Source organism: Mesorhizobium sp. LNHC232B00 (assembly GCF_000502435.1).
Lineage (GTDB): Bacteria > Pseudomonadota > Alphaproteobacteria > Rhizobiales > Rhizobiaceae > Mesorhizobium > Mesorhizobium opportunistum.
The window spans coordinates 113,105-166,067 of the sequence record NZ_AYWP01000008.1 but is presented as its reverse complement, the minus strand read 5'-3'; the positions used below and the strand labels follow the sequence as shown (position 1 = coordinate 166,067).

The following is a 52,963-nucleotide window of genomic DNA, read 5'->3' as shown; positions in this document are numbered from 1 at the left end:
GCGGACGAATAGAGCGGAGAAGTGTTACCTATGTATCCGGTTCAAAGTGTTACCTATCTATCGGCTGGACAAGCCGGCCACTCAGCTGGCCCTACTCCGGTGACGCTCCCGCGACACTTTGGTCATAGTCGACCAGCGATCCGGTCATGACACCGGACTGCGGGCTGACCATGTAGCTGATCAGACGGGCAAGCTGATCCGGCTTCACCAACTGGCCCATCGGCTGCGCGGCTTCGGCCTTCGCCAGCCAATCATCCGGCGCGTCGTGCCATTTCTTCTGCACGATATCCTCGCCCTCGGTGTCCATCCAGCCGGGCAGCACGGCGTTGCAGCGGATGCGGTTGAAGCGATAGGCGTTGGCGACGTTCTTGGTCAGCGTCATCAGCGCGCCCTTGCTGGTCGAATAGGGCGTCAGGAACGACTGGCCGGTATGCGCCGACATCGACAGCACGTTGACGATCGAGCCGGGTACTTTCTTTTCCAGGAGATGCGCCACCACGCCTTGCATCAGGAAAAACGGGCCGCGCACATTGGTATCGAAGATCGTGTCGAACAGCTCTTCCGAGGTTTCGACCAGCGAGCCCCGTGCGGAAGTGGCAGCGGCGTTGACCAGCGCGTTGATGGTGCCGAAATGCGAGAGCGCGGTGGCGACCGCGCGCTTGCAGTCGGCCACTTTCGAAACGTCGGCACTGATGAAGATCGCATCGACGCCGGACTTCTTGAGCGCGGCGACCGCCTTGTCGCCCTTCTCCTGCGACCGGCCAATGAGCGCCAGCGCCTTGCAGCCTTCGTCGGCCAGTGCTTCGGCGACGGCAAAGCCGATGCCTTGCGCCCCGCCGGTGACGATGGCGCGTGTCTGTGAATTGCGATCGGCTGATGCGCTCATCGCTTTGCTCCTGTGGCTTGGGTCCGGGTTCTTATTTATCGAGGCGAACGGTCTTGCCTGATGTCGCCGACTTCAGCGCCGCGTCCGCCAGCTTCAGCGCCACCAGCCCGTCCGCGCCGCTCGGCGACGCCTTCTTGCCCGAGGTCGCGGCGGCAATGAACGCGGCAATCTCGATGGCATAGGCGTCGAGATAGCGGGTCATGAAGAAGTCGTGCAGCGGCGGGCGGGTATAGCCGTTCTCGTTGGCCAGTTCGATCGACACCGGCCGCTGGTTCTCGGCGGCCACCATGCCTTTCGAGCCATGCACCTCGATGCGCTGGTCGTAGCCATAGGTGGCGCGGCGCGAGTTGGAGATGACGGCCTGCTTGCCGGACGCGGTTTCGAGAATGACGCTGACCGAGTCGAAATCGCCGGCCTCGCCGATCTTCTTGTCCACAAGCACCGAGGCATGGGCGCTCACGGCAACTGGTTCCTCGCCGAGCAGGAAGCGCGCCATGTCGAAATCATGGATGGTCATGTCGCGGAAAATGCCGCCCGAGCGCTTGATGTAATCGATCGGCGGCGGGCCCGGATCGCGCGAGGTGATGGTGACCATCTCGACGGTGCCGATGGCGCCATCGTCGATCGCCTTGCGCACGGCGGCGAAATGCGGGTCGAAGCGCCGGTTGAAACCGACCATCAGCGTCGCCTTGGCCTTATCGACCACCGCCAGGCATTTCTCGACGCGCTTGACGTCGAGGTCGATCGGCTTCTCGCAGAAGATCGCCTTGCCGGCCTTGGCGAAGCGCTCGATCAGATCGGCATGGGTGTCGGTCGGTGTGCAGATGACGACGGCGTCGATGTCACCGGCTTTCTCGATGGCATCGATGCTGCGCACCTCGGCGCCGTAGGCGCTCGCCAGTTCGGTCGCCGCCTTCTCCAAGGCATCGGCGACGGCCACCAGTTTGGCCTGCGGGTTGGAGCCGACGGCGCGGGCATGGACCTTGCCGATGCGGCCGGCACCGAGGAGGGCGAAACGAACAGTCATGGATATTTCCTCTAGGGGGATGGGTTCGAGAGAGTTGTGTCTCCACCTTCCCGTCGGGAAAAGGTGGCAAGTTGTTTGCGAGCGCCGCGGATCGTCCCGAAACCGGGTGATCGCCCTGTTTTAGGCCGCGAGTTCCGCCTCTCCGGTCTTGGCGCCGGTGATGTAGGAGACGATGTCCTGGCCGTCCGTGTTCTCCTTGCGCAGATTGGCGACGATGCGGCCGCGCCGGAAGACGACGATGCGGTCGCAGAGGTCGAACACCTGGCGCATGTTGTGGCTGATCAGGATCAGCGGTTCGCCATTGTCCTTCAGCGTGCGGATGATGTTTTCGACCTGTGCGGTCTCCTGCACGCCGAGCGCCGCCGTCGGCTCGTCCATGATGATCAGCTTGGAGGCGAAGGTCGCGGTCCGGGCGATCGCCACGCATTGCCGCTGGCCGCCCGACATATGGCGGATGGTGTTGGACAGATTGGGGATCTTCACCGCAGTGCGGATCAGCGCAGCTTCGGTCGCCTTGCGCATGTATTTGCGGTCTAGGATCGAGAACGGCCCGAGGTTGAACAGCACTTTTTCGCGGCCGAGGAACAGGTTCGACGGCACGTCGAGGTCGTCGGCCAGCGCCAGGTTCTGGAACACGGTCTCGATGCCGGCCGTGCGAGCCTCGATCGGCCCGGCAAAATTCACTTCTTTGCCGTCGAACCAGACCTGGCCACTGGTGCGCTGTTCGACGGCGGTGATCTGGCGCACGAAGGTCGACTTGCCGGCGCCGTTGTCACCCATGATGGCGACATGCTCGCCTTTGCGCAGCTCGAAATTGGCGCCTTCCAGCGCATGCACGCCGCCATAGCGCTTGGTCAGGTTTTCGGTCTTCAGGACGATGTCTGTCGTGGAGATATCTGGCATGATCAAGCCCTCAATGCCCGCATACGCTGGCGCCATTGGTCGAGAACGACGGCGCCGACGATGATCACGCCCTTGACCATCTCCTGGTAATAGGCGTCGAGGCGCAGGAAGGTGAAGCCGGAGATGATGACGCCGAAGATCAGCGAGCCGATAACCGTGCCGATGATCGAGCCGCGGCCGCCCGACAGCGAGACGCCGCCGATGACCGCCATGGCGATGGCGTCGAGCTCGTACATCACGCCCATGCCGGACTGCGCGGTGAGGTTCTTGGAAGAAAGCACCACGGCCGCGAGCGCGGCGAGAATGCCGGCGATGACGTAGACCAGGATCTTGTGGTTGGCGATCTTGATGCCGGACATGCGCGCGGCGTCCTCGTTGGAACCGATCGCGTAACAGTGCTTGCCATACCTGGTGTAGGTCATGATCAGCTGGAACAGGATAGCCAGCGACAGGAAGATGATGACCGGCATCAACCCCTTGCCGATCGCCGCGAAACTTTCGGTGGGAAACGAGATCGGCTGGCCCTTGGACCACCATTTGGCGATGCCGCGCGCGGTGACCATCATGCCGAGCGTGGCGATGAATGGCGGAATGCGCGTGTAGGCGATCAGCGCGCCGTTGACCAGGCCGGCGAACAGGCCACAGCCGATCGCCACCAGCACCGGCACGATGACCGGCAGGTCGGTCCAGCCTTGCGCCAGGAACATCGCCTTGGGATTGGGGTTGCCGTTGACGGTCGCCACCTGGGCGAAGCTCATGGCGATCATGGCGGTCGCGCCGACGATCGAGCCCGAGGACAGGTCGATGCCGCCGGTGATGATCACTTGCGTCACGCCGATGGCGATGATGCCGACGATCGACACCTGCAGGATGATGATCTGCAGGCGTGCCTCGTTGAAGAGACCGCCGACGTCGCTGCGGGTGTTGAACAGGAAACTGTCGCCGAGAAAGATACGGCCGATCAGTTCGAAGATGACGACCAGGATGACGAGCGCCAGGAAGACGTTGAATTCGGCCGGCCAGTTGCGCTTCTTCGCGTCATAGCTGACCCCGCCGACGCCGTGAGATGTCTGTGCCAATCTTCTATCCTCCATCAGCCACGGTCGTCCTCGGCACCCGAAGGCGCCCGGGGGAAGAGGAGCGGCGCTGTCTTTGCGCGAGAGCGCCGCTCCGTGGATCCGTTGCTCAGTTCTTCTTCAGGAACTTGTCGATGTTGGCCGGCGTCACCAGCTGGAAGGGCACGTAGACCTTGTGCTCGACCTTCTCGCCCTTGGCGAGCTTCAGTGCCGCATCCAGCGCACCGGCGCCCTGGCCGGCCGCGTCCTGGAACACGGTTGCATCGAGGTCGCCGGCCTGCATGGCCGCCAGCGCGTCCTGGGTGGCATCGACGCCGCCGACAACGACCGACTTCATGTCGATATTGGCGGCTTTCATCGCCTGGATGGCGCCGATGGCGCTTTCGTCATTGTTGGCGATGACGCCGTCGAACGGCTTGCCGGTCGACAGCCAGTTGGTCATCAGGTTCTGCGCTTCGTCGCGGTTCCAGTTCGACGTCTGCTTGTCGATGATCTTGATGAAGCTGCAATCTGGCGTGGCGATGACCTCTTCGATGTCCTTGGTGCGCTGCACGGCGGCCTGGTTGGAAAGCTCGCCCATGATGACATAGACATTGGCTTCCTTCTTGCCGGCTTCCTTGAACAGGCGGCAGATTTCCTTGGTTTCGAGCGTGCCGGAATCGGCCTCGTTCGAGGCGACGAACGCCTGGTTGTCGGGCAGCGTGTTCACATTGACCGGCTCGCGGTTGACGTAGACCAGCGGGATCTTGGCGGCCGCGGCGGCGTCCGACATCGCCTGCGTGGCCGAAGTGTCGACCGGATTGACGATGATGGCGTCGACGCCCGAAGCCGCGAAGTTCTTGATCTGGTCGAGCTGCTTGGCAACGTCGTTCTGCGCGTCTTCGACCTGCAGTTCGACGCCGCTCATGCCCTTGGCCTGCTCGATCATGCCGTTGCGTAGCACGGTCAGGAAGTTGTCGTCGAACTTGGCCATCGACACGCCGATCTTGGCGGCCATGGCCGATGAACTCATCAGCGCCGCGAAGGCGACGCCCAAAAGCAGTTTCTTCATTGTAATCTCTCCTCCACTTTTGGTGTCCGGTTGCACCGATCTATCCGGAATCCCCGATCTCCCCGGGGAATCTCTCCCTGATGTCTTCGTTCCGTGTGGCTCCCGCATCGGCAGGAATGCCAAACCCTCTGTTTGAAACAGATATTCCGGAACGAAAGAACCAAAATACACAGCTGGTGAAATATTTATTCCATTCCAGCGGAACGTCAAGGGCGATTCCGCGGCCTGCCGCCGGAATTTCGGATCGTTCTGATGGATTCTATCATTTCCGGCCGCTACTCTCGGGCGGGAAAGGCTAGATATTTTCCGGCAGATAGATGTCGAAGGGCAGGAAGGTCTGGCCAGGTGCGTTGGCGGCGCCGGCCTCGATGGCATGCACCATTCGATCAACCAGTTCCCTGCAGAGCGCGGCCAGCGGCGTCGAGATCACCATGGTGAGGATGTTGTCGGCGAGTGCCGCGCGCGACGCGGCATTGATCTCGTTGCAGACGACCACCGGCATGTTTACGGGCCTTGCTGCACGCAGCGCCGAGACCGCGCCTTCCATGCCGCCACCCGCGACGTAGCAGCCGGCAAGGTCCGGATAGCGCGCCAGGAGATCGATCATCGCATCATGGGTCACCTGGTTTGCCTCCAGATTGACCAGCGTTTCGAGCACGCTGAAGTCGGGTGCATGCTCGCGAAAGAACGAGCGGAAGCCGATCTCGCGCAACTCGTGGCCATGGAAGCGATGGCTGCCGACGAAGAGGGCGATTTTGCCGGGCTGCCGCGCCGCCCTGGCGATCATCCAGGCCGCGGTACGGCCGACCTTGCGGTTATCGAGGCCGACATAGCCCTCGCGGATACCGGCGGCGAAATCGGACAGCAGCGAGAACACCGGTTGCCCTCTCGCCTTCAACGCCTCGACCGCCGCGGTCAGGGTCGGATGGTCCGGGCCGACAACGGCGATGGCCCTCGATTTTGCCGCCAGCCTGCGCATCTGGGCGGCGATCTCGTCTGGGACCAGGGAACTGGCGAAGTCGATGGTTGCAGCGCCACGGAACCGCTGCGACTGCGAGACCGCCAGTTCGAGCTCCGTTGCGAAGTCGCCGTAGAAGACGTCATTGCCTCTCAAAAGCAGGAAGCCGAGCCGGTATTCGGGCAGTTCATGGCGCATGCGCTGCTTGATCAGGCCGGCCGCGTGATAGCCGATCTCGGTCGCGGTCTCATAGACGCGGCGCGCGGTTTCCTCGCGCACCGGCAGGCGATTGTTGAGCACGCGGTCCACCGTGGCGACGCTGACACCGGAGATGCGCGCCAGGTCGGTGATGGTCGGCCGTTTCGCCATGATCGCCCTCATTCGAATTGCAGGGTATCAATACATCATTCTGATAGGAAATGATAGAAACTATCTTTATGATGTTGAGTCTATCATGGCTCGGCGTTATTTTGACGGTGGAAGCTGGCAATATCAGGCATTCGCCAATGCCCTGCCGAGGGAGGCAACCATGACCATAGCGCCGTCCCGGCGTGACTACAGCCTGATCGGCCGCGACGCCAAGCTCGCCGTGGAGGACGGCCTGTCGGCGGCCGAGTGGTATCACACCGACATTCCGCGCAAGCAGATGAAGGAGCTGATGCAGCGCTCCGACGGTCCGGCGATCCGCGATACCGCGATCTGGATTGCAGCGCTCGTCGTCAGCGGCGCCGGCGGCGTCTGGTTCTGGGGCAGTTGGTGGTGCGTGCCGTTCTTCTTCGTCTATGGCGTGCTCTACGGCTCTTCGACCGATTCACGCTGGCACGAATGCGGCCACGGCACGGCCTTCCGCACGCAGTGGATGAACGACGTCGTCTACCAGATCGCCTGCTTCATGATCATGCGCAATCCGGTGACCTGGCGCTGGAGCCACACGCGCCACCACACCGACACCATCATCGTCGGCCGCGACCCGGAAATCTCCGTCATGCGGCCGCCGGACCTGGTCCGCGCCATCCTCGGCTTTGTCGGCGTGCTCGATGCCTGGCATGCGATGTCAGACATGCTGCGCAACGCCGCCGGCAACATCAGCGCCGCCGAAAAGACCTTCATTCCGGAACAGGAACAGGGCAAGGCGATCCGCATTGCCCGCGTCTGGACCGCCATCTATGCCGCGACCGTCGCGCTGGCGCTCTATTCCGGCTCGTTCCTGCCCTTGATGCTGGTCGGCCTGCCCAGGCTCTATGGCGCCTGGCACCATGTCATGGTCGGCCTGCTGCAGCATGGCGGCCTGGCCGACAACGTCACCGACCACAGGCTGAACAGCCGTACCGTCTACATGAACCCGATCAGTCGTTTCATCTACTGGAACATGAACTATCACGTTGAACATCACATGTTCCCGATGGTGCCCTACCATGCGCTGCCGAAGCTGCATGCGCTGATCAAGCACGATTTGCCGGCGCCGACGCCGTCGATCCTGGCCGGCTACCGCGAGATGATACCGGTCTTCCTGCGCCAGCTGCGCAACGAGGATTATTTCCTCAAGCGCGAACTGCCGCCGACCGCCAGGCCGTATCGCGAGGAATTCCACAGCGATGCCGTCGCCGCCGCGGCGGAATGACAATGCGATTTTTGCGGAGGAACAAATGAGCGACTGGGTCGAGGCCTGTGCTGCCGATGACATAGACGAAGAGGACGTGATGCGCTTCGATCATGGCGGCCGCACCTTCGCCATCTACCGCAGCCCTGACGACGAGTACTTCGCCACCGACGGGCTTTGCTCGCATGAGAAGGTGCATCTCGCCGACGGGCTGGTGATGGACGACATCATCGAATGTCCCAAGCACAATGGCCGCTTCAACTACAAGACGGGTGCGGCCAGGGGCGCGCCGGTCTGCGTCAACTTGAAAACCTATCCGGTCAAGGTCGACGCCGGCAAAGTCCTGGTCCAGATCGGGTGATGGATATGGCGCGCGGCATGGTCATCATCGGCGCCGGCGAATGCGGCGGGCGGGCAGCGCTCGCGCTGCGCGATCTCGGCTATGACGGGCCGGTGACGATGGTCGGCGACGAACCCCACCTGCCCTATGAAAGACCGCCTTTGTCCAAGGACGCGATGGCCGGCGACGCGCCGGAAATCAAGGCAATCGCCAGCGACGAGATGCTGGCTGAAAAGTCGATCCGCCATATCCATTCCGTCCAGGCCGTGGCGATCGATCGCGCGGCGCATGCGGTGCGCCTGTCGGACGGCTCGGTGCTGCCCTACGACAAGCTCCTGCTGGCCACCGGCTCGACCCCGCGCAAGCTGCCGATGCCCGGCCTTGGCGCGCGCTGCGTCTATCTCCGCACCTTCGCCGATGCGCTGGCCATCCGCGCCCATCTCAGAGCCGGCAACCGCATTGCCATCATCGGCGGCGGCTTCATCGGCCTGGAACTCGCCGCCGCGGCCCGCAAGCTCGGCGCCTCGGTCACCGTCATCGAGGCGCAGCCGCGCATCCTGATGCGCGGCGTGCCGGCCGAGATCGCCGAAATCATCCATCAGGCGCACATTGCCGAAGGCGTCGACATACTGTGCGGCGACGGTATTGCGTCGATCGCCGACGACGGCAGGCAAGTTCGCATCGCCCTTGCCGGCGGCCGAGAGGTATCCGCCGATCTCGCCATCATCGGCATCGGCGCCGTGCCGGTGACCGCGCTGGCCGCCGAAGCTTTCCTGGCGATCGAAAACGGCATTGCCGTGGACGAGCAACTGCGCAGCAGCGATCCCGACATCTTTGCCGCCGGCGACTGCTGTTCGTTCCCGCTCGCCGTCTATGGCGGCCGTCGCGTGCGGCTGGAAGCCTGGCGCAACGCCCAGGAACAGGGCGCACTGGCCGCCAGAAACATGCTGGGCGCCGGCGAGGCGCATGCGGCGGTGCCATGGTTCTGGTCGGATCAGTATGGCCTGTCGCTGCAGATCGCCGGGCTCTCGGACGAAGGCCGGAGCACGGTGCGCCGCGATCTCGGCGAAGGTGCCTTCATCCTGTTCCATTTGGCTGAGGACGGCAGGCTGGTGGCGGCGAGCGGCATCGGCCCCGGCAATGCGGTCGCCCGCGACATCAGGCTGGCCGAAATGCTGATCGGCAAGCGGGCAAAGCCCACGCCGGAAGCGCTGGGATCCCAGGACGTCAAGCTGAAGTCGTTGCTGGCGGCGTGAGATTTACCCTCCCCCTTGTGGGGAGGCTCGCTGCGAAGCAGGGGGATGGGGGCGGCACCGACCCCCACCCGGACCTTCGGTCCGACCTCCCACAAAGGGAAGGTAGAGGGCCGCGCCCTAAAACAGCGCCTTCAGCTCCGACAATTTGTCGTTGACCAGCCAGCCGTAATAATTCTCTTCCGGCAGTTTCGCCGGCTCGCCGGCAGCGCGGCGCTTGTCGTTTTCGGCCTTCAGCGCATAGGCGCGCTGCTCCGGATTGCCGACATTGTAGAGCGTGGCGGTCAGTCCCGGATTGCCCGAAATGTCGAAGCCGGCAATGCTCTTGTAGGCGTCGATCGATTTCCGGATCGTCGCCGCCACGTAAGGCAGTGTCAGGTCCGGATCCATGATGGTCTTGTAGACCGCATTGGGGTCGGCGACGTCGAGCTCCGGCAGTCCGGACACCTTGTGCACGAGATCGCTCATCTGCAGGGCGGTCAGCGGGTTCAGCTGGCCGAGCCCGAAAGTCTGGCCGGCATAGTAGGGCTGGAAGAAGGTGGCGCCGAAACGGTCGTCGGGAAAGCTTGTCCCGCCAACGGTCTTGCCGCGAAACGAGCGGTTCCACACCTGCTCGCGGCATTCCCACAAATCGTAGCTGTCCGACATTCCGGCGCATTTCCTGAATTCCGGCCGCTGCACGAAATCCGTGATGTCCTCGCCGTCATAGGCGAAGGACAGCTTGCTGGAGAGGTAGGAGATCGCCTTGACGTAGTAGGTCTGCAGCCGGTCATAGGCATCGACATTGTAGGTGTGCTCGCCGACGATGGCGCCGACGATGTGCATCGGATCGATGCCGTAGGCGGCAGCCGCCTTCCTGATCTTGGCGCGCAGGTCGGCGTCATTCTGCAGCAAAGCGTAGACCTTGCGGTATTTCGCTTGGAAGGTGGTGTTGGTCGCCTGCGTGCGCCGGCTCGAGGCGCCCGGAATGTCCGGCTGCTCGGCATTGCGGTTTCCCGGCGGCACCAATGTCGCCGCTTGCGCGCCGAACAGCGTCGCCGCCAACGTCAGGCCGAGAAGGACCAGGATGAGTTTTTTCATGCGCCGCCGCTGCCCAGGCAATTCCAGGAAAGTGTGAAACGGTTTTCCGTCCGGAGTTGCGTCAAACCAAGAGATCGAGAATTGCCCAAGAGATCGAGAATTGCCCAAGAGATCGAGAATTGCCGCGCAAACTAGGTAAAGCTCTTGGTCGAGTCGAGAGCGCCCCCGCACAAGGCAAGACGAAAGGTGGCCAGATGGTACCATCTGGCCACACATGATGCTTTTGCCGGGACGTGTTGCCTGAACCGGCGCCGGATGAACCGGCGCCGGCTTTTAAAGGATGAATCGCGACAAATCTGTGTTTCGCGAGAGATCGCCGACATGCTTTTCGACATAGGCGGCGTCGATGGTGACCGATGTGCCGTTGCGGTCCGGCGCATCGTAGGAAATCTCGTCCAGCACCCGCTCCATCACCGTCTGCAGCCGCCGGGCGCCGATATTCTCGACGCTGGCATTGAGATCGACGGCGATGCCGGCAAGCGAATCGATGGCATCGTCGGTGAAGGTCAGCTCGACGTCCTCGGTCTTCATCAGCGCGATATACTGCTTGATCAGGCTCGCTTCCGTCTCGGTCAGGATGCGGACGAAATCCTCCTTCTCCAGCGCGCGCAGCTCGACGCGGATCGGCAGGCGGCCCTGCAGCTCCGGCAAAAGGTCGGACGGCTTCGAGACGTGGAACGCGCCGGAAGCGATGAACAGGATGTGATCCGTCTTCAACGGCCCGTATTTGGTCGCCACCGTGGTGCCTTCGACCAGCGGCAGCAGGTCGCGCTGCACGCCTTCGCGCGAAGGCCCGCCGGAAATGTCGGATCTCGCCGCGATCTTGTCGATCTCGTCGAGGAAGACGATACCGTCATTTTCCGCCGCATCGAGCGCCCGGCGCACCACCTCGTCCTGGTCGAGCAGCTTGTCGGACTCGTCGTTGACCAAGAGGTCGTAGGATTCCTTCACCGTCGTCTTGCGCAATTTGGTCTTCTTGCCGCCCATCGCCTTCGACAGCATGTCGTTGATGTTGAGCACGCCGATATTGGCGCCCGGCATGCCGGGGATCTCGAAGCCGGGCATGCCGCCATTGCCGGTGTCGGCCACCTCGATCTCGATTTCCTTGTCGTCGAGTTCGCCGTCGCGCAGCTTCTTGCGGAAACTGTCGCGCGTGGCCGGGCTCGCCGTCTTGCCGACCAGCGCTTCCAGCACGCGTTCCTCGGCGTTGACGTGGGCGCGCGCCTTGACGTCCTCTCGCATCTTCTCGCGCACCAGGCCGATGGCGATCTCGACCAGGTCGCGGATGATCTGCTCGACATCGCGGCCGACATAGCCGACTTCGGTGAACTTGGTGGCTTCGACCTTGACGAAAGGCGCACCGGCCAGCCGCGCCAGGCGACGCGAGATCTCGGTCTTGCCGACGCCGGTCGGCCCGATCATCAGGATGTTCTTCGGCATCACCTCTTCGCGCATCTGGCCTTCAAGCTGCTGGCGGCGCCAGCGGTTGCGCAGGGCGATGGCCACGGCGCGCTTGGCGTCCTTCTGGCCGATGATGAAGCGGTCGAGTTCCGAAACGATTTCGCGGGGAGAAAATGTCGTCATAGCTAAATTCCACTTTGCCACTGCTTGATGGCCTCGAACGGATGCAGCAGCATGATCACGTTGAGTGTCAGATTGTCCCGGATGAGATAGCCGGTACCCAGTTCGAAGAGGACGGCGAGGCTGACGATCACCCATATAGGTAGCTTTCGCGCCATCACAAATCCCAGCACCATGGCCAGCGTGTCGGACACCGAATTGATGATGCTGTCGCCATAATAGTCGAGCGAGATGGTGCCGGCGCGATACCGCTCGATGATGAACGGGCTGTTCTCGAGCAGCTCCCAGCCGCCCTCGATGAAGACGGCGAAGGCCAGCCGCAGGCCGATCGGCGAACGCGGGAACAGGAACCTTGCCAGCGCATAGAACAGGAAGCCGTGGATGATGTGCGAGAAGGTGTACCAGTCCGAAATGTGCTGGGAATTCTCGGAACTGTTCACCACGCCATGCCAGAGCTTGACGTAGCCACAGGTGCATATCGGCGGATGGCCCATTCCGTAGAGGGCGCCGGCCTGGAAGATGAGCAGCCCGAGGACGAGCAGAAGTCCCATGCGCCAGCTGCCTTCATAGGCCGAATAGCTGTTTTCCGTGGCCGGTGTCGTCATCGGTTCATTCCCCCTGGTTTCGCGTCGCCGTCTCGACCATCACAAAGCCCTGTCACGCCTTCAGCGGCGGTAGCCGGCGGATCACGGCCGCCGGCAAGGTGGGATTGACCACAATCCGCCTGATACGCTGCCAGCCGGCCCCGAACAGAATAATCAGCGCGCCAACAACGACCAGGATCAAGGCAAAAGGCGGGATGCCCGTCGAATCGGAGGCGGAATTCACCAGATAATAGATGCCCAGCGAGCCGAAGTAAGCCAATGTAGGAACCAGAAGCGAACGGCGGTCTATGGCCAGCGCGACATAGAGGAAGCCAAGGATCAGAATCGTCAGCATGATGGTTGCATTGGCATCCGGCGCGATATGTCCGAATACGACGTTTTGGCCGGTTGCCATGATAAAAAGCGGATGCACCAGCATCGGCGCCGAGACGACATGCAGCCAGAAAGCGCAATCGGACCAGATCTTGCGTCGATCCCTGTCGTAAATGTCAAAAGCGACACCCGTTGCGAACACGATCAGGCCGCAGATCAGCGGCATGTAAAGGGCCGCACGAAGCAATTCGGGAACGTCCTCGAGGCGCGGCGGCGCAATCGCGCCGGTTGTCACGCTGTCATACAGGATTATCGCCGTTTGCAGGAAGGCAAGCAGTGTGAAGGCGATGGCGATAGTCCCGGCAATGATGGGGACGCGAAAGCGCCAGAAATAGATCGCCGCCGCGATTATTCCTCCGCCCAGGAACAGATATCCGGCCCGGGACGCCGTCTGGCGCAACGCCAATAGCTGCCAGATGGTTTCCGGCTTGCGTATGCCGAAGCTGGCCTCCACTTGCAGCGCCAGAGCGGCCAGAATGGCGGCCATGAAAATCAGGGCAAGCACGGACGACGATAGTTTCATCCGGTGCTGACGCGTGACGATTTCGGCGAGCCCCCAGGCGAAAACCGCGAGGATGCCGGCGATCCAGAATGTCTGGCCTGGAAGCAAGGTGGTGAGGACAAAGAAGAAGCCGGCGCTGAGCAGAACGGTTCCCACGGTGACGAACAGATCGTTGCCGCCGCCGACCAGCCGCAGGTTTTCCTCGTCACCCTCGTCATCGGCGCACCTGGCCTCGGGGGCGAGAGCGACCGCGCGTTCCATGGCCTCCAACTGATCGCGCAAGGTCTGCGAGATCAAACCTTTCGCGACTGCCTTGTCGAGGGTTTCGGCGCTGATCAATTGGGCTCCTGCGTCGCGTCGCGCGCCATCATCAGGGCTGGCCCGTACTCCGATGTTCTGGTGTCAAAGGCAACAAAGCCGGCCTTTTCGTAGGCGCGGATCGCCCGGAGATTGGCCGGATCGGGGTCGATGATGACGCGCGGCACACCTTCCTCGAACAATTGCTCGACGAACTGGCGCACGATCGCCGAGCCATGGCCGAGGCCGACCAGTTCCGGCCGGCCGATCGACACGTCGATGCCGAGCGTGCCGAACGGCTGGTCGGCATAGGGATGATCGTCTTCCAGATGCGGGTCGTAGCTCTGCAGATAGGCGATCGGAATGCCGTCGAGTTCGACGATCAGCGGCTCGACGGAAATACTGTCGATGTGACCGCGAATCTCGGCGATTTCGGTCTCCGGATCGTCCCACCATTGCGCGACATGCGGCTCGGCGAGCCAGCCGGCGATCATCGGCAGGTCTTTCTCCGTCACTGGCCGAAAATCATAGAGCACGCCTGATTCAGGCGGCATCGAGCGTTTCGACGACGAAATTGTTGTTGGTGTAGACGCAGATGTCGGATGCGATCTGCATCGCCTTGCGGGCGATCTCCTCGGCATCCTTGTCGGTGTCCATCAGCGCGCGTGCGGCGGCCAGCGCGTAATTGCCGCCGGAACCGATGGCCATGACGCCAAATTCGGGTTCGAGCACGTCGCCGGTGCCGGTCAGCGCCAGCGAGACCGACTTGTCGGCAACCAGCATCATGGCCTCCAGCCGGCGCAGATAGCGATCGGTGCGCCAGTCCTTGGCAAGCTCGACGCAGGCGCGCGTCAGCTGGTCGGGATATTGTTCGAGCTTGGCTTCCAGCCGCTCCAGCAGCGTGAAGGCGTCGGCGGTGGCACCGGCGAAACCGGCAATCACATTGCCGCCCTTGCCGATACGGCGGACTTTGCGGGCATTGCCCTTCATGATGGTCTGGCCAAGGCTGACCTGGCCGTCGCCGGCGATCACCACCTTGTTGCCCTTGCGCACCGTCACGATGGTCGTGGCGTGCATGGTCAGATTGTCAGACATTTTTAGCTCCGATTCGCGCGATCCCAAAAGGCGATTGGCGCGGTACGAGTGATTTTATCGGCCATATGTATGCACGGGACCAATGATTGCAAACGGCTGGATAGCGGCGGGGATCGCAACTGGCAATCGCCGGATCATGCTGATAGAAGGCTTTCGTTTTCAAGCCCGCGAGCGCTTGAGGCCCGTGAACCGGTCACCATGTGAACTAATGGGACAAGGATACAGCAATGGCGCCCCGTTCCGCCGAAGCCAACCGCAAGACCAGGGAAACCGACATCTCGGTGTCGGTCCATGTCGACGGTTCGGGCAAATCCGATATCGCCACCGGCGTCGGCTTCTTCGACCATATGCTCGACCAGCTTTCCCGCCATTCGCTGATCGACATGACGGTCAAGGCCAAGGGCGACCTGCACATCGACGATCACCACACCGTCGAGGATACCGGCATCGCGCTTGGCCAAGCCTTGACCAAGGCGCTGGGCGAACGGCGCGGCATCATGCGCTATGCCTCGATCGACCTCGCCATGGACGAGACGCTGACGCGCGCGGCGATCGACGTCTCCGGCCGCCCCTTCCTGGTCTGGAACGTTTCGTTCTCGTCGCCGAAGATCGGCACCTTCGATACCGAACTGGTGCGTGAATTCTTCCAGGCGCTGGCGCAGAACGCCGGCATCACGCTGCATGTCATCAACCACTATGGCGCCAACAACCATCATATCGCCGAGACCTGCTTCAAGGCGGTGGCGCGCGCGCTGCGCGCCGCACTGGAACGCGATCCGCGCCAGCCGGACGCGGTTCCCTCCACCAAGGGATCTTTGAAGGGATAGCGTCATGGCCAGCTATGTCGTGATGGAACCACCCGGCCGCAGCGAGAGAGCCGGCGCAACGGTCTTTGTCCGTGACGGCTTTGCCTGGCTCGGCCTGCTGGTGCCGCCACTATGGTTCGCCTGGCATAGGCTGTGGATCGAGGCGGCGCTGACCTTCGTCGTCATGGGCCTGCTTTCGATGCTTGGTGAGAAGCTCGGCCTTGGCCTTGCCGGCTCGCTGCTGTCGCTGCTGGTCTCGCTCTATGTCGGCCTGGAAGGGCAGGGGCTGCGCATTGCTGCGCTCCGCCGCCGCGGCTGGCATGAATGGGGCGTGGTCCAGGCCGGCTGGCTGGATGATGCCGACATCCGCTATGCGCTGGAGGCCGAGGCGCATGCGGACGAAGCCGCACCTGCGCCGCGCATGGTTCCGGATGCCGCCTTGGCGCGCCCGGCGCAGCCGGGCATGGCGCTGGGACTGACCCACATTCCGGGACGGCGCTGACATGCGGGTGGCAATCATCGATTATGGCTCGGGCAATCTGCGCTCGGCCACCAAGGCATTCGAGCGCGCCGCGCGCGAAGCCGGCATCGAGGCTGAGATCGACCTGACGGCCGATGCCGAGCGGGTGCGCACCGCCGACCGCATCGTCCTGCCGGGCGTCGGCGCCTATGCCGACTGCGCGGCCGGCTTGCGCGCCGTCGACGGCATGTGGGAAGCGGTCGAGGATGTCGCCATTGCCAAGGGCCGTCCTTTCCTCGGCATTTGCGTCGGCATGCAGCTGATGTCGCAGCGCGGCCTCGAAAAGACCGTCACCAACGGCTTTGGCTGGATTGCCGGTGACGTCAAGGAGATCGCGCCAGCCGATCCGGCGCTGAAGATCCCGCAGATCGGCTGGAACACGATCGAACTGAGGCGCCAGCATCCGCTGTTTTCAGGCATTCCCACCGGACCAGAAGGGTTGCACGCCTATTTCGTCCATTCCTACCATCTCGATGCGCGCCAGCCGAACGAGGTCCTTGCGGTCGCCGACTATGGCGGCCCGGTGACGGCCGCTGTTGCCCGCGACAATCTCGCCGGCACCCAGTTCCATCCCGAAAAGAGCCAGGCGCTCGGCCTGGCGCTGATCACCAATTTCCTGAAGTGGAGGCCCTGACGAGCATGAGCAAACTTGCCGCCTCATCAGGTCATTTCGTCATCGTCGAGGGCGCCTAGATGATCCTTTTTCCCGCCATCGACCTCAAGGACGGCAAGTGCGTGCGCCTGAAGCACGGCGACATGGCCACCGCGACCATCTACAACGATGATCCAGCCGCGCAGGCAAAAGCCTTCGAGGAGCAAGGCTTCGAGTGGCTGCATGTCGTCGACCTCAACGGCGCCTTCAAGGGCCAGAGCGTCAACAGCGCGGCCGTCGGCGCCATCCTCAAGGGGACGAAGAACCCGGTGCAGCTCGGCGGCGGCATCCGCACGCTGGAGCAGATCGAGGACTGGCTCGCCCGTGGCCTCGCCCGCGTCATCCTTGGCACCGTGGCGGTGCGCGATCCCGACATGGTCAGGCAGGCCTGCAAGGCCTTCCCGGGCAAGGTCGCCGTCGGCATCGACGCCAAGGGCGGCAAGGTCGCGGTCGAGGGCTGGGCCGAGGCGTCGAGCCTCGGCGTCATCGAACTGGCCAGGAAATTCGAAGGCGCCGGCGTCGCCGCTATCATCTACACCGACATCGACCGCGACGGCGTGCTGACCGGCATCAACTGGGACGCCACCATCGATCTCGCCGAGGCGGTGTCGATCCCGGTCATCGCTTCGGGTGGCCTCGCCTCGATCGCCGATATCGTGCGTATGACCATGCCGGACGCGCAAAAGCTCGAAGGCGCCATTTCGGGCCGCGCACTCTATGACGGCCGCATCGATCCGGCCGAGGCGCTGGCGATCCTGCGGGGCAAACCGGCAATGGAGGCGCGGTCGTGAAGCTCACCATCATCCTGGCCTCCTATGACAGCGGCCATTATCATGGCGGCATGGGCCAGGGTCCCGATGCGCTGATCGCGGGCGGCCTCGTCGACGCCCTGACCATGGCCGGCCACGACGTGACCGTGGAGGACATCGGCAGGGTCGGCGATGCCCAGGAACGCGAGATCGCCACCGGCTTTGCCGTCTGCAATGCCGTCTCAGGCGAGGTTCGCATTGCCATCGACAGGGGCCGGTTCCCCATTGTGCTGGCCGGAAATTGCCTGACGTCAGCCGGCGCGGTCGCGGGTGAGGGTGCCGATGCGATCATCTGGGCCGACCAGCATGGCGACCTCAACACGCCCGAGACATCCACATACGGCTTTCTCGACGGCATGGCGCTGGCGACGGTGCTCGGCCTGTGCTGGCGTCCGATGGCGGGAGCCATCCCCGGCTTCAAGCCGATCGATCCCTCGCGCTGCGTGCTCGTCAACGCGCGCGATCTCGATCCGGCCGAGGAAAAACTTGTCGAGACGCTGCCGATCATCCGCACGGAATGCCCCGGCGTGGCGCAAGCGACGGCAAAGCTGAAGGCTGCCGGCGCCGAACGCGTGCATATGCACCTCGATCTCGACGTGCACGATCCCGAGGAGCTGCAGGCCAACCGCTACGTTACCCCCGGCGGGCCGGACCCGGAACAATTGCGCGACGCGGCTTGCGCCATCGCGCTTGCCGTGCCGATTATCGGCATCACCATTTCCGCTTACGATCCGGCCTTCGACGCCAAGGCCGACGTGCCGCCGCTGGTCGGCCAGCTGCTCAACGATCTCATCGCCACGATAGAGGGCCGCTGATGCTGAAAGCCCGCGTCATCCCTTGCCTCGACGTCAAGAACGGCCGTGTCGTCAAGGGCGTCAACTTCGTCGATCTCATCGATGCCGGCGATCCGGTCGAGGCGGCCAAGGCCTATGACGCGGCCGGCGCCGACGAGCTTTGTTTTCTCGACATCACCGCTTCGTCTGACAATCGCGAGACCATTTTCGACGTCGTCGCCCGCACCGCCGAGCAATGCTTCATGCCGTTGACCGTCGGCGGCGGCGTGCGCCAGGTCGCCGACATCCGGAAATTGCTGCTGGCCGGCGCCGACAAGGTGTCGATCAACACGGCAGCGGTGACGAACCCGGATTTCGTCGCCGAAGCCGCCGACAAGTTCGGCAATCAATGCATTGTCGTCGCCATCGACGCCAAGAAAGTGTCCGGTGCCGGCGAAGCCGACCGATGGGAGATCTTCACCCATGGCGGACGCGAGAAGACCGGCATCGATGCGGTCGAATTCGCTCGCAAAATGGTCGATCGCGGCGCCGGCGAGATCCTTTTGACCTCGATGGACCGCGACGGCACCAAGGCCGGCTACGACATCGCGCTCACCCGCGCGGTTGCCGACGCGGTGCGCGCCCCGGTTATCGCTTCGGGCGGCGTCGGCACGCTCGATCACATGGTCGAAGGCATCCGCGACGGCCATGCCGGCGCGGTGCTGGCGGCCTCGATCTTCCATTTCGGCACCTACACCATAGCCCAAGCCAAGGCGCATATGGCCACGGCCGGGCTGCCGATGCGGCTAGACTCCTCGGGCGATCGGTCCTAGAGCAATTCCAGGAAAAGTGTGACATGCTTTTCCGTTCGGAATTGCGTAAAAACAAAGAGATAGAGCGGTTCGCCGTTTCCGTGAAACGGTGAAATGCTCTAGAGGCTTTCCGGCTAAGAAAAAGGGGCCTCAGGCGCCATGGCTGAATTTTCGCTGTCCGATCTGGAAAAAATCGTCCATGAGCGCGCCCATTCCGGTGACCCCGACTCGTGGACGGCGAAACTGTTCGCCCGTGGCATCGACAAGGCGGCGCAGAAGCTCGGCGAAGAGGCGGTCGAGACGGTGATCGCCGCCGTCAAGGGCGACAAGCAGGGCCTCGTTTCCGAAAGTGCCGATCTTATATATCATTGGCTCGTCGTTCTCGGCCTCTCGGGTGTCCCGTTGAGCGACGTGCTCAAGGAGCTTGAAGGCCGCACGGGGCGTTCGGGCATCGCCGAGAAGGCGTCACGGCCCAAGGGCTGACCGCGAGGAAGGGCAGGTATCTCGATGGATCAGCTCGCGCCGACCGAGAAATATTCCCCGTTTCGTTTCTTCTCCGCCGAGCAATGGTCGCGATTCCGCGCCGACACGCCGCTGACGCTGAGCGAGGACGAGTTCCGCCGCTTGCGTTCGCTGAACGACCCGGTCGACCTCGCGGAGGTCTCGCGCATCTATCTGTCGCTGTCGCGGCTGCTGTCCGCCCATGTCGAGGCGAGCCAGCTTCTGTTCCGGCAGCGCCAGGCCTTCTTCAACGCCGTCGATATCGTCAAGACGCCGTTCATCATCGGCATTGCCGGCTCCGTCGCGGTCGGCAAATCGACCACGGCACGCGTGCTGAAGGAGCTTCTGGCCCGCTGGCCGTCGAGCCCCAAGGTCGATCTCATCACCACCGACGGTTTTCTGCTGCCCAACGAGGTGCTGCGCCGCGAAAACCTGATGGAACGCAAGGGCTTCCCTGACAGCTACGATGTCGGCGCGCTGCTGCGCTTCCTCTCCGGCATCAAGTCCGCGCTGCCCGATGTCCGCGCGCCTGTTTATTCGCACCTGACTTATGACGTCATTCCCGGCGAGTTCGTCACCATCGACCGGCCGGATATCCTGATCTTCGAAGGCATCAACGTGCTGCAGCCGGGCAAGCTGCCGCAGGACGGCAAGATCGTGCCTTTCCTGTCGGACTTCTTCGATTTCGCCATCTACATCGACGCCGACGAGAAGCTGATCCACGAGTGGTATATTTCCCGCTTCATGCGGCTGCGCGAGACCGCTTTCCGCAATCCGGACTCCTTCTTCCACCGCTATTCGCAGCTCTCGGAGGATTCGGCGCGGGCCATCGCCGAAGGCCTGTGGACCAACATCAACTTGAAGAATTTGCGCGAGAACATCCTGCCGACGCGTGCCCGCGCCGATCTCATCCTGCGCAAGGGCGCCGACCACCTGGTCGAGGAAGTGGCGCTGCGCAAACTGTAGTTGCGGTGCCCGCACGGCTGGCGGCTCGTCGTCGACAAGCCGCCACGCCGTTATTCAAGCCAGCGTCGCGTCTCAGCCATTGGCGAACGGCACGGCGACATAGATCTGGCTGCCGCCGCGTTCGACCAGCAACAGCACCGACTTGCGCCCTGATTTGCCTGCCTGGGCAACCGCCTGGGTCACCTGTTTGGCGCTCTTCACCGGAACCTGGTTGACGGCGACGATGATGTCGCCCGGCTGGATGCCGGCAGCGGCCGCTGCCTTGTCGGGATTGACGCGGGCAACAACCGCGCCACGCTCGTTATCGGCGAGGTTCATTTGCTGGCGAATGTCGGGCGTGATGTCCATCAGGCCGAGGCCGAGCGCTGGCGCACCGGAGCCCTGCTCGGCGCCAGGCGCGCCGGAGCCGCCGGTCGATGCCGTCTTCGCATCGTCGCTGTTGCGTCCGACATCGACGGAGATCTTCATGGCCTTGCCCTTGCGCCAGACATCGAGCGATTCCCTGGTGCCAGGGGCGACGTCGGCGACGGCCCGCGACAGATCCTTGGGATCCTTCACGTCCTGTCCGGCGAAGCCGGTGATGACGTCGCCGGTTTCGACACCGGCAAGGGCCGCCGGGGAGCCGTCATTGACCTGGGAAACCAGCGCGCCGCCGGGATGATCGAGCCCCATGGCGCTGGCAACGTCCGGCGTCACCGGCTGGATATCGACGCCGAGATAGCCGTACTGGATGGAGCCGCCTTTCTCCAGCTTGGCGACCACCTTCTGGGCCTGGTCGGAGGGAATGGCGAAGCCGACGCCGACGCTGCCGCCATTGGGCGAATAGATCGCCGTGTTGATGCCAATGACATTGCCGTTCACATCCACCAGCGGACCGCCGGAATTGCCATGGTTGATCGGCGCGTCGATCTGGATGAAGTCGTCGAACGGCCCGCTGTGCAGGTCGCGGCCGCGCGCCGAGACGATGCCCGCGCTAACCGTGGTGCCGATGCCGAACGGATTGCCGATCGCCAGCACCTGGTCGCCGGTCATCAGCCTGTCGGAATCGCCCCATTTGACCGTCGGCAAAGGCTTGCCGGCCTTGATCTTGAGCACGGCGAGATCGTTCTTGGCGTCGCTGCCGACGACCTTGGCCGGCAGTTCCGTGCCGTCGTCGAGCGTCACCTTGATCGAGGAGGCGCCGTCGACGACATGGTTGTTGGTGACGATGGTGCCGTCGGCACCGACGATGAAGCCGGAGCCCAGGGCCTCGGTTCGCGGCGCCTGCTGTTGTGGCGGCGTCCTGGGCATGGGCATGCCCTGGTCACCGAAGAACTGCCGGAAATAGTCGTCGAACGGGGAATTGTCCTGGAAGGGCGACGCTTCGTTCATGGCTTCCGGTTGTGCCTTCATGACGGTCGTTACCGTCACGACGGCCGGTTTGGTCGCGGCCACGACCGGCGCGAACGAACCGTTCGGCGCCGATATTCCGGGTGCCGGGGTCTGGGTGGTCGCAACGATCTTGGCAATGCCGTTCGTGTTCTGGGCGAATGAAACGACAACAGGGGAGATAATCAGCGCGGCGCCCAGCAGGGCGGCGACGCGATGTCTGCGAAGAATGCCTAGAGGTGACATGGTCGTTCTGTCCGGGCGAGAGTTGATCCGGCGCCGTGTGCGTTCTTGGAGGAGCACCCATCGGCGTGTCGACGACCGGGATCGCCTGTCTCGCCGTACATGGCGGCCGGCCGGATCGACAACCAGCTATCTAGGGTGCGGATCGGCCCGATTTAGGGTTTTGGAACGAACCTTACGAAGATTTAATTCAGCGAGCGCTCACAGACCGGCATGCAAGCGCAGATAGGCCGTTGCAATCGCACGCATGCGCTCGCCGTCGAAGCTTGGGCCGTGGCCGCCATGGCCGATGCGGATCGGCAGGTCGAGCAGGCGCCGCATCGTGCCGATATAGGCGGCGCGGTCGGAATCCGGCAGGCTGTCGATCAGCGTGTCGTCGTAGATGGCGTCGCCGCTGAAGAACAGGCCGTCGGCCTCGTCGAACAGCGCGATCGAATCCGGCGAATGCCCAGGCAGGTGCAGCACGCGGAATTGCCGGTCGCCGAGATCGATCACATCGCCTTCGTCGAGGCTCTGCGTCAGGGGCGCCGAAGGGATCGTGTAGTCGGCGGCTTTCCAGCCCGGCTCAGGCAGTTTCGAAACGGCGCCTTCGAGATCGTGGAACATGTAGGCGTAGGTCGCCGCCTCATCCATGTTTTCGAATTGCGCCGCACTCATCCTGGGTCCCGCCCGCCATGGAAATTCATGCAGCGAGCCGACATGGTCGAGATGGATATGGGTGGCGACGACCAGCAGCGGCTTTCCACGGGGCGTTTCGATCTCCGGCGCCAGCGGACGGATGCCCATGCCGGTGTCCACCAACAGGTCGGCGTCGCGCCCACGCAGGTGCCAGATGTTGGCGCGCACATAGTCATGCACGAACGGCTCGGTCAGCATCGTCGTCCTGTCGTCGACGATGCTCTTGCTGAACCATTCCATCAGACGAATGGCTTCCCGACCTTGTACTTTTCCGGCACCAGCCGCTTGAGATAGGCCATGCCGGCCTCGGACAACTGGTTGACGTCGGGCTTCATGAAATTGTCGGGCATGTGGCGGGTCTTGCCGGCGACGTTCTTCAGCGGCACCTTCTTCAGCACCGTTTTAGCGCCGTCATACTGCAGCGCCACCGACCCGCCGCCTTGTTCGGCGACGGTGACGGCGAAGGCGCCGGCATCGAAGGCTTCCTGCGCGTCGACGGCGCTGATGGCACCGATATAGCCGCGCGGCATGTAGCCGAGCGCATCGACGCGGGCGCGCTTGCCCGGCAGGCCCTCGGCCAGAGCCCGCTCGAGCGCCGCCGGCAGGTCGCTGCCCGACAGCTTGACGTTGCCATGCGCGTCGCGCTCGAGCTTGTCCGGCGGCACCAGGCTTTCGACCAGCGCCTTGCCGTCGGCGGTGCTGACCCCTTCCGACACGGCGACGATGCAGCGCTTGTGGCGGTCGAGCGTGGCGCGCACGTCGTCGATGAAGCCGGCGGCCGAGAACGGCCGTTCCGGCACGTAGACCAAATGCGGGCCGCTGTCGGGATCGAGCTGCCAGGCAGCGGCGGCCGCGGTCAGGAAGCCGGCATGCCGGCCCATGACGATGCCGACATAGATGCCGGGCAGGGCGCGGAAATCGAGATCGACGGACAGGAAGGCGCCGGCGACGAACTCGGCCGCCGAGATGAATCCCGGCGTGTGGTCGTTTTCCTCGAGGTCATTGTCGATGGTTTTCGGCGCATGGACGAAAGCGATGCTGCCGCCGGCCGCATCGGTCAGGATTTGCTGCGTGCCCGAGGTGTCGTTGCCGCCAATATAGATGAAGGCGTCAGCGCCGGCCTTTTTGAGGCCGTTGAGGATGATTTCGCAATAGGCGGCATCCGGCTTGTCGCGCGTCGAGCCCAGCGCAGCGCTTGGCGTTCCGGCGATCAGCCGCAGGCGGTCTTCGGGGATAGCCGAGAGGTCGACATAATTGCCGTCACGAATGCCGCGCACGCCGTGGATGGAGCCCAGCACCTTGGCGCCCGGATGCCGTTTGCGGATCTCCAGCGTCGCACCGACCACCGTTTGGTTGATGACGGCGGTCGGGCCGCCACCCTGCGCGATGACAAAAGTTCCGGTCATTCCTGGCGTCTCCCGAGGCGATGATTTTCAAGGCACCTTGGCCTGTCTTGCCGCATCGCGCAACGGGAGAGTCCGGGGCAGGGGCCCGAACCGAAGGACCGCGTAAGCGAAAAGCGGCACCGGTTTCGGAGAAGGTCCCGCTCAAAAATAGGACCGCGCAAGCAGCGGTCGCGATCACATGACGACGACCGGGTTTTTCTTCGAAACGCGGCTGTAGAGGTCGATGATGTCCTGGTTGATCAGGCGCACGCAGCCCGACGACATCGCCTGGCCGATGCTCCACCATTCGGGCGAGCCGTGGATGCGATAGCCGGTGTCCTTGCCGTCCTGATAGATGTAGAGCGCACGCGCCCCGAGCGGATTGGTCAGGCCGCCGGGCTGGCCGCCCTGCCATTTCACCAGTTCCGGCTTGCGCTGGATCATCTCGGGCGGCGGCGTCCAGGTCGGCCATTCCCTGCCATACTGGATGTTTGCGCGGCCGGACCAGCGGAAGCCGTCCTTGCCGATGCCGACGCCGTAGCGGATGGCATCGCCTCCCGGCTGGACCAGATAGAGCATGCGTTCCTTGAGATGGACGACGATCGTGCCGGGCGCCTCACCTGTGGTGTCGACGACGATCCGGCGGCGGAATTCCGGCTTGATTTTCAGGTACGGCACTTCAGGCACGTTGAAGCCGTTGTCGGTCAAAGCGGCGTACATGACATCGGCGCCGGTGATGTTCTTGTCGACGCTGATCGCGGGCCGCATCTGCGGCACCGAACCGGTTACCGTATTGTCGAGATCCAGCACCGGCATACCGCCGTCCCCGGAGGTCGAGCAGCCTGCGGCGCTGAGCAGCGCCAGCGCGCCTGCGCCCGACAGGACGGCGCGGCGGGAAAGATGAAGATCGGTATCGACTGCGCCGCCGTTTCGTGGCGGCGTCGGACCTTGCGGCAACTCACGCATGTACCCAAACCCTACGCTGTCGGCGGGAAGCACGGTCCGGCCGGATAGCGGGTATTTTCGTCATTCATGGTTGATAAAGCGTGAATATCTGTGTCGCCTGCGTTCGAGCATGGCTTGGCGGTGTTCGTCCGCTTCCGACGACGTCAGCCGAGCGGCGGCTTTCAGTCGGGAATGGCGCAAAAACAAAAAACAGGCCCCCTTTACATTCTCCCAGGGCTCAGGATTTATCCTTCTCTTTAACCCTAGGGAGACAAGCATGTCCTTCGAAAACTGGGCCGCTTTCGCCGCCGCGTCGAGCATCCTCCTCATCATTCCGGGTCCGACGATCCTGCTGGTCGTGTCCTATGCGCTGGGCCAGGGCTGGCGCACCGCCTTGCCGATGGCGGTCGGCGTGGCGCTCGGCGATTTCACCGCCATGACACTGTCGATGCTGGGCATTGGCGCCCTGCTTGCGGCCTCGGCGACCATCTTCACCGTCCTGAAGCTGATCGGCGCCGGCTATCTGATCTATCTCGGCGTAAAGCTGTTTCGCGCCGGCGGCACGCTGAAGGCCGAGCCGCGCACCGATACAGTGTCGGCGGCCAAGATGATGGCGCATGCCTGGCTGGTCACCGCTCTCAACCCGAAAAGCATCACCTTCTTCGTCGCCTTCCTGCCGCAGTTCCTCGACCGGCATGCCAATTTCTGGACGCAGATGCTGATCTTCGAGACGACCTTCCTGGCACTCGCCTTCGCCAATGCCTTCGGTTATGCGCTGGTCGCCGCGCGTGCCCGCAACGTCGTGCGCAATCCCAAGGCGATCCGCATCTTCAACCGCACCGGCGGCACGCTGCTGGTCGGCGCCGGCATCGCCACGGTGGCGATGCGTTCGGGTAATTGAAGCGGCGCGATCTTTCGGCTCGGTTCAAAGTCCAAAGTGTGGTGAGAGTCAGGCCGAGCCGAAAATGGTGGCTTTCGAGAACCGGAGCGGAGCGGACATGTGGTTCGCGAGCACCGGAAGCGCAGAGAGCCGCCATTTGCAAGCCGGCATCACCTGAATATCAGCACACCTTTGTCACCATTTGACGCTGAAGCCCAGATTGCCCTCGAGGATGCGGCGCTTGTCGCCGCCGAGATTGGTGGTGTAGTCGCCGGTGGCGAAGATGCTGACCTTGTCGCTCACCTTGGCCACGACGCCGCCGCCGAATTCAAACGAGGTCGATCGGCCCTCGGTCGCTATATCGGTGGTGTCGAAGCTGACGGTGTCGGTGCCGCCGAAATCGTGCCAGAAATTGGCTTTGAGGTAGGGCTGCACGGCCAAGCCGTTGATCGTTGTCTCGCCTTGCAGCCGCGCGCCCAGCCGGCCGGTGACGCTGCTGTCGGTGCCGAACGAAACCGACGAGAAGCGGTCCTCGGTATCGTCCAGTGTCAAATGCTGCCAGACCAGTTGCGCCTGCGGCTCGAGCGTCCAGCCCTGTCCCAGCGCTATGGGATAGCCGCCTTCCAGCGAGGCCGTGACACCGGTGCCGTCGACATCGATGCCGACGCCGCGCGACGACGTCGCGTCGCCACCGAAGAACGTGGCCATCAGGACGCCGTCGAGGTACCAGCCGCCCTGGCCGATGCGGGTCCAGTAACCACCGACACTGGTGCCGTTGACGTCGAGCTTGCCGACCGACAGATCGTTTTGTCCCAGCGCCTGGCCGCTCACGTCGCCCTTCATGCTGCCATAGGCGACGAACAGGCCGGCGCGATCGATTCCACCTGAAGCGGTCTCGCGTCCGAACACGTCGAAGCCTGCCTGAAGGCCGAACAGCGTGCCGTCGAAGGAGGGCGACACCGTTCCTGACCAGCCCATCTTGGCGTCCTGGCCGAAAATGCGGCCCCAGGCCGGCGACATCTCGTTGTTCGACAGCAGGCTCTGTTCGCCGCGCCGCTCGTGGAAGGTGCCGAGTGTCGTCATCGCCAGATGTTCGGCCACCGGCGGCAAGGCCGAATAGACCGGAACCTCGATGCGATAGAGCAGTATCTGCTCGCCCGGTGCCGGGGTTGGCAGGTCAGGCGCGACGGTAGGCACAACCGGTGGCGGTGGCGGTGGATCCGCGGGCGGTGCCGGCGGTGGTGGCGGCGGCGGCTCGGGTTCCGGGTCAGCGGCCTGCACCGGCGGCGTCGGGTCGACCGGCGGGTTGTTGATGTCGCCCTCGGTCGGCACAGGCACCGGTGGCAGATCCGACGGCGGCGGTGGTGGCTCGGTCGCGGGCGGTTCGGGTTGGAGATTTGGCGCGGGTTCCAGCGCAGACGGCGCCGCCGCCGGCGACGTCGGCGTTATCAGCGTCGAGCGCAGATACCAGTTCTCCCCGCTGCCGGCGCTGACGCCACCCTTGAACAGATAATATTCGAAGGCGCCTGCCGCGACCGGCGCGTCGAGGGCAAAGGCACTGGCGCTGGATGTGGCACCGTTGATCGCCTGGACGACCATGATGCCGTCCGCGGTGGTCTCGGCACCCGCGCCGCCGACATTGATCACTCCGATGCCGGTCGAGCCGGACGCCGTTCCACCAGACAGGACCAGCCTGTCGGAAGCGGACGTGTCACCGCCAAGTTCGGTCTGGATGAGCAGCAAGCCGCCGAGTCCGGTATAGTTGCCTGATATGGTCAGTCGGTCCGTAGCGCCGGTTGTGCCGTTGGTCAGGTCGATACGGCCGGCATTGACGACATTGGCCAACTGGCCGGACGTGAAGGCTTGGATCGCCGAGTTGAAGCCGCCGCCATAGAGCGTGCTTGCCTGATCGACGTTTAGCGACCCGGTGCCCGTGCCGCTGTCGCCGAGCACGAGATTGCCGTCCAACATCAATTGAGTGTCGTTGGTGGCGTTGATCGTCTCCCAGTTCTGGACCCTGGCGATCCCCTCCAGCTTGACGTTGTCGAAGGTCAGCGTGTCGGTGCCTGCACCGCCCGTGATCGCCTTGGTGTCGCCGAGATTGCCATTGGTGAGGTTGCTGAGCTTGGCGGTGTCGTTGTCGCCGCCCAGATCGACGGAACCATAGATGATGCCGCCGCCGTTCCAGACGAAATTGTCGGAGCCAACGCTCATCAGCACATCGCCGCCGACCGTGCCGCCGGTCACCGTCACGCTGTCGGCGCCGCCGCTGACACTGATGTTACCGCCGATTATGCCGCCCGACAGGATGATGGTGTCCTTGTCGAAACCGGTGACGAGGTTGCGGTCGATGATGCCGCCGGACATGTTGAAATAGTTCTGGTCGAGCTTCATGTTGACACGGCCGATGCGCCCGCCGGTCATCACGGCACGATCGCCGTCGTCGAAGAAATCGACGATGCGCCCACCGGTCATGGTGAACGTGTCCAGCCCGTCGCCCTGGTTGAGCGAACCGATCTGGCCGCCGCTCATGTTGAAGTCGTCGATGCCGGCGCCCTGCTGCACATTGCCGGCCACAGTGCCGCCGCCGATAGTGAAGAAATCCGTGCCGCCACCCTGATCGACCGTGCCGGTGATGGTGCCGGACTGCATGTCGATGCGGTCCGTTCCGACGCCAAAGGTGACGTTCCCACTGATCTGCCCGGTACCACCTGCGGGAAAGTTCAGCGTGTTGTCGCCGTCGGTATCGGTGAGGCTTCCGCCCGAATCGCCGCTATCGCAGGTGTAGACGGTATTCCCCGCGGTTGGGCCCAGCACGCATGCCGCGAAGGCCGCGGAATTGGGCAGCAACGTCAGTGCTGTAGTTGCAAGAAAGCTAATAAGCCGTGGATTGATTCGTCGCGGCCTTTGCCGCAGCAAAGCAACCGATTCGCTGGGGTACTCCGAACGACAGTTCGGAAGCTGTATTTCACTATGCCGCATCGCGTCCCCTCTCAGATCGCGATTTCAAGCCTGCCGCCGCGCCGCAATGAAGACACAATTCGTTCGCTTTTACAAAGCCTAATCTGCACTCCATGGTTGATGAACTGCAAAAATTACTGGAACGGACCTGCGCGACATGCGGTTGGCGCGCCCGTGGCCCATGCGTTAAGATCGCTTGGACCGAGGGGCAGCGTGCCCATGACGGTCCAATCGAGGGATTTCGCATGGCGATCAGGGATGGATTCGGCATCACATTTTCGGGCGCTACGGAAGCCGGGCTCACGCCTTACAGCCAGGCGGTGCGCGAATTGCAGTGCTTCATCGGCGATCCCGTAGCCTCGGCCGATCGCGCTATCGCGGAAAATCCCGGTTTCGTCATGGCCCATGTCTTCAAGGGCTATCTGTTTGGCCTTGCCACCGAGCAGGAGGCGACGGCCGTGGCCAGGGCCTGCCACGAGGCGGCGCTGCCGCTTGCCGCGACAACGCGCGAGCAAGCCCATGTCCTGGCCCTCGGTCACCTCGCCAACGGGCGCTGGCATGATGCAGCCGACATTCTCGAGGACATCGCCATCGATTTCCCGCTCGACGCCGTGGCATTGCAGGTCGGTCACCAGGTCGACTTCTTCACCGGCAATGCCCGCATGCTACGCGACCGCATCGCCCGCGCCTTGCCATCCTGGCAAAGCGGCATGCCCGGCTACCATGCCATCCTCGGCATGCAGGCGTTCGGGCTGGAAGAGATGGGCGACTATGGCAGGGCCGAGAGGCTTGGCCGCGCGGCGGTCGAGATCGAGCCGCGCGACGGCTGGGCGCAGCACGCGGTTGCCCATGTCATGGAAATGCAAAGCCGGCAAAGGGACGGCATTGCCTGGATGCGCGCCGATCCCGAGGCGTGGACGCGGGAAAGCTTCCTGCAGGTGCACAATTGGTGGCACCTGGCGCTGTTTCACTACGATCTCGGCGAGACCGACGAGGTGCTGGCGCTCTATGACGGGCCGATCTACGGCACGCCGTCGGCGATGGCGCTGAACATGGTCGATGCGTCGGCGATCCTGTGGCGGCTCTATCTCGGCGGCGTCGATGTCGGCGATCGCTGGGCTGCGCTCTCCGCCAACTGGCCCAAGGTCGGCGCCGGCAACTATGCCTTCAACGACGCACACGCGATGATGGCTTTTGTCGGAGCCGGTCTCGACGCGGCAGCCCTTGGCTTGCTCGATGCGCAGCGTGAGGCCATGCATGGCAGCGACGACAATGCGGCTTTCACCCGCGATGTCGGCCATCCGCTGACGCGGGCGATCAAGGCATTCGGCGAGGGCAACTACACCGAGGTCATACGTTTTATCAGGCCGATCCGGGCGATCGCCCATCGTTTCGGCGGCAGCCACGCACAGCGCGACGTCATCGACCTGACGCTGATCGAAGCCGCCCTGCGAGCCGGTGACGGCGCGCTTGCCCGGGCGCTCACGGCCGAGCGTTCGGCGGCGCGGCCGGACAGTCCGCTGTCGGTGCTGTTTTCGCGACGCGCGGCCGATTTGTCGGAGAATTGACCCGAAGCGGATCTTGCCTTAAAAACTGGCTCGGCCAGATTTTTTCGAGATCCGAAAAAAATAATGGCATGGGAGGATAACATGTATCTCGGCCTCGACCTGGGCACGTCGGGCGTCAAGGCGCTGCTGATCGATGCCGGACAATCCGTCATCGGCTCCGGCCATGGTTCGCTTGACGTCTCGCGGCCGCATCCCGGCTGGTCCGAACAGGATCCTTCGCACTGGATACGCGCCTGCGAAGAGGCGATTGCCGAACTGAAAGCTTCCCATCCCCGGCAGTTCGCGGCGGTGAAAGGCATCGGCCTGTCGGGCCAGATGCATGGCGCGACCTTGCTCGATGCGGCCGATCATGTTCTGCGCCCCTGCATCTTGTGGAACGACACACGCAGCCATGTCGAGGCGGCAGCACTGGACGCCGATCCGCGTTTCCGCGCACTCACCGGCAACATCGTCTTTCCTGGCTTCACCGCGCCCAAGCTCGCCTGGGTGAAGAACAACGAGCCCGCGGTCTTCGCCAAAGTGGCCAAGGTTCTGCTGCCGAAGGATTTCCTGCGGCTTTGGCTGACCGGCGAACACATTTCGGAAATGTCCGACGCGGCCGGCACGGCCTGGCTCGATGTCGGCAAGCGCCGCTGGTCCGCGGACCTGCTCGCCGCTACCTCGCTCGACGAGAAACAAATGCCGGCCCTTGTCGAGGGCACCGAGAAGGCCGGCGGATTGCGCGGTGAATTGGCATCGAAATGGGGCGCCGAGGCGGGCATCCCGGTTGCCGGCGGCGCCGGCGACAATGCGGCTTCGGCCTGCGGCATGGGCACCGTCGGTGCCGGCCATGCCTTTGTTTCGCTGGGCACGTCGGGCGTGCTGTTTGCCGCCAACGCCTCCTATTTGCCCAACCCGGCAAGTGCGGTCCATACCTTCTGCCATGCGCTGCCCAACACCTGGCACCAGATGGGGGTCATCCTGTCCGCGACCGATTCGCTCAACTGGCTGTCGGAGATCACGGGCAAGGGCGCGGGCGAGCTGACAACGGAACTCGGCGATGCGTTGAAGGCACCGAGCGGCGTGTCCTTCCTGCCCTACCTTTCGGGCGAGCGCACACCGCATAATGATTCCGCCATTCGCGGCTCCTTCACCGGGCTGGCGCATGAATCGAGCCGTGTGGTGCTGACCCAGGCGGTGCTCGAAGGCGTCGCCTTTGCCTTCCGCGACAGTCTCGAAGCCCTGAAGACAGCCGGCACCGTGCTGACGCGCGTGACGGCGATCGGCGGCGGCTCGCGCTCGCGTTACTGGCTGAAGGCGATCGCCACCGCGCTGCAGCTGCCGGTGGATATTCCAGCCGACGGCGATTTCGGCGCCGCCTTCGGCGCCGCCAGGCTCGGCCTGATCGCGGCGACCGGCGCGGATCCGCTGGCGGTGTGCACGGCGCCTAAGACGGACGCCACGATCGAACCGGATGCAGCGCTTGGCGGTGCTTACGCCGCTGCCTACCACCGCTACCGGGCGCTTTATCCGGCGATCAGGGCTGTGACCGCGTGAGTGAGCGCGAGGCGCCCCTCTCTGCCCTGCCGGGCATCTCCCCCTCTAGGGGGGAGATCGGCAGCGTTGACGGCTTTGCTCGTCTTGCAAGGTTGATAATTAGCGAAGGCGGGAAAGACAGCCAATCTCCCCCCTTGAGGGGGAGATGGCCGGCAGGCCAGAGGGGGGCGCCTCGCACCTGCCTTACCCAGAAACCCTCACTGCGTCGGCACCTTGTCAAGGAAGCCGGTGACGCTCTTCAGGCGGCCGTTCTCGATGATGCCGATATCCGTGCCTTCGATAACGGACGGCGTGCCCTCCGGGCCGAGATTCCAGGAGAAGCGGATCTTGTCGGCAAACCCGTCCGGCGTGCCCTTCAGCGAGAACCGGAAGCCGGCAAAGCGCTGCTGCACGCCGTCGATCAGGATCGCGACGCCTTCGTGTCCGTCGCCCTGCATGATCGGATCGCGATAGCTGACGTCTTCGGTGAAGGTGGCCTTCAGCAGTTCGGCGCGGCGGCTGGCATCGCTTTCGTTCCAGGCGGTGATGTAGCCCTCGGCGATTGTGTTGAGGTCGGTCATGCTCTGTCTCCTTTGCTTGACGGCTTTGACATGAGCCTTTTCGACCACCGCGGACCCGAAACCAATTACGCCTGAGGTAATCAAGGCGAATTACCCGAGCCCTATTCGAGAGAGGACAGCAATCATGAGCAGCGGATTTTTCGGCGACATCCAGAAGATCAAATACGAGGGACCGGATTCGACCAATCCGCTGGCCTACCGGTTCTACAACCCCGATGAGGTGGTGGCGGGCAAGCGGCTGGAAGACCATCTGCGCTTCGCCGTCGCTTACTGGCATTCCTTCGCCTGGCCGGGCGGCGATCCGTTCGGCGGCCAGACTTTCGACCGCCCGTGGTTCCCCAAGGCCGGCGGCGTCGACACGATGGAACTGGCGAAACTGAAAGCCGACGTCGCCTTCGAGATGTTCTCGCTGCTCGGCGCACCTTATTTCTGTTTCCACGACGCCGACGTGCGGCCGGAAGGCAAGGACTTTTCCGAAAGTGCCGCTCGCCTCGACGAGATTGCGGACTACTTTGCCGGCAAGATGAAGCAGACCGGCGTCAAGCTCTTGTGGGGCACGGCGAACCTGTTCTCCAACCGCCGCTTCATGTCGGGCGCCGCCACCAATCCCGATCCGGATGTCTTTGCCTATGCGGCGGCGACGGTGAAAAGCTGCATCGACGTTACCAAGCGGCTGAAGGGTGAGAACTACGTGCTGTGGGGCGGCCGCGAGGGCTATGAGACGCTGCTCAACACCGACCTTGGCCGCGAACAGGAACAGGCCGGGCGCTTCCTCAGCCTCGTCGTCGACTACAAGCACAAGATCGGCTTCAAGGGCACCATCCTGATCGAGCCGAAGCCGCAGGAGCCGACCAAGCACCAGTACGATTACGACGTCGCCACCGTTTACGGCTTCCTCAAGCGCTTCGGCCTGGAGAAGGAAGTAAAACTCAACATCGAGCAGGGCCATGCCATCCTGGCCGGCCATTCCTTCGAGCACGAGCTGGCGCTGGCCAATGCGCTCGGCGTCTTCGGCTCGATCGACATGAACCGCAACGACTACCAGTCGGGCTGGGACACCGACCAGTTCCCCAACAACGTGCCGGAAATGGCGCTGGCTTACTATCAGGTCCTGCAGGCCGGCGGCTTCAAGACCGGCGGCACCAACTTCGACGCCAAGCTGCGCCGCCAGTCGCTCGATCCGCAGGATCTGCTGATCGGTCATATCGGCGGCATGGACGCCTGCGCACGCGGCCTGAAGGCCGCCGCCCGCATGGTCGAGGACAAGGCACTGTCCGCGCCCCTTGCCGAGCGCTATGCCGGCTGGAACAGCGCCGAGGCCAAGGCAATGCTGTCGGGCAAGCGCACGCTGGAGGAGATCGCCGAGCGCGTGGTGAAGAAGAAGATCGAGCCGCAGCCGCGCTCCGGCCGCCAGGAACTGCTGGAAAATATCGTCAACCGTTACGTCTGAGACGGAAGGCCGATTCGTATTGCTCGAGGGCGGCTGGATAACACTCCCGCCGCCCTGGAACAGCCTGCACCAAAGCGCCCGTCCGGCGACAAGCTTTTGCCCCCAGACGCCCCTCAATGGCCTCGCTCTTGCCTTCAAACAGCCGTCACGTATCTCGTATAAGAGGTACCTGTGGCGGGTGAAAAGGAAGGAGGCGAACCGATATGCAGCACGAACGCGAAATCGACGCCCTACTGGCATCCGGCGAGACCGGATCGATCATCGACCGGCTGATGGCGCTGCCGAGGCCGACCGACGACGTGAAAAACCAATGGGATCGCGCCGTCAGCAACCGTTTTGAAGTCCGGCTGGCGAGACAGATGCGCTCGCAGATCGACGCTGGCGGCGATCGTCAGAACGCCGCATAATCTCCCCGAACTAAAACTATCCTCTGCGCAGCCTGACTGGTGCTTCGCCGAAAGCTCTTGAAAACGCTCTGGAAAATGCCGCGGCGGACGAGAACCCTGTCCGCCCGGCAATATCCGCCATGGCCACCCGCGTGTCGACCACCAGCCGGCGCGCCGCGCCCAGCCGCAGCCTGAGATAGTAGGCGCCCGGGGTCTCCCCGATCGATCTGCGAAAAATGCTTTCCAGCGTTCGTGCCGTCACCCCGGCGCGCTTGGCCACCGCTTCGATGGTTAGCGGCTGGTCGACATGCGATTCCATCAGCCGGATGGCCTGCGCCAGGCGCGGATCGTAGCCGTCGAGCCGGCCGAGCGAGACCAATGGCTGTGCGTCGGTCGCGGCACGGGCCTGGTCGTAGATGAAGACGCTGGCGACATCGAGCGCTACGGCCATGCCGAGCCGCGTGCGAATCAAATGCAACATCAGGTCGAAGGTCGGCGAGGCGCCGCCCGATGTGAACACCGGCCCGTCGATGACATAGCGATCCGGGCGGACATCGATGCCGGGAAAGGCCGACGAGAAATCCTCCATGTCTTCCCAGTGGGTGGTGGCGCTGCGCCCCTCCAGCAGGCCGGCGCGGGCCACTAGCCAGGTGCCGGCCTCGACGCCGCCGCATGCGCGGGCCGCGCGAGCCGCTCGCCGCAGCCCTGACAGCAGCGCTGTCGTGGCATAATTCTGGGTGCCGAAACCGGCGACGACGACGAGAACGTCGGTTGGCTCGGCCGCGTCGAAGCGGCCGCTGACCGCCACCGGCAGCCCGCATGTGGTGACCAGAGCCTCGCCGGTCACCGAGACCAGCTTGAAATCGAACAGGGTCTCGCCGGAGATGCGGTTGGCGGCGCGCAACGGATCGACGGCCGAGGCCACGCACATGATCGACGAGCCGGAAAACACCAGCAGCGTCACCTTGAGCGGCGAGCGCTCGGCGCGAAAGATAGTCGGTTTTTCGCTTTTGATCATGGAAGCTTCGTAAAACGCAAAACAGTTTCCGGCAAGTCAGTCATTGTTGAAATCTGTTTCTATGGGAGGAGAGTTCCATGCCGCTCGCGATGAACCGTGAGGTCTTCATTACCTGTGCCGTGACCGGATCCGGCGGGTCGCAGGACCGCTCTCCCCATGTGCCGCGCTCGCCCAAGCAGATCGCCGATTCGGCCATCGATGCGGCCAAGGCCGGTGCCGCGATCGTCCACTGCCATGTCCGCGACCCCGAAACCGGCAAGCCTAGGCGCGACGTGCGTCTCTACCGCGAAGTCACCGAGCGCATCCGCGAAGCCAATGTCGATGTCGTGCTCAATCTCACAGCCGGCATGGGTGGCGACATGGTCTTCGGCTCGCCCGAAGCCCCGCTGCCGCTCAACGAAAAGGGCACCGACATGGGCGGCGCCACCAACCGCATGGAGCATGTGCGTCAGTGCCTGCCGGAGATCTGCACGCTGGATTGCGGCACCATGAACTTCGCCGAAGCGGACTACGTCATGACCAACACGCCCGGCATGCTGCGCGCCATGGGCGGCATGATGACGGCGCTCGGCGTCAAGCCTGAGATCGAGGCCTTCGACACTGGCCATCTCTGGTTCGCCAAGCAGTTGGTCGAGGAAAAGGTGCTCAATCCCGATGCGCTGGTGCAGCTCTGCATGGGGGTGCCGTGGGGCGCGCCTGACGACCTCAACACCTTCATGGCCATGGTCAACAATGTGCCGTCGACCTGGAACTGGTCTGCCTTCGCCATCGGCCGCAACCAGATGGCCTATGCCGCCGCGGCGGTGCTGGCCGGCGGCAATGTCCGCGTCGGGCTGGAAGACAATCTCTGGCTCGACAAAGGGGTTCTTGCGACCAACGCGCAGCTGGTCGAGCGCGCCGCCAGCATCGTCACCAATCTCGGCGCCAGGATCATCGGACCGGAAGAAGTGCGCAAGAAGCTGAACCTGACCAAGCGGGCGCCGATCGCAGCGTGACTTGAGGGAGTCGACGATGACAACCGTCAAATTCACCGCGATGAAGGATGGCGACAGGGACGATTACGAGTTCCTGACCGCGCATGAAACCGACTACGCCGCCAAGACCGGCGAGCGGTTGCTCGACGCGCTGGTGCAGCTCGACGAGGGCCTCTCCGGCTACAAGATCACGCGGCTCGGCCATTCGCTGCAGGCGGCGACGCGCGCCTGGCGTGACGGCGCCGACACCGACTGGATCGCCTGCGCGGTGCTGCACGACATCGGCGACATCTATGCGCCCTATAATCACGATGAGTATGCCGCTTCGATCCTGAAGCCCTTCGTGCGCGAGCAATGCACGTGGGTGGTGGAAAAGCACGGCGATTTCCAGCGCCTCTATTACGCCCATCATGTGGGCGGCAATCGCCATGCCCGCGACCGCTTCGCCGGCCACGCCTATTTCGACGATTGCGACCAGTTTTGCGAACGCTGGGACCAGTCGAGCTTCGACCCCGACTACGACACGCTGCCGATCGAGTTTTTCCGGCCCTTCGTGCTCGAGGTCTTTGCCCGCAAGGCTTACGACCCCTCGGTCATTCGCGCCGGCGAGCGCGTGCCCCTCGTCGATCCCACAACAGCCAAGACAAGAACCGGAGCATCCGCATGAGCATCGTCAACAAGGCAGCCGCCATCGGCGGCGGTGTCATCGGCGCCGGCTGGGTGGCGCGCCTTCTCTTGAACGGCATCGACGTGTCGATCTTCGATCCCGATCCCGAGGCCTCGCGCAAGGTTTCGGAAGTGATGAAAGGCGCGCGGCGCGCCTACAAGCAGATGGTTCCCGGCGGCCTGCCCAAGGAGGGCAAGCTGACTTTCGCCAAGACCATCGCCGAAGCGGTCGCCGATGCCGATTTCATCCAGGAAAGCGTGCCGGAACGGCTCGACCTCAAGCACCGCGTGCTGGCCGAGATCGATACCCACGCACCGGCCAACGCCATCGTCGGGTCTTCCACCTCCGGCATCAAGCCGACCGACATGCAGGTGGCGATGAAGAAGCATCCGGAGCGGTTGGTTGTCGGCCATCCGTTCAACCCGGTCTATCTGCTGCCTCTGGTCGAGATCGTCGGCGGCGAACAGACCTTTCCCGAGGCGATCGAGGTCGCCAGGGAGATCTATGCCTCGATCGGCATGAAGCCTGTCGTCATCCGCAAGGAGATAGAAGCCTTCGTCGGCGACCGCCTGCTCGAAGCGGCATGGCGCGAGGCGCTGTGGCTGATCAAGGACGGCATCTGCACCGTCGAGGAACTCGACGACATCATGCGCTATGGCTTCGGCCTGCGCTGGGCGCAGATGGGCATGTTCCAGGTCTATCGCGTCGCCGGCGGCGAGGCCGGCATGCGCCACTTCATGGCGCAGTTCGGGCCGTGCCTGAAATGGCCGTGGACCAAGCTGATGGACGTGCCGGAGTTCAACGACGAACTGGTCGACCTGATCGCCACCCAGTCGGACGACCAGGCCCACGGCCTGTCGATCCGCGAGCTGGAAAAGATCCGCGACGACAATCTGGTCGCGATCATGGATGCGCTGTCGAAGCAGAACAAGGGCAAGGGCTGGGGCGCCGGCGCCCTGCACAAGGACTATACCAAGCAGCTGGCCAAGCTGGCGGCGAAGAAGCCGGAGGCCTCCAAGGCGGCCGAGAAGGCCAAGGCCGGCAAGCCGGTGAAGAAAGCCGAAAAGCCGAAGAAAAAGAAGAAAGGCTGAAGACCATGGATTTCGGTCTGTCGGAGGAACAGAAGCTCATTGTCGAGACGACGCGCGCCTTCGTCGAGAATGAGCTTTACCCGCATGAGCGCGAGGTCGAACGCACCGGCGTGCTGCGCCGCGAACTGATCGAGGAGATCAAGGCCAAGGCGATCGAAGCCGGTCTCTATGCCGCCAACATGCCCGCCGATGTCGGCGGCGCGGGCCTCGATACGGTGACATGGCTTCTCTACGAAAAGGAACTCGGCCGCGCCAACTACGCGCTGCATTGGACCTGCGTGGCGCGCCCCTCCAACATCCTGCTCGCCGGCACGCCGGAGCAGCGCGAGAAATACCTGTTCCCTTGCATCCGTGGCGAGAAATGGGACTGCCTGGCGATGACCGAGCCGGGCGCCGGCTCGGACCTGCGCGGCATGAAGGCGACCGCCGTGCAGGACGGCGACGACTGGGTGCTGAACGGCACCAAGCATTTTATCTCCCACGCCGATCTTGCCGATTTCGCGATTTGTTTCATGGCCTCGGGAGAGGAAGAGACGGCGCGCGGCAAGCGCAAGAAGATCACCGCCTTCTTCGTCGACAAGGGCACCAAGGGTTTCACGGTGCGCGACGGCTACCGCAACGTCTCGCATCGCGGCTACACCAACGCCATCCTTGAATTCGACGATTGCCGTTTGCCGGCAAGCCAGGTTCTCGGCGAAGTGCACAAGGGCTTTGACGTCGCCAATTCCTGGCTCGGCGCCACCCGCCTGCAGGTCGGCGCCACCTGTCTCGGCCGTGCCGAGCGGGCGCTCGGCCATGCCATCGAATATTCCGCGCAGCGCCAGCAGTTCGGCCAGCAGATCGGCAAGTTCCAGGGCGTGTCGTTCAAGCTCGCCGACATGGCGACGGAGCTCAAGGCCGCCGACCTGATGGTGTTCGAAGCCGGCTGGAAGTACGATCAGGGCACAGTCACCGACCAGGACATGGCCATGGCCAAGCTGAAGGCCACCGAAATGCTCGCTTTCGTCGCCGACGAGGCGATCCAGATCCATGGTGGCATGGGGCTGATGGACGACCTGCCGCTGGAGCGCATCTGGCGCGACGCTCGCGTCGAACGCATCTGGGAAGGCACGTCGGAAATCCAGCGCCACATCATTTCGCGGGCGCTGCTGCGCCCGTTCGGGGCATGATATATGCATAAGCTTGAGCGTCTCCTGCGCCCGAAATCGATCGCCGTGTTCGGTGGCGTGCAGGCCGCCGCCGTGGTCGCGCAATCGATCAAGATGGGCTTTGCCGGCGAAATCTGGCCGGTGCACCCGACCAAGGACGAGGTTGCCGGACGCAAGGCCTATCGGTCCGTGGCGGATCTGCCCGGCGCGCCGGATGCCGCCTTTGTCGGCGTCAACCGGCATTTGACCATCGAGGTCGTCAAGGCGCTGGCCGAGCGGGGTGCCGGCGGCGCCGTCTGCTTTGCCGCCGGCTTCCTCGAAACCGAGGCCTATGACGATGATGGCGAGCGGCTGCAGGCCGAGCTGGTGGCGGCGGCGGGCGAGATGCCGATCATCGGGCCCAACTGCTACGGCCTGATCAATTATGCCGATGGCGCGCTGCTGTGGCCCGACCAGCATGGCGGCATCCGGCTGGAACAAGGCGGCAAAGGCGTCGCAATCATCACCCAGTCCTCCAACATCGCCATCAACATGACGATGCAGAAGCGCGGCCTGCCGATCGCCTTCCTGATGACCGCGGGCAACCAGGCGCAGACCGGCCTCTCCGAAATGGCGCTGGGCCTGATCGAGGACGAGCGGGTAACATCGCTCGGCCTGCATATCGAGGCCTTCGATTCGGTAGCCGGCTTTGAAAGACTGGCCGCGCGTGCCCGCGAGCTGAAAAAGCCGATCATCGCCATGAAGGTCGGCCGTTCCGAGCAGGCGCGGCAGGCGACGGTCTCGCACACCGCTTCGCTCGCCGGCTCGGACGCGGCCTCGGGCGCTTTCCTCAGGCGGCTCGGCATCGCTCGCGTCGATTCCATCCCGGCCTTCATCGAAGCGCTGAAGCTGTTGCACATCACCGGCCCGCTGCCCGGCTATCGGCTGTCGTCGATGAGCTGTTCGGGCGGCGAAGCGTCGGTCATGGCCGACAGCGCCGAAGGCCGCTGGGTCAACTTCCCGGTTCTCACCGACAGCCATCGCGCGCATGTCAAATCGACGCTCGGGCCGCTGGTCGCGGTCGCCAACCCGCTCGACTACCACACTTTCATCTGGAACAACGAGCCGGCGATGACGGCCACCTTCACCGCCATGGTGTCGGGCGGCTTTGACCTCAACATGCTGGTGCTCGACTTTCCGCGCCCGGACCGCTGCTCGGTCACCGACTGGTGGGCGACGCTGCGCGCCTTCGAATCGGCGCTGAAGACCAACAAGGCGCACGGCGCCATCGTCTCCTCGCTGCCGGAGAACCTGCCCGAGGAATACACCGCCGAGCTCATGGCGCGGGGCATGGTGCCGCTGTTCGGCATTTCCGAGGCGATGGACGCCGCCCAGGCCGCCGCCTTCATCGGCTGGGCCTGGCGCGAGCCGCAGGCGCAGCCGGTCGACACCTCCGCCTCGGGTGCCGCCGGTGGGGAGCATGTCACGCCTGACGAGGCGCAAGCCAAGGCGCGGCTGATCACGGCCGGCTTGCCGGTGCCGAAGGGCGAGCGCGCCGGCAATGCCGTCGAGGCGGTGATCTCGTCGATGGCACTCGGCTTTCCCGTTGCCCTGAAGGCGCTGGGCGTCACCCATAAATCCGAAGTCGGCGCTGTCAGGCTGAACCTCAAGGACGCGGAATCGGTCAGCACGGCGGCGCATGATCTGCTGCCGCTCGGCACCGGGCTCTATGTCGAGCGCATGGTGCGCGACGGCGTAGCCGAACTGATCGTCGGCTTCACCCGCGATCCGATGTTCGGCGCGGTGATGACGCTTGGCACCGGCGGCGTGCTGGTCGAATTGCTGCGCGACAGCGTCACGCTGATGCTGCCGGCAACGCGCGACGACATCGAGGCCGCACTGCGCGGTCTCAAGCTGTTCCCGCTGCTCGAAGGCTATCGCGGCCGGCCGAAGGCCGATGTCCAGGCCGCCATCGATGCCATCGCGGGTATCGCCGCCTTCGTGCAGATGAATGCCGGCGAGATCGAGGAACTGGACATTAACCCGCTGATCGTCTGCGCGGAAGGCAAGGCTGCCTGGATCGCCGACGCGCTGCTGGTGCTGGGAGACAACAAGAATGTCTGACGTCATTTCGACCCGCCGCGAGGGCACCATCCTCGAGGTCACGCTCGACCGGCCCAAGGCCAACGCCATCGACCTGAAGACGTCACGGCTGATGGGCGAGACCTTCAAGGCGTTCCGCGACGATCCGGAGCTTCGCGTCGCCATCGTCAAGACCGCCGGCGACAAGTTCTTTTGCGCCGGCTGGGACCTGAAGGCGGCTGCCGGCGGCGACGCGGTCGACGGAGACTATGGTGTCGGCGGCTTTGCCGGCCTGCAGGAGCTGCGCGACCTCAACAAGCCGGTCATTGCTTGCGTCAACGGCATGGCGGTCGGCGGCGGCTTCGAGCTGGCGCTGTCCTGCGACCTCATCTACGCCTCCGACCATTCCTCCTTCGCACTGCCCGAAATCCGCGCCGGTACGCTTGCCGACGCCGCGACGATCAAGCTGCCGAAGCGCATTCCCTACCATGTCGCCATGGACCTTCTGCTTACCGGCCGCTGGATGGACGTCGCCGAGGCGCATCGCTGGGGCCTGGTCAACGAAGTGCTGCCCAAGGACAAGCTCGAGGACCGCGTCTGGGAGATCGCAAGGCTGCTCGCCGGCGGCCCGCCGCTGGTCTTCGCCGCGATCAAGGAGACCGCGCGCGTCGCCGAGACGCTGACCTTCCAGGATGCTATGAACCGGGTGACGCGCCGCCAGTTGGCGACCGTCGATGCGCTCTACGGTTCCGAGGACAACATGGAAGGTTTTCGCGCCTTTGCCGAGAAGCGCGACCCGGTGTGGAAGGGGAAGTGAGCCCGCGGAGATGACGGCGCGTGGCGCCCCCCTCTGTCCTGCCGGACATCTCCCCCTCAAGGGGGGAGATTGGCTGTTTCGGTCTCGGCGCTCTTCTTGCGACGCAAAAGATTGGCGAAAGCTTTCGCGACATCCAATCTCCCCCCTAGAGGGGGAGATGGCCGGCAGGTCAGAGGGGGGCGCTCGGGCGCTTGCATCACAGATTGGCCTTCTTCCATGATCGACTACAGCACCCTCATCGACGCCGAGACCTGGGCCTTCATCGAACGCACCAATTCCTATTACCCGCCCGATACGATCGACTACACGATCGCCGAACAGCGCGCGATTTATGACCGCATGTGCCGGGAATTCTTTGCCGGCTATCCCGAGGGCGTTGCGGTCGAAACCTCCGCCATAGCGACATCGACGCACGACATCCCGATCCGCCTTTACCGAAGCGCGCGCCAGGCAGCGGCGACGGTGCTCTATATCCATGGCGGCGGCTTCATCCTTGGCGGGCTGGACAGCCATGACGATGTCTGCGCCGAACTCTGCGCCCGCACCGGATATGAGGTGGTCTCGGTCGACTACCGGCTGGCGCCGGAGCACCTGCATCCGGCCGCCTTCGACGATGCGATGAGCGCCTTCGAATGGGCGGTGGCAAATCGCGACCATCCCATCGTGCTTTGCGGCGACAGCGCCGGCGGCAATCTCTGCGCCGCCGTCAGCCATGCCACGCGGGGTCATGCGATAGGGCCGTTTGGCCAGGTGCTGATCTATCCCGGCCTCGGCGGCGACCGCTCGCGCGGCTCTTATGTGACGCATGCCGAGGCGCCGATGCTGACGGCGCGCGATGTAGAATTCTACAAGCATATCCGCACCGGCGGAGTGGACCGGACCGGCGACATAACGTTGTCGCCGCTCGCCGACGCCGATTTCGCCAACCTACCGCCGACGGTGCTGATCACAGCCGAGTGCGACCCGCTGTCATCAGACGGCGAGGCCTACCGCGACCGCATCGTCGCGGCGGGCGGACGGGCATATTGGTTCGAGGAACCGGGGCTGGTGCACGGCTATCTCCGGGCCAGGCACACGGTCAGCCGCGCCCGCGCCAGCTTCACCCGGATCGTCGACGCGGTGGCGGCCCTCGGCCAGGGCGCCTGGCTCTGGTGAGCGCAGGCTGGCCACCCAAGTTTACTGTATAGCCGCGGCCGCTGCCCGGCCTGCGCCGCGGCCGGAGAAGATGCAGCCGCCGAGGAACGTGCCTTCCAGCGCGGCGTAGCCATGCACGCCGCCGCCGCCGAAACCGGCGGCCTCGCCAACCGCATAGAGTCCCGGCACCGGCTGGCCATCCTCGCCCAGCACGCGGCTGTCGAGATCGGTCTGCAGGCCGCCCAGCGTCTTGCGCGTCAGGATGTTGAGACGCACCGCGATCAGTGGGCCATTCGCCGGGTCGAGCATCTTGTGCGGCTTGGCCGTGCGGATCAGCCGGTCACCGAGATAGGCTCGCGCGCCACGCAGCGCGGTGACCTGCATGTCCTTGGAGAACGGGTTGTCCAGCTGCCGGTCGCGGGCGCGGATTTCGCGCTCGACCTGGGCAAGCTCGAGCAGCGGCTCGCCGCCGGCCAGCGCGTTCATGCGGGTGACCAGCTTCGAGAGATCGGCCTCGACGATGAAGTCCTCGCCCTTGTCCATGAAGGCTTTCACTGGTCCCGGAATGCCCGAGGTGGCGCGTCCGAGAACCTGGCGCCAGCTCTTGCCGGTCAGGTCCGGGTTCTGCTCCGAGCCCGACAGGGCGAACTCCTTCTGGATGATTTTCTTGGTCAGGATGAACCAGGAATAGTCGAAGCCGGTGCTCATAATATGGCTGAGCGTGCCCAGCGTGTCGAAACCGGGATAGAGCGGTACCGGCAGGCGTTTCCCACGGGCATCGAGCCACAGCGACGACGGGCCAGGCAGGATGCGGATGGCGTGATCGGTCCAGATCGGCGCCCAGTTCTTGATGCCCTCGACATAGTGCCACATGCGGTCGCGGTTGATGATCGAGCCGCCGGCCTGCTCCGTGATCGCCAGCATGCGGCCGTCGACATGGTCGGGCACGCCGGTGATCATGCGCTTCGGCGCCGCGCCAAGCCGCTTGGGCCAATTTTTCCGGACAAGCTGATGGTTGGCGCCGATGCCGCCGGAAGCGACGATCACCGCTTGTGCATGAACTTCGAAATCGCCTGATATTTCGCGCGAGCTCTTGTGGCCGCGCTCGACCATGCTCGGCTCAAGGATGTCGCCGCGCACACCGGTGACGGCAGCGCCCGTCCGCGTCAGTTCGTTGACGCGGTGGCGGAATCTGAAGCTGATCAAGCCGCGCTTTTGCGCCTCGCGTACGCGCAGGACGAAGGGTTCCAGCACGCCGGGGCCGGTGCCCCAGGTGACATGGAAGCGCGGCACCGAATTGCCGTGCCCGATGGCATTGCCGCCGCCGCGTTCGGCCCAGCCGACCACGGGGAAGAACTTCAAGCCGCGCTCCATCAGCCAGGAGCGCTTCTCGCCGGCGGCGAAGCCGACATAGGCTTCCGCCCATTTGCGGGGCCAGTAATCTTCCGGCCGGTCGAAAGCTGCGGTGCCCAGCCAGTCCTCGAGCGCCAGATCATGCGAATCGCGGATGCGCATGCGCCGCTGCTCGGGTGAATCGACGAGGAAAAGCCCGCCGAACGACCAGAACGCCTGACCGCCCAGCGACTGCTCCGGCTCCTGGTCGACGATGATGATCTTCTTGCCGGCCTCGGCAAGTTCGGCGGCCGCAACCAGCCCAGCCAGGCCGGCGCCCACAATGATCACATCCGCATCGTCAGCCATTGCCCCTCCGAGAGTTAGCCGGCTATTTTAATGCAAGCAGCTAGACAGCCTCCCAGCCGTCCTTGCCGCCGGCGCGGAAGATGGCGTCGATGACCTTCTGGTTGAGCACGGACTCCTCCAGTGTGAAGACGCGCTCCTTGCCGCCTTGCGCCGCCCGCGCGAAGGTCTCGACCTCCAGCCGGTATTGCTGCGTGCCCGGAAAGCGGAACACCTGCGCCTCGGTGTGGTTCTGGTTGTGCAGTTCGACGCGGTGATGGTCGTAGAGGCCGGCGTTGAACGGAGAAAAAACCTCGATGAAACCCTTCTCGCCGTGGAACACCATCACCTGCCGCGCCGCCATTTGCGTCGACAAATAGAAGGACAGTTCGAAGTCGCCGAAATCGGCGCGGATCGAGGAGTAGATGTCGGTGCCGAATTTCTTGTCGCGTTCGATCGTCGCCTGCACGCGCAGCGGCTCCTTGCCGGTCGAAAAGCGCGTCGACACGGTCGGATAGACGCCGATGTCGGGCAGCGCGCCACCGCCGAGATCGAGCTGGTTGCGCATGTTATTGGGATCGACATTGTAATAGGAAAACGCGCCCTGCACGTGGCGCAGCCGGCCGATGGCGCCGCTGGCGATGAGATCGCGCACCTTGATCCACTGCGGATGATAGATGACCATGAACGCCTCGCAGACCAGCACCTTCTTCTGGTCGCGCAGCTGGATCAGCGGCGGGATGTCCTTGGCGTCGAGCGCCAGCGGCTTTTCCACCAGCACATGCTTGCCGGCTTCGATGGCCTTCGCCGTCCATTCGACATGCTGCGAGGTCGGCAGCGGGATGTAGACGCCGTCAATGTCCTTGGAGGCAAGCAGTTCCTCATAGGAGCCAAAAGCATGGCGTGCGCCGAAGCGCTCGGCCAATGCCTTGGCCTTCGACAGGTCGCGGCTGGCGATCGCCGACAGCACGCCGTTCTCCGCCTCGACAATTGCCGGCAACAACTGCTCGCGGCCGATCTTGGCCGTCGACAACACACCCCATCGGAACATCACGCTTCTCCATGTCGATTTTTACAGGCGACGAGGTTTGCCTGAAGTCGCCGGAAAAGCCAATGCGATGTGCCGTGGCAACTGACCCCGCTTACCCCACGTCAGCCCCGCTTACCCCGGGTCAGCCCCGCTTACCCCGGGTTAGCCCCGCTTACCCCGGGGTTAGCCCCGCTTACCCGTTAGCGACATGTCGAAGTCGACGATGTTGGAATAGAGCGGCGTGCCGACATCCATGCCGTAACGCGACCTCAACACCTTGCCGGTGACGTGGAACTTGATCGTGCCGCCCTTCGACCCATCGAACTCGGCGGTGAACTTTTCCGCGAACGTCTTGCCGCGTGCCGTCAGCCGGCCGGTGACAAGGGCTGATGTGTCGCCGGTGCGGGTCACGCTGGTCGAACGGAACTGGATCTCCGGGCTGTTGGCGGCGTCGAACACAGCGTCGGAGCGCAGGAAGGCATCGATGCGGCCCTGGCCGGTGCCGACGCTTTCCGGATAGATGGTAAAGTCGACCTTGGAGCGCCCGACATCGGAATTGTCGATGCGGATCGTGCCCTTGAAGCGGCCGAAGGCGCCATCGAAGCCCCCGCCACCGGCCTTGCCGATGGTGAAACGGATGCTGGAGGCTGCCGGATTGATCGTGTAGCTGCCAGCGGCGTCACCAAGCGAAATGGCCGCTGAAACAGGCATGGCAAGACAAGCGGCAACCGCCGCAAATCCGAAGATGCGTGCATACATGGGGAGTAATCCTTTTTGGAGGCAACGCTGTTCGCGTCCTCGCCCCACCAACGAACCAACTGCCAGTTCTATTCCCGGCCAGATCTAATCCCGGCTTGACGAAGGTGTGATCATGCGCGTGAGCACGCTGTCGCGCAGCAGGAAGTGATGGCGCAACGCGGCGGCGACATGCAGCGCGACGAGCGCGATGCCGGCATAGGCGAGATACCAATGCACCGATGCCCAGAAGCTTTCGGCAAAGTCGGACTCGGCGAGCGGCAGGCTGGGCATCACGAACAGGTTGAATGGCATGGTCGGGATTTCCAGCGTCGACACCGACACCAATGCCCAGCCTGACAAGGGCAAGGCGATCTGGAAGGCATAGAGCGCCAGATGCGCCATCGGCCCGGCGCGCCGCTCAAGCGTGCCGACCGAGGACGGCAGGGCCGGCGCCGCATTGCCGAGCCGCCAGGCGATGCGCAGGATGATGAGGCCAAGCAGCAGGAAGCCCAGGGATTTGTGCAGTTGGATCAGCTCGAAGGCGGTGCGCTGGCTGGTGAGCCGCACCATGACGAAGCCGAGCCCGAACTGACCGATGAAGATGATCCCGATCAGCCAGTGAATAAGAATGGTTGCCCAGCCGTAGCGGGTCGCGGTGTTGGTGATTGACGCCTGCATGGGAGGCGAACGAACGGCAGGACGGTTTTCTTCCAGCGCTCCTCACCCTCCCCCTTGTGGGCATATGCGCTAAGATAGGCGTTGCAGTGGGGAATCGGTTGTGATTCTACGCTGCGATGACACACGAATCGCTTGTAGATGACGGCTGGGCCGAGACGATTGAGCTGCTCGGCGGTGAAGAGTTGATTGCGGGGATTGCCCGCGATACGAAGGCGTTTCTGCGGCCGCGGGGCGTCAGGTCGGCTACTGATCTGTTGCGCCTGACACTGGCTTACTGCCTTGGCAAGGTTGGCATGCGGGGCGTCGTGGCCTGGGCGGCGGCAAGCGGGATCGCTGACATCTCGGACGTGGCGTTGCTCGGGCGGCTGCGCAATGCAGGACCCTGGCTGCAGCAGTTGATCGGGCATCTTTTGAAGTGCGAGGAGGAAGGCTTGCCTAAGGGTCGGCTGATCCGCATCCTCGATGCGACGTCGGTTGCCAAGGCGGGTGTGCATGAGAAGAAGAACAATGGCCTTTGGCGTATGCACTGCGCCTTCGATCTTGAGCGCGAGCAGTTCGATTTCCTCGAGATCACCGACCAGAGCGAGGCCGAGCTGATCGACCGCGTGCCGGTGGTGCCGGGCGAGATCCGCATCGGCGACCGCGCCTATCTGCAGGCCGAGCGGATCGCAAAGGTCATGGCGCAAGACGGCGACGTTGTCGTGCGCGCGCCGTGGAAGAATGTGCGATGGCTCGACGCCAGCGGCAAGGCGTTCGATCTCATCGGCCACCTGAAGAGCTGCCGGGAGGAGGTCATCGAAACGCCTGTCTGGCTGGGCCTCAAGAAGGGTGAGCCCCTGAAGATGCGCCTGATCGCCTTGCGCAAATCCGAGGCCGCGACACAAGAAGCGCGGCGCAAAATCAACAAGGAAGCCAAGGCCAAGGGCAAGCAGGTTCAACCGGAGACGCTGATTGCCGCCGGCTTTGTCATCCTTGTGACCTCGCTTGACCAGGAGGAGTTTCCCTCCGGTACAGTTCTCAAGCTCTATCGCATGCGCTGGCGCATCGAACTCGCTTTCAAGCGCCTGAAGAGCCTGATCGGACTGCGCGCGCCTCCCGCCAAAGACCCAAGGATCGCAAGGCCTTGGATTCTTGCCCACTTCCTCATCGCGCTTGTGACCGAACCCCTTTCGCAGGAGTTGGGTGTCTCTCCCCCTTGAGCGACGGGCGCCCGCTGCTGTGGCGCGCCACCCGCCAGATCGTCGCCTCTCTGATCGCAGCGATCTTTGCTCAGCCTCCCTTGGCAACCCTGCGCCAAAATCTCCGTGCCTTGCGACATCGATGGCGTGAGCCACCACGAAAGCGCAAATTTCAGTCCATGCCGAAACTATCTTAGCGCATATGCCCTTGTGGGAGGGTCGATCCGCGCAGCGGATCGGGGTGGGGGTCTTCGTAGCGTACCCCCACCCCGTCTCGCAATCTCCGCTTCGCTCCGACTGCGAGCCGACCCTCCCCACAAGAGAGAAGGTAAAGCGCGCCTCATGCGCTCACCTTGAAGAAATCCACGAAAGCCCTCAGCGCCGGACGCATCTGGCGGCGGCTCGGATAGTAGACGAAGAACCCGTCGAAGGACGGGCACCAGTCCTCCAGCACGCGGATCAGCCTGCCGTCGGCGAGCGGCGCGCGGACATAGGGCTCGAAGACGAAGGCCAGCCCGGCGCCGTCGACCGCGGCCTGCGCGATCAGATGGTCCTCGTCGAGGATCAGCGGCCCTTCCACCGCCATCTCGATCTCCTCGCTCCCTTTCTCGAATTCCCAGCGATAGAGGATGCCGCTGGAAAAGCGGAAACGGATGCAGCGATGGCCGGCAAGGTCGCGCGGGTGGCGCGGTCTGGGCATCGCTTCGAAATAGGCCGGCGCGCCGACCACCGCACCGCGAATATCCGGCCCGATGCGCACCGCGATCATGTCGCGCTGCAGGCTCTCACCGAGTCGCACGCCGGCATCGAAGCCACCTTCCACCACGTCGGTGAAGCGATCCTCGACGACGATCTCAAGCACGATGTCGGGGTAGGCTGCCGCAAAAGCGCCCAGCCTTGGCGTCAGCACCAGATGCGCTGCCGTGCGCGGCACGCTGAGCCGCAGATTGCCGGCGGGCCGGTCGCGCGCTTCAACCGCCGTCTCCAGCGCCAGGTCGATCTCAGACAGCGCCGGCCGCAGCCGTTCCAGCAATTGCGCACCTTCTTCGGTGGGCGCGACACTGCGTGTGCTGCGCGACAGGAGGCGAACACCAAGCCGGGCTTCCAGGCTGGACACTGCGTGGCTAACCGCCGACGGCGCGATGGCCAACTCCCTAGCGGCGCCGCGAAAGCTGCCGCATTGGGCGACGGTTGCCAGCACGGCCAGTTGGGAAAGGTGCGCTCGGTTCATTGATCTATATTCTAGAACAGCCCGTGCAAATGAGAGCCGATTATCGAACACAAGGCAAGGCGCTATTTGTCCCGCATTGCAACAAGGAGACGCGTTATGCAAACCCGCAAGCTAGGAACTGAATTGAACGTCCACCCCGTCGGCCTCGGCTGCATGGGCATGAGCTTCGCCTATGGCGGCCAGCCGGAGGCTGAAGCGATCGCCACATTGCGCCGCGCCGTCGACATCGGGGTCAATTTCTTCGACACGGCGGAGGTCTACGGCCCCTATGAGAACGAGATTCTGGTCGGCAAGGCGCTGAAGCCGGTGCGCGACAAGGTGACCATCGCCACCAAATTCGGCTTCAAGATCCTGGAGGAAGGTGCCGGTATGGACCGCATGGCCGGCGTCGACAGCCGCCCCGAGCACGTCAAGGCTGTCGCCGAGGCATCGCTGAAGCGGCTGGGCACCGATGTGATCGACCTCTATTACCAGCATCGCGTCGATCCCAGCGTGCCGATCGAAGACACGGTCGGCGCCATGGCCGAACTGGTGCGCGAGGGCAAGGTGCGGGCGCTCGGCCTTTCGGAAGCGAGTGCCGCGACCATCCGCCGGGCGCACGCCGTGCATCCGATCGCGGCCGTGCAGAGCGAATATTCACTGTGGAGCCGCGACCCGGAAGACGAGGTGTTCGCCGTCTGCCGCGAACTCGGCATCGGCTTCGTTCCCTACAGCCCGCTGGGTCGTGGCCTGCTGACGAGTACGATCGCCAACCCCGAGGCCTTGAGCGACGATGACTGGCGCCGCACCTTGCCACGCTTCCAGACCGAGGCGATGGAAGCCAACGCCAAAATTGTCGCCACGCTGGAGAAGATGGCGGCTGAAAAAGGCGTCACCTCGGCGCAGCTGGCGCTCGCCTGGGTGCTGCACCAGGGCGATTTCATCGTGCCGATCCCCGGCGCAAGAAAGATACGTCATCTGGAGCAGAACACCGCGGCGGCCGCGATCGAACTGAGCGCGGCCGAGGTGGCGGCGATTGGTGACGCGCTTTCGCCCGATAAGGTGGTTGGCAAGCGCTACACGGAGGAGTTGCTGGCGCTGGTGAATGGGTGAGGAGCGCATCGGCGCTCTTGTTGTGAGGCCGGCGCGAGGCGCCCCCCTCTGTCCTGCCGGACATCTCCCCCTCATGGGGGGAGATCGGCTTTCCTTTCGGCTTTCGCTAATCGTCAACGTTGAGAGATGTGCGCGGCGGCCAAGCTGTCAATCTCCCCCCTTGAGGGGGAGATGGCCGGCAGGCCAGAGGGGGGCGCCTCGCGTCGACATTCCCTACCAAGGCACCACCGAAATCTCCGGCCAATATTCCTTCGCGCGGCGGCCCTTCGCATCATGCGTTCGCTGGTTATCCATCACCCGGTTGGGCGTGATGCGGAACGAAAAAATGTTGTCGACCCCAAACGGCGCCACAAGCTCCAATTGCCCGTCGGCATCGTATCGCACCCCGACCGCATGGGTCTTCGAGGCAAAATGCCCAACCGAGTCGCTGGAACTCGTATAGCGCGGGCAGGGCTGCCCGAACTTCTGCGGATACCACAGATGCACCCGCGCCTGGTTGCGCACCTCGACCGGCAATGCCAGCCCTTCGAAATGCGGTGCCGCCCGGCGAATGACGGCGTCCTCGGCCTCGTAGGATAAATCCGCATCATCGAAATAGAACAAGTCGACATCCTTGATGCCGTAGCCCGACGGCTTGCCGGTCAGATGGTTCCAGACGCTGTTGTAGAGCGCGCCGGAAACCACCAGCCAGTCCGGAAGGTTGAGCGCTCGGGCACGCACCAGCGCTTCGCGGACGAGCGGATCGGCCGACACGATGTCGAGAAACGCTTCGCGTTGTGCTTCGAACGGCAGCCCGGAATAGCGCAGATGGTCCATCGCCTTTTGGAGGACGATTCGCCATCTGCCCGCAATCCATAATTCCTGCGCAATTCCGAACGGAAAACCGCTAAACACTTTTCCTGGAATTGCTTCAGCCGCGCAGAACACCGCCGGTCTGCTTGCCGACATTCTCGACGATGCGCTTGGCGAGCGCCTCGAAATCCTCGTCGGTCAGCGTCTTTTCGACCGGCTGGATCGACACTTCGATGGCGATCGATTTCTTGTCGGCGCCGAGCGATGCACCCTCGAAGATGTCGAAGACCGAGACACCAGTGATCAGCTTCTTGTCGGCGGCAAGGGCGGCGCGCACCAGCGTGCCGGCCTCGACGGATCTATCGACGACGAAGGCGAAGTCGCGCTTCACCGCCTGGAAGGCGGACAGACCCAGCCTCGGCTTGGTCTTCGTCGGCTTGGCCTTCGGCTCGGGCACGGCGTCGACGAACACTTCGAAGCCGCACAGCGGTCCGGAGACGTCGAGCCCTTCCAGCGTCTTCGGGTGGAATTCGCCGAACGTGCCGAGCACGGTCTTCGGCCCGAGCTTGATCGTGCCTGAGCGGCCGGGATGGTACCAGGCCGGACCGCCCGCCTCGATCTGCAGCCGGTCGACCGGCGCGCCGCAGGCTTCGAGTGCCGCCATCGCATCGGCCTTGGCGTCGAACACGCCGACCGGCCCGGAATTGCCGGCCCAGTTGCGGCCAGAGCCGTCGAGCTTGGCGGTGCCGCGGCGCACGCCGGCAGCGACGCGGCGCTGCTGGTCGGCGCCGTCGCCCTCATAGGTGCCCGAGACTTCGAACAGCGCCACGTCGCCGATGCCCTTGTCGGCATTGCGCTGGGCAGCGGCGATCAGCCCCGGCAGCAGCGAGGGCCGCATGTCGGACATATCGGCGGCGATCGGGTTGGCGAGCTTGAGCGCCGTCTGGCCGCCGCCGAACAGCTCGGCATGCCTTGCCGGGATGAACGACCAGGTGACGGCCTCCATCATGCCGCGCACTGCCAATGCGCGCTTGGCCGTGCGGGTGCGCACCTGCAGCGTGGTGAGGATTTTTGCATTGACCGCGTCATGCGCGCCGAGTGGCTGCGGGGCGATGTTGTCGACGCCGTGGATGCGCATCACCTCCTCGACCAGGTCGGCCTTGCCGTCGACATCGGGACGCCAGGAGGGCACGGTCACGTTGACGACATCGC

51 protein-coding genes (1 of these 51 only partly in view) are annotated in these 52,963 nt (G+C 64.0%); 25 read left to right on the top strand and 26 right to left on the bottom strand.

All coding sequences use genetic code 11. The annotated features are described in order from the left end of the window. Nucleotides 1-91 precede the first annotated feature (91 nt). From X743_RS155905 to X743_RS155930, 6 genes are all read right to left on the bottom strand, one after another. Nucleotides 92-886 carry an SDR family oxidoreductase gene (locus X743_RS155905; protein WP_023765677.1) on the bottom strand — a complete coding sequence of 265 codons (795 nt, stop codon included), beginning with the start codon at nucleotides 884-886 and terminating at the stop codon, nucleotides 92-94. A 31-nt stretch (nucleotides 887-917) separates the two neighbouring features. Next, entirely contained in the window at nucleotides 918-1,913 is a 996-nt protein-coding gene (gene iolG, locus X743_RS155910; protein ID WP_023765676.1) for an inositol 2-dehydrogenase, read from the bottom strand. A gap of 120 nt (nucleotides 1,914-2,033) precedes the next feature. Beyond that, nucleotides 2,034-2,816, bottom strand: a complete 783-nt coding sequence (locus X743_RS155915) for an ATP-binding cassette domain-containing protein (protein ID WP_013891716.1) — start codon at nucleotides 2,814-2,816, stop codon at nucleotides 2,034-2,036. Nucleotides 2,817-2,818: 2 nt separating this feature from the next. Further along, nucleotides 2,819-3,895 carry an ABC transporter permease gene (locus X743_RS155920; RefSeq protein ID WP_023765674.1) on the bottom strand — a complete coding sequence of 359 codons (1,077 nt, stop codon included), beginning with the start codon at nucleotides 3,893-3,895 and terminating at the stop codon, nucleotides 2,819-2,821. Nucleotides 3,896-4,001: 106 nt separating this feature from the next. Beyond that, nucleotides 4,002-4,943, bottom strand: a complete 942-nt coding sequence (locus tag X743_RS155925) for a sugar ABC transporter substrate-binding protein (protein WP_023765673.1) — start codon at nucleotides 4,941-4,943, stop codon at nucleotides 4,002-4,004. 295 nt (nucleotides 4,944-5,238) lie between these two features. Next, nucleotides 5,239-6,270, bottom strand: a complete 1,032-nt coding sequence (locus X743_RS155930; protein ID WP_023765672.1) for a LacI family DNA-binding transcriptional regulator — start codon at nucleotides 6,268-6,270, stop codon at nucleotides 5,239-5,241. 160 nt (nucleotides 6,271-6,430) lie between these two features. Here X743_RS155930 and X743_RS155935 point away from each other — a divergent pair, with 160 nt between their 5' ends. The 3 genes from X743_RS155935 to X743_RS155945 are packed head-to-tail and all read left to right on the top strand — an operon-like array spanning nucleotide 6,431 to nucleotide 9,097. Continuing rightward, nucleotides 6,431-7,522 carry a fatty acid desaturase family protein gene (locus tag X743_RS155935; protein WP_023765671.1) on the top strand — a complete coding sequence of 364 codons (1,092 nt, stop codon included), beginning with the start codon at nucleotides 6,431-6,433 and terminating at the stop codon, nucleotides 7,520-7,522. Nucleotides 7,523-7,547: 25 nt separating this feature from the next. Next, the gene (locus X743_RS155940) at nucleotides 7,548-7,862 is read left to right on the top strand and encodes a MocE family 2Fe-2S type ferredoxin (RefSeq protein WP_023765670.1); all 315 of its coding nucleotides are present in this window, start codon (nucleotides 7,548-7,550) and stop codon (nucleotides 7,860-7,862) included. Further along, nucleotides 7,862-9,097, top strand: a complete 1,236-nt coding sequence (locus tag X743_RS155945) for an FAD-dependent oxidoreductase (protein WP_031257705.1) — start codon at nucleotides 7,862-7,864, stop codon at nucleotides 9,095-9,097. The genes X743_RS155940 and X743_RS155945 overlap by 1 nt, the downstream gene beginning before the upstream one ends. A 117-nt stretch (nucleotides 9,098-9,214) precedes the next feature. Here X743_RS155945 and X743_RS155950 read toward each other — a convergent pair whose 3' ends face one another. From X743_RS155950 to hslV, 6 genes are all read right to left on the bottom strand, one after another. After that, nucleotides 9,215-10,174: a DUF1402 family protein gene (locus X743_RS155950; RefSeq protein ID WP_023765668.1), complete on the bottom strand. Its 960-nt coding sequence runs from the start codon at nucleotides 10,172-10,174 to the stop codon at nucleotides 9,215-9,217. 273 nt (nucleotides 10,175-10,447) lie between these two features. Beyond that, entirely contained in the window at nucleotides 10,448-11,758 is a 1,311-nt protein-coding gene (gene hslU / locus X743_RS155955; protein ID WP_023765667.1) for an ATP-dependent protease ATPase subunit HslU, read from the bottom strand. 2 nt (nucleotides 11,759-11,760) lie between these two features. Beyond that, nucleotides 11,761-12,306 carry a DUF2585 domain-containing protein gene (locus X743_RS155960; protein WP_245264212.1) on the bottom strand — a complete coding sequence of 182 codons (546 nt, stop codon included), beginning with the start codon at nucleotides 12,304-12,306 and terminating at the stop codon, nucleotides 11,761-11,763. A 106-nt stretch (nucleotides 12,307-12,412) separates the two neighbouring features. Further along, nucleotides 12,413-13,573, bottom strand: coding sequence for a hypothetical protein (locus tag X743_RS155965; protein WP_023765665.1), 1,161 nt, complete (start codon nucleotides 13,571-13,573; stop codon nucleotides 12,413-12,415). Further along, nucleotides 13,570-14,085 (bottom strand): GNAT family N-acetyltransferase, encoded by a 516-nt coding sequence (locus X743_RS155970; protein ID WP_023765664.1) that lies wholly within the window; start codon nucleotides 14,083-14,085, stop codon nucleotides 13,570-13,572. Before X743_RS155970 ends, X743_RS155965 begins: the two co-directional genes overlap by 4 nt. Continuing rightward, nucleotides 14,075-14,626 carry an ATP-dependent protease subunit HslV gene (gene hslV, locus X743_RS155975; protein WP_023765663.1) on the bottom strand — a complete coding sequence of 184 codons (552 nt, stop codon included), beginning with the start codon at nucleotides 14,624-14,626 and terminating at the stop codon, nucleotides 14,075-14,077. The genes X743_RS155970 and hslV overlap by 11 nt, the downstream gene beginning before the upstream one ends. A 227-nt stretch (nucleotides 14,627-14,853) precedes the next feature. Here hslV and hisB point away from each other — a divergent pair, with 227 nt between their 5' ends. From hisB to coaA, 8 genes are all read left to right on the top strand, one after another. Beyond that, complete coding sequence (gene hisB / locus X743_RS155980; RefSeq protein WP_013891703.1) at nucleotides 14,854-15,453, top strand: imidazoleglycerol-phosphate dehydratase HisB; 600 nt, start codon at nucleotides 14,854-14,856, stop codon at nucleotides 15,451-15,453. A gap of 4 nt (nucleotides 15,454-15,457) precedes the next feature. Next, nucleotides 15,458-15,934: a DUF2628 domain-containing protein gene (locus tag X743_RS155985; protein WP_023765662.1), complete on the top strand. Its 477-nt coding sequence runs from the start codon at nucleotides 15,458-15,460 to the stop codon at nucleotides 15,932-15,934. 1 nt (nucleotide 15,935) lies between these two features. Continuing rightward, nucleotides 15,936-16,586 carry an imidazole glycerol phosphate synthase subunit HisH gene (hisH, locus tag X743_RS155990; protein WP_023765661.1) on the top strand — a complete coding sequence of 217 codons (651 nt, stop codon included), beginning with the start codon at nucleotides 15,936-15,938 and terminating at the stop codon, nucleotides 16,584-16,586. Nucleotides 16,587-16,645: 59 nt separating this feature from the next. Next, a complete protein-coding gene (gene hisA / locus X743_RS155995) occupies nucleotides 16,646-17,395 on the top strand; it encodes a 1-(5-phosphoribosyl)-5-[(5-phosphoribosylamino)methylideneamino]imidazole-4-carboxamide isomerase (RefSeq protein WP_023765660.1) in 750 nt (249 codons plus the stop codon). Further along, on the top strand, nucleotides 17,392-18,228 hold the full coding sequence (locus tag X743_RS156000) for an arginase family protein (RefSeq protein WP_023765659.1): 837 nt from the start codon (nucleotides 17,392-17,394) through the stop codon (nucleotides 18,226-18,228). Before hisA ends, X743_RS156000 begins: the two co-directional genes overlap by 4 nt. Then, nucleotides 18,225-19,019 carry an imidazole glycerol phosphate synthase subunit HisF gene (gene hisF / locus X743_RS156005; protein WP_023765658.1) on the top strand — a complete coding sequence of 265 codons (795 nt, stop codon included), beginning with the start codon at nucleotides 18,225-18,227 and terminating at the stop codon, nucleotides 19,017-19,019. The genes X743_RS156000 and hisF overlap by 4 nt, the downstream gene beginning before the upstream one ends. A gap of 138 nt (nucleotides 19,020-19,157) precedes the next feature. Further along, on the top strand, nucleotides 19,158-19,481 hold the full coding sequence (locus X743_RS156010; RefSeq protein ID WP_023765657.1) for a phosphoribosyl-ATP diphosphatase: 324 nt from the start codon (nucleotides 19,158-19,160) through the stop codon (nucleotides 19,479-19,481). Between the two features lie 24 nt (nucleotides 19,482-19,505). Next, nucleotides 19,506-20,465 (top strand): type I pantothenate kinase, encoded by a 960-nt coding sequence (gene coaA / locus X743_RS156015; protein ID WP_023765656.1) that lies wholly within the window; start codon nucleotides 19,506-19,508, stop codon nucleotides 20,463-20,465. A gap of 72 nt (nucleotides 20,466-20,537) precedes the next feature. Here coaA and X743_RS156020 read toward each other — a convergent pair whose 3' ends face one another. The 4 genes from X743_RS156020 to X743_RS156035 all read right to left on the bottom strand — a co-directional run bounded on the left by X743_RS156020 (nucleotide 20,538) and on the right by X743_RS156035 (nucleotide 25,105). Continuing rightward, complete coding sequence (locus X743_RS156020) at nucleotides 20,538-22,079, bottom strand: DegQ family serine endoprotease (RefSeq protein WP_023765655.1); 1,542 nt, start codon at nucleotides 22,077-22,079, stop codon at nucleotides 20,538-20,540. 198 nt (nucleotides 22,080-22,277) lie between these two features. Next, a complete protein-coding gene (locus X743_RS156025) occupies nucleotides 22,278-22,994 on the bottom strand; it encodes an MBL fold metallo-hydrolase (protein WP_023765654.1) in 717 nt (238 codons plus the stop codon). Beyond that, complete coding sequence (locus tag X743_RS156030) at nucleotides 22,994-24,160, bottom strand: diphosphate--fructose-6-phosphate 1-phosphotransferase (protein ID WP_023765653.1); 1,167 nt, start codon at nucleotides 24,158-24,160, stop codon at nucleotides 22,994-22,996. Before X743_RS156030 ends, X743_RS156025 begins: the two co-directional genes overlap by 1 nt. A 174-nt stretch (nucleotides 24,161-24,334) precedes the next feature. Next, nucleotides 24,335-25,105, bottom strand: a complete 771-nt coding sequence (locus tag X743_RS156035) for a L,D-transpeptidase (RefSeq protein WP_023765652.1) — start codon at nucleotides 25,103-25,105, stop codon at nucleotides 24,335-24,337. Between the two features lie 256 nt (nucleotides 25,106-25,361). On the opposite strand from X743_RS156035, the gene X743_RS156040 reads away from it, so the two are divergent. After that, nucleotides 25,362-25,985: a LysE family translocator gene (locus X743_RS156040; RefSeq protein WP_023765651.1), complete on the top strand. Its 624-nt coding sequence runs from the start codon at nucleotides 25,362-25,364 to the stop codon at nucleotides 25,983-25,985. Between the two features lie 174 nt (nucleotides 25,986-26,159). Here X743_RS156040 and X743_RS156045 read toward each other — a convergent pair whose 3' ends face one another. Then, a complete protein-coding gene (locus X743_RS156045; protein WP_023765649.1) occupies nucleotides 26,160-28,946 on the bottom strand; it encodes an autotransporter outer membrane beta-barrel domain-containing protein in 2,787 nt (928 codons plus the stop codon). Nucleotides 28,947-29,170: 224 nt separating this feature from the next. On the opposite strand from X743_RS156045, the gene X743_RS156050 reads away from it, so the two are divergent. Further along, nucleotides 29,171-30,493, top strand: coding sequence for a tetratricopeptide repeat protein (locus tag X743_RS156050; RefSeq protein WP_023765648.1), 1,323 nt, complete (start codon nucleotides 29,171-29,173; stop codon nucleotides 30,491-30,493). 81 nt (nucleotides 30,494-30,574) lie between these two features. After that, nucleotides 30,575-32,029 carry a xylulokinase gene (xylB, locus tag X743_RS156055; RefSeq protein WP_023765647.1) on the top strand — a complete coding sequence of 485 codons (1,455 nt, stop codon included), beginning with the start codon at nucleotides 30,575-30,577 and terminating at the stop codon, nucleotides 32,027-32,029. 197 nt (nucleotides 32,030-32,226) lie between these two features. On the opposite strand, the gene X743_RS156060 is transcribed toward xylB, so the two are convergent. Continuing rightward, complete coding sequence (locus X743_RS156060) at nucleotides 32,227-32,589, bottom strand: nuclear transport factor 2 family protein (protein WP_023765646.1); 363 nt, start codon at nucleotides 32,587-32,589, stop codon at nucleotides 32,227-32,229. A 124-nt stretch (nucleotides 32,590-32,713) separates the two neighbouring features. Between X743_RS156060 and xylA the strand changes: the two genes are divergently transcribed. Beyond that, a complete protein-coding gene (xylA, locus tag X743_RS156065; protein ID WP_023765645.1) occupies nucleotides 32,714-34,039 on the top strand; it encodes a xylose isomerase in 1,326 nt (441 codons plus the stop codon). Between the two features lie 203 nt (nucleotides 34,040-34,242). Continuing rightward, complete coding sequence (locus tag X743_RS156070) at nucleotides 34,243-34,446, top strand: hypothetical protein (RefSeq protein WP_013891685.1); 204 nt, start codon at nucleotides 34,243-34,245, stop codon at nucleotides 34,444-34,446. Between the two features lie 16 nt (nucleotides 34,447-34,462). On the opposite strand, the gene X743_RS156075 is transcribed toward X743_RS156070, so the two are convergent. After that, on the bottom strand, nucleotides 34,463-35,443 hold the full coding sequence (locus X743_RS156075; protein WP_023765644.1) for a GlxA family transcriptional regulator: 981 nt from the start codon (nucleotides 35,441-35,443) through the stop codon (nucleotides 34,463-34,465). Nucleotides 35,444-35,520: 77 nt separating this feature from the next. On the opposite strand from X743_RS156075, the gene X743_RS156080 reads away from it, so the two are divergent. The 7 genes from X743_RS156080 to X743_RS156110 all read left to right on the top strand — a co-directional run bounded on the left by X743_RS156080 (nucleotide 35,521) and on the right by X743_RS156110 (nucleotide 43,356). Next, nucleotides 35,521-36,438 (top strand): 3-keto-5-aminohexanoate cleavage protein, encoded by a 918-nt coding sequence (locus tag X743_RS156080; protein WP_023765643.1) that lies wholly within the window; start codon nucleotides 35,521-35,523, stop codon nucleotides 36,436-36,438. A 16-nt stretch (nucleotides 36,439-36,454) separates the two neighbouring features. Further along, complete coding sequence (locus tag X743_RS156085; protein WP_023765642.1) at nucleotides 36,455-37,084, top strand: HD domain-containing protein; 630 nt, start codon at nucleotides 36,455-36,457, stop codon at nucleotides 37,082-37,084. Continuing rightward, on the top strand, nucleotides 37,081-38,175 hold the full coding sequence (locus tag X743_RS156090; protein WP_023765641.1) for a carnitine 3-dehydrogenase: 1,095 nt from the start codon (nucleotides 37,081-37,083) through the stop codon (nucleotides 38,173-38,175). Before X743_RS156085 ends, X743_RS156090 begins: the two co-directional genes overlap by 4 nt. 5 nt (nucleotides 38,176-38,180) lie before the next feature. Further along, entirely contained in the window at nucleotides 38,181-39,344 is a 1,164-nt protein-coding gene (locus X743_RS156095; protein ID WP_013891680.1) for an acyl-CoA dehydrogenase, read from the top strand. 3 nt (nucleotides 39,345-39,347) lie between these two features. Beyond that, nucleotides 39,348-41,426, top strand: a complete 2,079-nt coding sequence (locus X743_RS156100; protein ID WP_023765640.1) for an acetate--CoA ligase family protein — start codon at nucleotides 39,348-39,350, stop codon at nucleotides 41,424-41,426. Then, complete coding sequence (locus X743_RS156105) at nucleotides 41,419-42,201, top strand: carnitinyl-CoA dehydratase (RefSeq protein ID WP_023765639.1); 783 nt, start codon at nucleotides 41,419-41,421, stop codon at nucleotides 42,199-42,201. The genes X743_RS156100 and X743_RS156105 overlap by 8 nt, the downstream gene beginning before the upstream one ends. Before the next feature lie 216 nt (nucleotides 42,202-42,417). Beyond that, entirely contained in the window at nucleotides 42,418-43,356 is a 939-nt protein-coding gene (locus X743_RS156110) for an alpha/beta hydrolase (protein WP_023765638.1), read from the top strand. A gap of 21 nt (nucleotides 43,357-43,377) precedes the next feature. Here the strand turns inward: X743_RS156110 and X743_RS156115 are convergent, their stop codons facing one another. The 4 genes from X743_RS156115 to X743_RS156130 all read right to left on the bottom strand — a co-directional run bounded on the left by X743_RS156115 (nucleotide 43,378) and on the right by X743_RS156130 (nucleotide 47,458). Beyond that, a complete protein-coding gene (locus X743_RS156115) occupies nucleotides 43,378-45,036 on the bottom strand; it encodes an FAD-binding dehydrogenase (protein ID WP_023765637.1) in 1,659 nt (552 codons plus the stop codon). A 40-nt stretch (nucleotides 45,037-45,076) separates the two neighbouring features. Beyond that, on the bottom strand, nucleotides 45,077-46,063 hold the full coding sequence (locus tag X743_RS156120) for a Gfo/Idh/MocA family oxidoreductase (RefSeq protein ID WP_023765636.1): 987 nt from the start codon (nucleotides 46,061-46,063) through the stop codon (nucleotides 45,077-45,079). A 162-nt stretch (nucleotides 46,064-46,225) separates the two neighbouring features. Then, nucleotides 46,226-46,801, bottom strand: a complete 576-nt coding sequence (locus tag X743_RS156125) for a YceI family protein (RefSeq protein ID WP_023765635.1) — start codon at nucleotides 46,799-46,801, stop codon at nucleotides 46,226-46,228. A gap of 84 nt (nucleotides 46,802-46,885) precedes the next feature. After that, on the bottom strand, nucleotides 46,886-47,458 hold the full coding sequence (locus X743_RS156130; RefSeq protein ID WP_023765634.1) for a cytochrome b: 573 nt from the start codon (nucleotides 47,456-47,458) through the stop codon (nucleotides 46,886-46,888). A gap of 116 nt (nucleotides 47,459-47,574) precedes the next feature. Between X743_RS156130 and X743_RS156135 the strand changes: the two genes are divergently transcribed. Next, on the top strand, nucleotides 47,575-48,657 hold the full coding sequence (locus tag X743_RS156135) for a transposase (protein ID WP_023765633.1): 1,083 nt from the start codon (nucleotides 47,575-47,577) through the stop codon (nucleotides 48,655-48,657). Nucleotides 48,658-48,976: 319 nt separating this feature from the next. Here X743_RS156135 and X743_RS156140 read toward each other — a convergent pair whose 3' ends face one another. Beyond that, a complete protein-coding gene (locus tag X743_RS156140; RefSeq protein WP_023765632.1) occupies nucleotides 48,977-49,867 on the bottom strand; it encodes a LysR family transcriptional regulator in 891 nt (296 codons plus the stop codon). 96 nt (nucleotides 49,868-49,963) lie between these two features. Between X743_RS156140 and X743_RS156145 the strand changes: the two genes are divergently transcribed. Continuing rightward, a complete protein-coding gene (locus X743_RS156145) occupies nucleotides 49,964-50,959 on the top strand; it encodes an aldo/keto reductase (RefSeq protein WP_023765631.1) in 996 nt (331 codons plus the stop codon). 213 nt (nucleotides 50,960-51,172) lie between these two features. Here the strand turns inward: X743_RS156145 and X743_RS156150 are convergent, their stop codons facing one another. Together X743_RS156150 and pheT are read right to left on the bottom strand one after the other, a co-directional pair. Then, a complete protein-coding gene (locus X743_RS156150; RefSeq protein ID WP_023765630.1) occupies nucleotides 51,173-51,775 on the bottom strand; it encodes a nucleotidyltransferase family protein in 603 nt (200 codons plus the stop codon). Nucleotides 51,776-51,869: 94 nt separating this feature from the next. After that, nucleotides 51,870-52,963: the end of a phenylalanine--tRNA ligase subunit beta gene (pheT, locus tag X743_RS156155; protein ID WP_023765629.1), read on the bottom strand. 1,315 nt of this gene lie beyond the right edge of the window; only the last 1,094 of its 2,409 coding nucleotides appear in the window; the start codon falls outside the window, past its right edge — the gene reads right to left on this strand; its stop codon occupies nucleotides 51,870-51,872.

Coding starts and splice junctions, on each gene's coding strand:
- X743_RS155940 (WP_023765670.1), top strand. CDS start 7,548: ATGAGCGACTGGGTCGAGGCCTGTGCTGCCGATGACATAGACGAAGAG.
- X743_RS156040 (WP_023765651.1), top strand. CDS start 25,362: ATGTCCTTCGAAAACTGGGCCGCTTTCGCCGCCGCGTCGAGCATCCTC.
- X743_RS156145 (WP_023765631.1), top strand. CDS start 49,964: ATGCAAACCCGCAAGCTAGGAACTGAATTGAACGTCCACCCCGTCGGC.
- X743_RS156115 (WP_023765637.1), bottom strand. CDS start 45,036: ATGGCTGACGATGCGGATGTGATCATTGTGGGCGCCGGCCTGGCTGGG.
- X743_RS156125 (WP_023765635.1), bottom strand. CDS start 46,801: ATGTATGCACGCATCTTCGGATTTGCGGCGGTTGCCGCTTGTCTTGCC.
- X743_RS156095 (WP_013891680.1), top strand. CDS start 38,181: ATGGATTTCGGTCTGTCGGAGGAACAGAAGCTCATTGTCGAGACGACG.
- X743_RS155915 (WP_013891716.1), bottom strand. CDS start 2,816: ATGCCAGATATCTCCACGACAGACATCGTCCTGAAGACCGAAAACCTG.
- X743_RS156140 (WP_023765632.1), bottom strand. CDS start 49,867: ATGAACCGAGCGCACCTTTCCCAACTGGCCGTGCTGGCAACCGTCGCC.
- xylB (WP_023765647.1), top strand. CDS start 30,575: ATGTATCTCGGCCTCGACCTGGGCACGTCGGGCGTCAAGGCGCTGCTG.
- X743_RS156030 (WP_023765653.1), bottom strand. CDS start 24,160: ATGACCGGAACTTTTGTCATCGCGCAGGGTGGCGGCCCGACCGCCGTC.
- X743_RS156085 (WP_023765642.1), top strand. CDS start 36,455: ATGACAACCGTCAAATTCACCGCGATGAAGGATGGCGACAGGGACGAT.
- X743_RS156090 (WP_023765641.1), top strand. CDS start 37,081: ATGAGCATCGTCAACAAGGCAGCCGCCATCGGCGGCGGTGTCATCGGC.
- X743_RS156020 (WP_023765655.1), bottom strand. CDS start 22,079: ATGTCACCTCTAGGCATTCTTCGCAGACATCGCGTCGCCGCCCTGCTG.
- X743_RS155945 (WP_031257705.1), top strand. CDS start 7,862: ATGGATATGGCGCGCGGCATGGTCATCATCGGCGCCGGCGAATGCGGC.
- X743_RS155930 (WP_023765672.1), bottom strand. CDS start 6,270: ATGGCGAAACGGCCGACCATCACCGACCTGGCGCGCATCTCCGGTGTC.
- xylA (WP_023765645.1), top strand. CDS start 32,714: ATGAGCAGCGGATTTTTCGGCGACATCCAGAAGATCAAATACGAGGGA.
- hisB (WP_013891703.1), top strand. CDS start 14,854: ATGGCGCCCCGTTCCGCCGAAGCCAACCGCAAGACCAGGGAAACCGAC.
- X743_RS156045 (WP_023765649.1), bottom strand. CDS start 28,946: ATGCGGCATAGTGAAATACAGCTTCCGAACTGTCGTTCGGAGTACCCC.
- X743_RS156035 (WP_023765652.1), bottom strand. CDS start 25,105: ATGCGTGAGTTGCCGCAAGGTCCGACGCCGCCACGAAACGGCGGCGCA.
- X743_RS156150 (WP_023765630.1), bottom strand. CDS start 51,775: ATGGACCATCTGCGCTATTCCGGGCTGCCGTTCGAAGCACAACGCGAA.
- X743_RS155905 (WP_023765677.1), bottom strand. CDS start 886: ATGAGCGCATCAGCCGATCGCAATTCACAGACACGCGCCATCGTCACC.
- iolG (WP_023765676.1), bottom strand. CDS start 1,913: ATGACTGTTCGTTTCGCCCTCCTCGGTGCCGGCCGCATCGGCAAGGTC.
- X743_RS156110 (WP_023765638.1), top strand. CDS start 42,418: ATGATCGACTACAGCACCCTCATCGACGCCGAGACCTGGGCCTTCATC.
- hisA (WP_023765660.1), top strand. CDS start 16,646: ATGATCCTTTTTCCCGCCATCGACCTCAAGGACGGCAAGTGCGTGCGC.
- X743_RS156075 (WP_023765644.1), bottom strand. CDS start 35,443: ATGATCAAAAGCGAAAAACCGACTATCTTTCGCGCCGAGCGCTCGCCG.
- X743_RS156025 (WP_023765654.1), bottom strand. CDS start 22,994: ATGGAATGGTTCAGCAAGAGCATCGTCGACGACAGGACGACGATGCTG.
- X743_RS156050 (WP_023765648.1), top strand. CDS start 29,171: ATGGCGATCAGGGATGGATTCGGCATCACATTTTCGGGCGCTACGGAA.
- hslV (WP_023765663.1), bottom strand. CDS start 14,626: ATGTCTGACAATCTGACCATGCACGCCACGACCATCGTGACGGTGCGC.
- hslU (WP_023765667.1), bottom strand. CDS start 11,758: ATGACGACATTTTCTCCCCGCGAAATCGTTTCGGAACTCGACCGCTTC.
- X743_RS155970 (WP_023765664.1), bottom strand. CDS start 14,085: ATGCCGCCTGAATCAGGCGTGCTCTATGATTTTCGGCCAGTGACGGAG.
- X743_RS156010 (WP_023765657.1), top strand. CDS start 19,158: ATGGCTGAATTTTCGCTGTCCGATCTGGAAAAAATCGTCCATGAGCGC.
- coaA (WP_023765656.1), top strand. CDS start 19,506: ATGGATCAGCTCGCGCCGACCGAGAAATATTCCCCGTTTCGTTTCTTC.
- X743_RS156135 (WP_023765633.1), top strand. CDS start 47,575: ATGACACACGAATCGCTTGTAGATGACGGCTGGGCCGAGACGATTGAG.
- hisH (WP_023765661.1), top strand. CDS start 15,936: ATGCGGGTGGCAATCATCGATTATGGCTCGGGCAATCTGCGCTCGGCC.
- X743_RS156105 (WP_023765639.1), top strand. CDS start 41,419: ATGTCTGACGTCATTTCGACCCGCCGCGAGGGCACCATCCTCGAGGTC.
- X743_RS156120 (WP_023765636.1), bottom strand. CDS start 46,063: ATGTTCCGATGGGGTGTGTTGTCGACGGCCAAGATCGGCCGCGAGCAG.
- X743_RS156060 (WP_023765646.1), bottom strand. CDS start 32,589: ATGACCGACCTCAACACAATCGCCGAGGGCTACATCACCGCCTGGAAC.
- X743_RS156130 (WP_023765634.1), bottom strand. CDS start 47,458: ATGCAGGCGTCAATCACCAACACCGCGACCCGCTACGGCTGGGCAACC.
- X743_RS156100 (WP_023765640.1), top strand. CDS start 39,348: ATGCATAAGCTTGAGCGTCTCCTGCGCCCGAAATCGATCGCCGTGTTC.
- X743_RS155985 (WP_023765662.1), top strand. CDS start 15,458: ATGGCCAGCTATGTCGTGATGGAACCACCCGGCCGCAGCGAGAGAGCC.
- X743_RS155960 (WP_245264212.1), bottom strand. CDS start 12,306: ATGGGACTTCTGCTCGTCCTCGGGCTGCTCATCTTCCAGGCCGGCGCC.
- X743_RS155935 (WP_023765671.1), top strand. CDS start 6,431: ATGACCATAGCGCCGTCCCGGCGTGACTACAGCCTGATCGGCCGCGAC.
- X743_RS156080 (WP_023765643.1), top strand. CDS start 35,521: ATGCCGCTCGCGATGAACCGTGAGGTCTTCATTACCTGTGCCGTGACC.
- X743_RS156070 (WP_013891685.1), top strand. CDS start 34,243: ATGCAGCACGAACGCGAAATCGACGCCCTACTGGCATCCGGCGAGACC.
- X743_RS155925 (WP_023765673.1), bottom strand. CDS start 4,943: ATGAAGAAACTGCTTTTGGGCGTCGCCTTCGCGGCGCTGATGAGTTCA.
- X743_RS155950 (WP_023765668.1), bottom strand. CDS start 10,174: ATGAAAAAACTCATCCTGGTCCTTCTCGGCCTGACGTTGGCGGCGACG.